Source organism: Streptomyces sp. F63, from assembly GCF_018070345.1.
In the GTDB taxonomy this organism is placed as follows: Bacteria; Actinomycetota; Actinomycetes; order Streptomycetales; family Streptomycetaceae; genus Streptomyces.
This window is the reverse complement of record NZ_JAGPXX010000001.1, coordinates 341,239-398,909: the sequence shown is the minus strand read 5'-3', so window position 1 is coordinate 398,909 and position 57,671 is coordinate 341,239. Positions and strand designations below refer to the sequence as shown.

Below are 57,671 nucleotides of genomic sequence, written 5' to 3'. Positions count from 1 at the left end.
ATTCCGGCGTTGACCAGCCAGTAGATCTGCTCGCGGTGCTGGATCGTGCCGTCGTGCGGGGTCAGCCAGGAGGCGACCTCCATGAACACCCCGGTGAGCACCGGGTATTCGAGGTACTCCATGTCGCCCGGCAACCGGTCGAAGTACGGAACGAGGTCCGCCGCGAAGCCCCGGGCGTTGTACAGGTGCGGGATGTCCGAATAGCAGGCGTGGATGTACTGACTGCTGGCGCCGTGGAACCAGCCGCCGTCATAGCACGGCAGCTTCTGGACCATGCCGAGCGCGAACATGCCGATGGCGAGCAGGGCGATGATCCGTACGGGCGTCCACCAGCCGGTGCCGTACCGCGCGCGCCGTCCGGCGGGGCCCCCGATCAGCTCGCTGGCGGCGGCGGCCACGTCGTCCTGCAGGGTGGGCCGTACGGGTTGCTCGTCACGCACGCTCGTCATGGGGTCATCCTGCCGTACGGGCCGGGACGCGGCGGTGCCCCCGCCCATGACGGTCCATGGGGGCGGGGGCACCACCGGCGGTGGGGAGGGGGCGGGACCGCGGGGCCGTACGGCCGGGGCGTCCCGCCCCCGGGGCCCTATCCGGTGCTTCCGTCGGGGCCGCCGAGCCAGCCCCCGCCACCGTTGTTGCCATTGCCGCCGCCCGGCGGCGTTGTCGTCGGCGAACTGCTGATCCCGCCGTCCGCTCCTGCGTCGGCTCCGCCGTCGATGCCTCCGTCGGCGCCTGCGTCCGCCCCGCCCGTGGGCTCCTCCTCCTTGCACTTCGGGTCGAAGAAGCCGCAGGTCTTGCTGGGCGTCTCGCTCGGCGAGGGCTCGGTGGACTCGCTCGGCGAGGGCTCGGGGGACTCGCTCTCCGACGGAGTGGGGGTCGGGGTCGGTGTCGGGGACGGGCTGGAGCCGTCGCCGTAGACCTTCTTGCCGATCGGCTCCGGCTTCGGGAACTGCTCGACCGGCTTGCCCTTCAGCGCCTGGCTCATGTAGTCGGCCCAGATCTTGGCGGGGAACGACGAACCGTGGATGCTCTGCTGGCCGCCCGTGCCGTACATCTCCAGGAACTTCTGCTTCTCGGCCTTGTCGTTCACCCGGAACATGCCGATCGCTGTGGAGAGCTGCGGGGTGTATCCGGCGAACCAGGCGGACTTGTTGCCGTCCGTGGTACCGGTCTTGCCCGCCGCCGGCCGGCCGCCGGGAAGCTGCGCCGAGGTGCCGGTGCCCTTCTCGACGACGTTCTTCAGCACGTCGGTGACGTTGTTGGCGACGTTGGTGTCGATCGCCTGCTGCTTCTTCGGCTCATACGCGAATTTGACTGAGCCCTTCCTCTTGACCTCCTTGACCGACCACGGGTCGGTCTGCTCGCCCTCGGCTGCAAAGGTGGCGTACGCACTGGCGAGCCGAATGGCGCTGGGGGCGGAGGTGCCGAGGGAGAAGGACGGCGTGGTCCTCTCCATCTGGTCCTCGACGAGCCCCGCGTCGAGCGCCGTCTCCTTCACCTTGTCGGTGCCGACGTCCACACCGAGCTGGATGAAGGGGGTGTTGACGGAGTGCTGCATCGCCGTGCGGAGGGTGATGTCGCCGTAGCTCTTGTCACCGTCGTTGGTCTGGTGCCACTCCTTGTTGTCCTTGTCGAGCCAGGTCGAGCCGTCGTAGTTGAGCAGCTTCACCTTGTTGTCACCGTTGTAGACGCTGAGCGGTGAGACCGGCGTGCGCTGGTCGGGGCCCTGTTCGGGCTCTCCTTCGGGGTCCCGCACACCATGGGACATGGCGGCGGCCAGCACGAAGGGCTTGAAGGTCGAGCCGACCTGGACGTTGGTGAAGTCCGCGTTGTTGGTGAAGTGCTCGGTCGCGTCCTTGCCACCGTAGATGGCGACGATCTTGCCGGTTTTCGGATCGATGGACGCCCCGCCGAACTGGACGTACTTGTCCTCGTCCCGCTCCTTCGGCTTGAGGTTCTCCTTCGTCACCTTCTTCACAGCCTGTTCCAGCTGCTGCATCTTCTTCTTGTCGAAGGTGGTGTGGATCTCGTAGCCGCCCCGGTCGAGCTGGGCACGGGAGATGTTGTCGCTGTTGGCCACGATGAAGTTGTCGGCCAGGTTCGTGAGGTAGCCGATCTGGCCGGCCTTGTTGGTGGCCGGCTTCGGAGCCTGCGGCATCGGGAAGCCGTCCGCGATGTGCTCGCTGCGCTCGACCGACGACATGCGCTTGGTTTCCACCTCGCGTTTGAGGGTCCACGCCCAGCGGTCCTTGACGCGCTCGAGGTTCTTCGCCGGTGTGGCCGCCGAGCCCACACCGCCGGCCGGGTCGTAAAGGTTGGGGCCGTTCAGCAGGGCGGAGAGGACGGCGCTCTCGCTGGGGGTGAGGTCCTCGCAGTCCTTGCCGTAGTAGGCGCGTGAAGCCGCCTGGATGCCGTAGGCGCCACGGCCGAAGTAGGCACTGTTGAGATAGCCCGCGAGGATCTCCTCCTTGTCGACCGTGGCGCCGACCTTGACCGAGATGAAGAGTTCCCGCACCTTCCGGGAGATCGTCTGCTCCTGGCTCAGCATGGCGTTCTTCACGTACTGCTGGGTGATGGTGGAGCCACTCTGAGTGGTGCCGCCCTTCGCCATGTTGAAGACGGCGCGGGCGATGCCCATCGGGTCGACACCGGGGTCCTCCTCGAAGGAGGCGTTCTCCGCGGAGATGACGGCGTCCCGCATCGCCGGGGGGATGTTGTCGTAGTCGACGATCTGACGGTTGTACTGGCCGGAGCCGGCCACGACCATCTGATCGCCGTTCGCCCAGTAGTAGACGTTCTTCTGGACCCGTGCGTCGTCCTTGACCTGGGGGACATCCACCACGGCGAGGGCTATGCCCGCGCCCCCGACGAGCAGCCCCATGAAGCCGATGGCCGTCCCGGTGACCTGCTTCCACGACGGGATCCAGCGCCGCGCTCCGGTCCGGCCCGCCCGCGGATAGTCGATCAGGCGTTTCTTCTCCGGCCCGTTCGCGGCCGCGCGGCGGCCCCGTCCCACGGCACCCGCGCCCGTGGCCGTGGCACCGGCCGCGGCGGCCCGGCGGCGTCCACCGCCTCCGCGCTGTGCCGCCCGGCGGGCTTCGGCACGTCCTCCGTAGGGACGCCCGTCACCGGGCGGTGCGGCCTCGGGCTCGGTGGCTCCACGCCTCGGCGCGGCGCGGCGGCCTGAACCCTGCGCCCCGCGTCGGGCCGCGGCGCGTCCACCACCTGCGGACTGCGGTGGCTTGCGACGGTGCTCGCTCATGGAACTGATACTCCTCGGGCAGGCGCTATCGCCTGAATGCGGCAGTTTTCTTCCGGTACCCCCGACGTGCGGACCGGCGGCCACCCCGGAGGGGCGCCGGGCCGCACTGCACCCAGGACGAGGACGCTCCGCCGCGGCCTGCGGTTCCCGGTGGTCTGCATGGCGCACAGACTACGCAGGGCCAAAACCCGCCGGGGCACCACCTTCCGTACAAAACAGGCAACTTGCCTGTACCAAAACCGTGATGTGACGCCGTTCACCCCTGCCCCTCTTGTGACGTTGCAGGCGCCGTTCTATCGTCTGGATGTATCGATCCGATACATCGGCCAGGTATAACGGACGGCAGAGCAAGGGCCGACGGGCAGCACGGCGGACAGCGGGACGGCGAAGGCGAGGGAGGAGACGCATGAACAGACGCTCCGGTGTCCTCGAGTTCGCCGTTCTCGGCCTGCTGCGCGAATCACCGATGCACGGCTACGAGCTGCGGAAACGCCTGAACACCTCTCTGGGGGTGTTCCGGGCCTTCAGCTACGGAAGTCTGTATCCCTGCCTCAAGACGCTGGTGCGCCAGGGCTGGTTGATCGAGGAGTCCGGCAGCGCTCCGGAGGACGCTCTCGCCGCCACCCTCGCCGGCCGGCGAGCCAAGATCGTCTACCGGCTGACAGCCGAGGGGAAGGAGCACTTCGAGGAGCTCCTCGCCCACTCCGGGCCGGACGCCTGGGAGGACGAGCACTTCGGCGTCCGCTTCGCCTTCTTCGGGCAGACCTCGCGGGATGTCCGGATGCGGGTACTGGAAGGCCGCCGCAGCAGGCTGGAGGAGCGGCTGGAGAAGATGCGCGCCTCCCTCGCCCGCACCCGGGAGCGTCTGGACGACTACACCCTGGAACTCCAGCGGCATGGAATGGAGTCGGTGGAGCGCGAGGTCCGCTGGCTCAATGAGCTGATCGAGAGTGAACGGTACGGACGTGACCGGCACCGGGCCGCGCCCGATACCGGCCCGTCGGCGGAACCCGCGCCGGGCTCCTCGCAGGAGCCGGCCTCGCCGGTCGAGCCCGGATCTTCCGCCGGGGCCGCCGGCGCGGCTCCCGGCCCGGCGTCCGCGGAGAGCGCACCGGAACGCTCCCGGCCTCCGCGGCCGCGCGCGTCGTCTCGCGAAACATCGGAAAGCACGGGCGGCCTGCCCCGGAACCGGGGTGGTTCCCGGCCGGATCCGTCCAACGGCACCGCCAAGTGAGGTCCGCATTCAGCGGAACCTCGTCGAATGAACAAGGGGAGTAACCGGAATGGGTTCGGTTCGTGTAGCCATCGTCGGTGTGGGCAACTGCGCCGCCTCGCTGGTGCAGGGCGTCGAGTACTACAAGGACGCCGACCCGGACAGCCGTGTCCCGGGTCTCATGCATGTGCAGTTCGGCGATTACCACGTCCGCGACGTGGAGTTCGTCGCCGCTTTCGACGTGGACGCCAAGAAGGTCGGTCTGGACCTGGCGGACGCCATCGGCGCCAGCGAGAACAACACCATCAAGATCGCCGATGTGCCCTCCACCGGCGTGACGGTGCAGCGCGGCCACACCCTCGACGGTCTCGGCAAGTACTACCTCGAAACGATCGAGGAGTCCGCCGAGCCTCCGGTCGACGTGGTCCAGGTACTCAAGGACCGCCAGGTCGACGTGCTCGTCTGCTACCTGCCGGTCGGGTCCGAGGACGCGGCCAAGTTCTACGCGCAGTGCGCCATCGACGCCAAGGTGGCCTTCGTCAACGCTCTCCCGGTCTTCATCGCCGGCACCAAGGAGTGGGCGGACAAGTTCACCGAGGCGGGCGTCCCGATCGTCGGCGACGACATCAAGTCCCAGGTGGGGGCGACCATCACCCACCGGGTCATGGCCAAGCTGTTCGAGGACCGCGGCGTGATCCTGGACCGCACGATGCAGCTCAACGTCGGCGGCAACATGGACTTCAAGAACATGCTGGAGCGGGAGCGGCTGGAGTCGAAGAAGATCTCCAAGACGCAGTCCGTCACCTCGCAGATCCGCGACCGCGAGATGGGCTCGGACAACGTCCACATCGGCCCCTCCGACTATGTCGCCTGGCTCGACGACCGCAAGTGGGCCTATGTGCGGCTGGAGGGCCGGGCGTTCGGTGACGTTCCGCTGAACCTGGAGTACAAGCTGGAGGTCTGGGACTCCCCGAACTCCGCCGGTGTCATCATCGACGCCCTCCGGGCGGCCAAGATCGCCAAGGACCGGGGCATCGGCGGCCCGATCCTCTCCGCCTCCTCGTACTTCATGAAGTCCCCGCCGGTGCAGTACTACGACGACGAGGCCCGGGAGAACGTCGAGAAGTTCATCGCCGGCGAGGTCGATCACTGACCGGTGGCTGAGCCGCGCACCCTCTTCGCACGGCTTCCCTCCTTCCCCGTACGGACCCCGGGCCCCGCGCCCGGGGTCCGTACGCGTCCCCGCATTGTGTGAGGCTGTGGAGCATGGCTGTTCTGCGTGACGTGGGGGCACTGCTGCGGCTCCGCGGCTTCCGCCGGCTGCTGGCCGTACGGTTGCTTTCCCAGTCCGCCGACGGTGTCTACCAGGTCGCGCTCGCGGCATACGTGGTGTTCTCCCCCGAACGGCAGACGTCCGCCGCGGCCATCGCCTCCGCCATGGCGGTCCTGCTTCTGCCGTACTCCCTCATCGGCCCCTTCGCCGGCGTCCTTCTCGACCGCTGGCACCGCCGGCAGGTCCTCCTTTGCGGCAACCTGCTGCGGGCGGCTCTCGCCGGCGCCACCGCCGCGCTGATCCTCGCTGAGGTGCCGGACTGGCTCTTCTACCTCTCGGCGCTGACCGTCACAGCCGTGAACCGCTTCATCCTTGCCTGTCTCTCCGCGGCGCTCCCCCATGTCGTCGCGGATGAGCGGCAGTTGGTGACGGCCAATGCCCTCTCCCCGACGGCCGGTACCATCGCCGCCACCGCCGGGGCCGGCGCCGTCTTCGCCCTGCGCCTCACCGGATGGCAGTCGGATGCGGGCGTCGTCCTGCTGGGAGCCGGGATCTACCTCGGGGCGGCGCTGACGGCACTCGGACTCGGCCGCGACCAGTTGGGGCCGCGCGGCCTGAGCCGGCTCCGGTTCGGGCCGGCGGTGGCCGGCACAGCGCGCGGGCTTCTGGAGGGGCTGGCGCATCTGTCCCAGCACCGCCGGGCCGCTCGCGCCCTCACCGCCATGGCTCTGATGCGCTTCTGCTACGGAGCACTGACGGTCATGGTTCTCATGCTCTCCCGGTACGCCTGGACCGGCGACAGCACCGAAGGACCGGTCGACAGCGCGGCCGCCGCCACCGGCCTGTCCCTGCTCGGCATGGCGGTCGCCCTCTCCGCAGCCGGCTATTTCGCTGCCGCCCTCGTCACCCCCTGGACGGCCGGGCGACTCGGCCCCACCGGCTGGATCACCGCCTGCGCCCTGGCCGCGGCCGTCCTGGAACCGGCCCTCGGGATCACCTTCGCACCGGCACCAGTGCTGACCGCCACCTTCTTCCTCGGCTTCACCACCCAGGGAGCAAAGATCGCGACCGACACCGTCATCCAGTCCACAGTGGACGACGCCTTTCGCGGCCGGGTCTTCGCTCTTTACGACATGCTCTTCAACGTGGCCTTCGTCGGGGCGGCTGGACTCGCGGCCGTGATACTGCCACCCGACGGCCGGTCCGCCGCCCTGGTGGGGATCGTGGCCCTGCTCTACGGAGCCACCGCGCTCGCACTGTGGCGCTTCCGGACAACGGCCCGCCTGCGCGCCGGGGCGGGGTGACCGATCGGGGAGCGTTTCACGTGAAACACTCCCCGGTCTCCAGAGGAACGGACGGCGCCTGTTTCACGTGAAACGAGCAGCGCCCCGTGAAACGAGCAGCGCCCCGGCCGGCCGTCACCGCTGCCCCGCCCACCATTCCTTCAGCGCCGCCACAGCCGCATCGTGCTCCATCGGGCCGTGTTCCAACCTCAACTCCAGCAAGTACCGGTACGCCTTGCCCACCATCGGCCCCGGGGAGACGCCAAGGATCTTCATGATCTCATTACCGTCCAGGTCCGGGCGGATCGCGTCCAGCTCCTCCTGCTCCTGAAGCTGGGAAATCCGCGCCTCAAGCCCGTCATACGCCCGGGAGAGGGCGTTCGCCTTCCTCTTGTTCCGCGTCGTGCAGTCCGACCGGGTCAGCTTGTGCAGCCGACCCAGCAACGGTCCGGCGTCCCGCACGTAACGGCGCACCGCCGAGTCCGTCCACTCGCCCGTGCCGTAGCCGTGGAAGCGGAGATGGAGTTCGACCAGCCGCGAGACATCCTTGATCATCTCAGTCGAGTACTTGAGCTTCGCCATCCGGGTCTTCGCCATCTTCGCCCCCACCACCTCGTGGTGGTGGAAGGAGACCCGGCCGTCCTTCTCGAAACGCCGGGTCTTGGGCTTCCCGACGTCATGCAGCAGCGCGGCCAGCCGCAGCACCAGATCGGGGCCGTTCTCCTCCAAGCCGATGGCCTGTTCCAGCACGGTCAGCGAATGTTCGTACACGTCCTTGTGCCGGTGGTGCTCGTCACGCTCCAGCCGCAGCGCCGGAAGTTCCGGCAGCACGTGTGCGGCCAGACCGGTGTCCACGAGCAGCGTGAGCCCTTTCCTCGGCCGGTCGGCCAGCAGCAGCTTGTTCAGCTCCTCGCGGGTGCGCTCGGCCGAGACGATCTCGATTCGGCCGGCCATCGCGGTCATGGCGGCGACCACTTCCGGGGCGACCTCGAAGTCGAGCTGGGCGGCGAACCGGGCGGCACGCATCATCCGCAGGGGATCGTCGGAGAACGACTCCTCGGGAGTGCCGGGCGTCCGCAGCAGCCGGGCCGCGAGATCCTCCAGGCCGCCATGCGGATCGATGAACTCCTTCTCCGGCAGAGCGACCGCCATCGCATTGACGGTGAAGTCGCGGCGGACCAGGTCCTGCTCGATCGCATCTCCGTACGAGACCTCGGGCTTGCGCGAGGTGCGGTCGTAGGCTTCCGAGCGGTAGGTGGTCACCTCGATCAGGAAATCGCCCTTCCGGCAGCCGACCGTCCCGAAGGCGATACCGACCTCCCAGACCGAATCAGCCCAAGCCCGGACGATTCTCAGCACGTCGTCCGGCCGGGCGTCCGTGGTGAAGTCCAGATCGTTGCCCAGCCTGCCCAGCAGCGCGTCCCGGACCGACCCGCCGACGAGGGCGAGAGCGTGACCGGCCTCCTGGAAACGGCGCGCCAAGTCGTCGGCGACGGGGGACACCCGTAGCAACTCCCCCACGGCACGGCGCTGCGCCTGGCTGAGCGTCTGCGCGTGGTTCGAGATCAGCGGGGTCTGGGAGTCGGGGCTGTCATTCTTCGCGTTCGGCACGACAGACCAGGGTACGGCCCTCGGACGCCCGAGGCTTCCACGTTTCCCGTGGCAGCCTCACCGCGGATCTTGGGAGGCCATCCCCGGCACTCGGCTCGGCCGGGCATCGTTACCATGCGTGGACGCACATCCGACGACCACCACCGATGACGAGGGACGGGCGAGCGCGTGGCCGAGGTGGCAGCATCCCAGGGGACGACTACCGGTCCCGCCCGCCGGTGGTGGCGGCGGGCTGCCGCAGCGCTGGCGGGCGCGCCGCTCCTGGCCGGGCTGGTACAGCTTCCTGCCGCACCCGGAGCCGGGGCCGCTCCCTCGGCCACCGGCTCCCGGACCGTCGACGTCTCCATCAACTCGCTGACCCCCGAGGTCCCCGCCGAAGACGACACGATCACCGTCACGGGCCGGGTCAGCAACAACGGCAGGTCCGCGGTCAGCGACGCCCGCGTCGGTCTCCGGGTCGGCCGGACACCTCTGAGCAGCCGCGGAGCCATCGGGATCGTCGCCAAGCGCAAGGGTTTCTCCGCCGCGGAGGACGGACGCGCCGTCGACGCCGAGCACACCGTGAAGCTGGGCACGCTGCCCACCGGCGCCAGCCGTGAGTTCCGGCTGACGCTCCCCGCGGATGAGCTGGCCCTGGGAGAAGCGGGCGTCTATCAGCTCGGCGTGGCCCTCAACGGCCGTTCCGCGGGCCAGTACGACCAAGTGCTCGGCATCGAGCGGACCTTCCTGCCCTGGCAGCCGGAGGAAGCACGGAAGCCGACGAAGATCGGTTACCTCTGGCCGCTGGTCTCCACCCCCCATCTCACGGCCCGGACCGGATCGGACCAGCAGCAGACCCCTCAGTTCCGCGACGATTCCCTCGCGGCCGAGCTGGCTCCCGGCGGCCGGCTGCAGCAGCTCGTGTCCCTCGGCAAGGACCTCCCCGTGACCTGGGTGGTCGATCCCGACCTGCTGGTCAGTGTCGAGATGATGACCAAGGAGTACGAGATCCGGGAGCCCGACGGGTCGGTCACCAAGGGCGAGGGCCAGGCAGTCGCCCGGCAGTGGATGAGCGATCTGCTGGCGGCCGTCGAAGGCCGGGAACTGATCACGCTCCCGTTCGCCGATCCCGATCTCGCCTCACTGGCCCACCGCGGCACGAAAGTCTCCGGATCGATCAGCCATCTGAAGACCGCCACCGATCTCGCCGTGAAAACCGGGGAAACCATCTTCGGCCGCAAGCCCAGCGCCGACTTCGCGTGGCCCGTGAACGGGGCCGTCGACACCTCCGTCATCGACGTCGCCACCTCGGCCGGCGCTCGTACCATCATCGCCCGCGGTGACAGCCTGCGGGGGGCCGATGAGCCGTCCTACACCACGAGCGCGGTCCGTCCGATCGGCGGCGGCACCACGGCCCTCGCGGCCGACACACGTCTCTCCACGGCCTTCAGGGGCGACATGACCCGCGCGGAGGAGTCCACGCTCGCCGTGCAGGAGTTCCTCGCCCACACCCTGATGGTCAACCGGGAGGCCCCCGGCACGGAGCGCAGCATCGTCGTCGCTCCACAGCGCATGCCCACCGCCCACCAGGCCCGCGCCATGGCGGAAGCTCTGGAAGGGCTGCAGGACGGTCGCTGGGCCCGGCCGCAGGAACTGCGGGACGCGGTCGAGGAGAAGCCCGACCCGCGGGCGGCCACCGAGGTCCCCGGTGTTCGCGCCTACCCCGAGGCCCTGCGGAAGCGGGAGTTGCCCACCCAGGCCTTCGAGGACATCCAGCGGACCCAGAACGCGCTCAACGGCTTCACGGTGATCCTTTCCGAGCCGGAGCGGGTGATCACTCCCTTCGGCAACGCGATTCTGCGCGAGATGTCCACCGCCTGGCGGGGCGAGCCACGCGCCGCCGAGGCCTACCGGGAAGCCGCGGAGGACTACCTGGCGGGCCTCACCCGGGAAGTGAAACTGATCGAGAAGGCCCAGAAGAAGCTGACGCTCTCGGGACGCAGCGGAACGATTCCCGTGACGGTGCAGAACAACCTCCTGCAGGGCGTCGAGGACCTCAAACTGGTACTCCGCTCCAGCTCCCCGCACCGGCTCGACCCGGGGGAGCCCCAGATGGTCGAGATCGGAAGCGGCCACAGCCAGACGGTCAAGTTCGACACCACGGCCAACGCGAACGGCCTCGTCTGGGTCGAGGCCCAGCTCTACACCGAGGACGGGCGGCCCTACGGAGCCCCGATGTCGTTCAAGGTGAACGTCACGGAGATCACCTCCACCGTGATGCTGGTCATCGCCGGCGGGATGCTCCTCCTGGTCCTGGCCGGCATCCGGATGTACACCCAGCGCAAGCGGGCCGCCGCGCGGGAGGCGGACAGCCACGCCGGGGGAGCGGACGACGCGGACGGGGCGGAGTCCACGGAGGACGGGAATCCGGCGGAGGACCCCGAGAAGAGCCAGGACGACCCCGCGGGGCCGGAGCTGGCCGGACGGGACACGGCGCCCTCGGCCGCCCCCGAGCCCCCGGTCCCGGCCGAGGGCGAGACGGCCGGAGCTGAGGGCCCGGGGATGCCCGGGGCGGAGAGCCCCCAGACCGGACCGGAGAAGAACGAGGCTCCCGATCCGGGTGAGAGGGTGGAGCGTTGAGCGAAGTCGTGGTCTGGTGGCCCGGGACGATGAGGTGGGGAAGCGATGAACGCGCCGTACGACGGTGACCGGAGCCGGTATCCGGGCAGTGACCCGGCCGGCCAGGCACCGCCGCCCGCCCACGACGCCGGCGTCCGGGACGCCGCTCATGACCCTTACGCCCGGGACCACGCCCAGGACTATGGCCACGGCCCCTCGGCCACCCCCGGCGACGAGGCCTCGCACTCCCGGCGGCCCACTCAGCCCGCCGCCCCCGCTCCGTCCTCGTGGACGCCGTCACCCGGCCCGGAGCACCAGGGCGGGCAGCAGGACGCCTTCGCGCATCTCTACCGGGACCAGCAGCAGCCATACGAGCCGCAGCAGCCATCCCCGACCTCCCCCGCCCCCCAGACCTCCCCGCCGTCCCACGCTCTCCAGCCCTCCGGAACAAGCTCTCCACCGCCGGCTCCGGCCCCGGCGACCGGTCCGAACCCGGAGCTCCCGTCGGATCCCGAACCCGCTCCCGCGAAGAAGTCCGCCGGGCGCGCCTCGGGGCTGCTGAAGTCCAGCGCGGTGATGGCAGCCGGCACCCTCGTCTCCCGGATCACCGGATTCCTGCGCACCCTGGTGATGGCCGCGGCCATCGGCGTCAGCACGCTCAACGACGCCTACCAGGTCGCCAACACCCTCCCGACGATGATCTACATCCTCGTCGGCGGCGGGGCGCTGAACGCCGTCTTCATCCCGCAGCTGGTGCGGGCCATGAAGAACGACGACGACGGCGGCGAGGGCTACGCCAACCGTCTGCTCACGCTCGTCATCGTCCTGCTGGCGGGGGTCACCACCGTCTGCGTCCTCGCCGCCCCGCTGCTCATCAGGATGATGTCGGCGAAGTGGGTCTCCGACCCCGCCCAGATGGACGTGGCCGTCGCGTTCGCCCGCTACTGCCTGCCCACGCTCTTCTTCATGGGTGTCCACGTGGTCCTCGGGCAGATCCTCAACGCCCGGGGCCGGTTCGGCGCCATGATGTGGACCCCGGTTCTCAACAACATCGTCATCATCTCCACCTTCGGCGGCTTCATCTGGGCCTTCGGCGGCTTCACCAGCACCGGCATGGACGCGGAGACCATCACTCCCGAGGGCGTCCGGCTCCTCGGCATCGGCACCCTGCTCGGCCTCACCGTCCAGGCGCTGGCGATGCTCCCCTACCTCCGCGCCACGGGCTTCCGCTTCCGGCCCCGCTTCGACTGGCGGGGGCACGGCCTCGGCAAGGCGGCCCGGCTGGCGAAGTGGACCTTCTTCTTCGTCCTCGCCAACCAGCTCGGCATGATCGTGGTCACCCAGCTCGCCACCTGGGCCGGAACGGTCGCCGACAAGCAGGGCCACCCCGGCACGGGCATCACCGCCTACAACTACGCCCTGCTGCTCTGGCAGATGCCCCAGGCCATCATCACGGTCTCCGTCATGACCGCGGTCCTCCCGCGGATCTCACGCGCTGCGGCCGACGACGACGCCGGGGCCGTCCGCGACGACATCTCCTACGGACTGCGCACGTCCGCGGTGGCCATCGTCCCCTGCGCCTTCGCCTTCCTGGCGCTCGGTGTCCCCATGGCCACCCTGCTCTACGGCGCCTCCGGCGAATCGGGCGCACGCAACATCGGCTTCACGTTGATGGCCTTCGGCCTGGGCCTCATCCCGTACTCGGTCCAGTACGTGGTCCTCCGCGGCTTCTACGCCTACGAGGACACCCGGACGCCGTTCTACAACACGGTCATCGTCGCCGCGGTCAACGCCGCGGCCGCCGGAACGAGCTTCCTGCTGCTCCCCGCGCGCTGGGCGGTGGTCGGCATGGGGGCGTCCTATGGATTGGCCTATGTCGTCGGGGTAGGCGTTGCATGGAAGAGGCTGAGCCGACGGCTCGGCGGCGATCTGGACGGGCGCCGCGTCACGCGGACCTATGCCCGGCTGACAGGGGCCGGTATCCCGGCTGCGCTCGCGGGAGGAGCGGCGGGCTATGGCATCACCCAGGCTCTCGGGAACAGCGGTGCCGCTTCCCTCGCGTCGCTGTGCGGGGGCGGGATCGTGCTCCTGGCGGTCTTCTTCCTGGCGGCGAAGCGCATGAGGATCGAGGAGATGACCGCCATGGTCGGGATGGTCCGCGGCCGCCTCGGCCGCTGACCACGCACAACCATCGTCCGACCCCGCACGTCGTGCATACGGACGGACTGTGGGCACAATTGCTTAGCTGTGGTGACCGGCGTGCAACGGATGGGGAGGCAGGAACGACGGTGGCGGAACGGAGTACGGCTGCCGTCGACGTGGCAGACAACAGCGGCGAGGACCCGCTGACCGCCCAGGCGGGAGATGCCAACGCCGACGAGGTGAAAGCCCAGAACACGACCGGCACGGCGGATACGGACGCCGCCCGCACCGACGCCGATTCCCGGGAAGCGGCGAGACCGCGGCCGACCGCCATCGCCGATGTCGAACCGCCCGAGCTGCACAGTGGGCACAAGCTCGCCGGACGCTACCGGCTGGAGGAGTGCCTCACCCGTCTGGACGGCTTCAGCAGCTGGCGTGCCGTGGACGAGAAGCTCCGTCGTGCGGTCGGCGTGCATGTGCTGCCGGCCGACCACCCGCGCGCCCGGCCCGTCCTCGCCGCCGCGCGCTCCGCCGCTCTGCTGGGCGACCCCCGCTTCGTTCAGGTCCTCGACGCCGTCGAGGAGAACGACCTGGTCTACGTCGTCCACGAGTGGCTGCCCGACGCCACCGAACTGACCGCCGTCCTCGCGGCGGGGCCTCTGGAGCCGCACGACTCCTACCAGCTGGTGACCCAGGTGTCCCAGGCCATGGCCGCCGCGCACCGGGAAGGCCTGGCCCACCTGAGGCTCACTCCCGGGTGCGTCCTGCGAACCCACTCCGGCCAGTACCGGATCCGGGGGCTGGCCGTCATGGCCGCCCTCCGTGGCATCAGCTCCCAGCATCCGCAGCGGGCCGACACCGAGGCGATCGGCGCCCTGCTGTACGCCTCTCTCACCCAGCGCTGGCCGTACGAGGAAGACGCCTTCGGCCTGCCCGGCCTGCCCAGGGGAACAGGGCTCATCGCCCCCGACCAGGTACGGGCCGGTGTCCATCGCGGACTGTCGGAGATCGCGATGCGGGCCCTGGTGAACAACGGCTCCACACCCCTGCGGCTGGAGCAGCCCTGCACCACCCCGGAGGAACTCTGCAAGGCCGTCGCCGCGCTTCCCCGCATCCGGCCGCCGGAGCCCTCCTTCGCCACGCCCACCTACCAGCCGGGTTCATATCAGCCCCCGGCCGCCTACCCCCAGGCATCCTCCAGGAACGGCGTACCGCCGACGGCCCAGTCCGTACCGGCTCCTCCCCCGCCCCCGCTGCACAGCCGGACGGGCAAGGCACTGAAGTGGACGGTCTCGGCCCTGCTGATCACTGCCCTCGGACTCGGCAGCTGGCAGGTCGCGGATGCCTTGATGAACCGCGACCAGCACACGCCCGGGGACGCCGACCGGGCCCGGGGCGACGGGTCGGAGGAGAAGCAGCCGCAGACGGGCAAGGCGACACCCTTGAAGATCTCGGCCACGACCGAGTTCTCGCCCTTGGACGCCCCTGTGGCCGCGGGCCAGGTATCAAATGCGGTGGACGGCGACCCGGGCACCGCGTGGGTGACTCCGCACTACAAGGGCTATGCCAACTTCGGCAACCTTGCGAACCGCAAGGACGGCAGTGGCCTCATCGTCGATCTCGGCAGCGTCCAAGCCGTGACCGGTCTCCGTGTGGACATGTACCGCAGTGGCCAAACGGCTCAGGTGCTGGCGGCCCCGGAATCCGCCTCCGCGCCCGCAGCGCTGGAGGACTTCTCCCAGCGTCTCAGCAAGCTGGAGAAAGCCGGAGCCGAGCTCAAGATAAGCACCGGCAAGCCCGTCCGCACCCGCTATGTCCTCATCCACATCACCGAACTGCCGCACGACGGTTCGGCGAACCAGTTCCGGGGCGGTATTTCCGAGATCACTGTGACAGGCTGAGTCGCAGCCGGTGCCGAAGCGGAGGGGAGGGCCGACGTGGACGACGCCATGGACGGCTCCGTAAACGACAGGGATCTCCTCGCACGCCACGTCGCCGGCGATCCGGAGGCCTTCGGTGAGATCGTCCGGCGTCACCGGGACCGGCTGTGGGCCGTGGCACTCCGGACCCTGGGCGACCGCGAGGAGGCCGCCGATGCGGTCCAGGACGCCCTCGTCTCCGCCTATCGGGCCGCGCACACCTTCCGCGGCCAGTCGGCCGTCACCACCTGGCTGCACCGCATCACGGTGAACGCCTGTCTGGACCGGGCCCGCAAGACCGCGTCCCGCAGAACGTCCCCGGTCGCCGAGACCGAACGGCTGGAGCAGCTGCTGGAGCCTCACGAATCGGCCTCCGCACCCGCCGAGCGCGGCGATCTGCACCGGGAACTCCTGAGGGCTCTGGGTACTCTGCCCCCGGAGCAGCGCGCCGCCCTGGTGCTCGTGGACATGCAGGGATACCCCGTGGCGGAGGCCGCCCAAGTGCTGGGGGTCCCCACTGGAACGGTCAAGAGCCGGTGCGCTCGAGGGCGGGCCCGGCTGCTCCCCCTTCTCTCTCATCTCCGTAGCGGGGAAAGCGGTAAGGCGGTCTCGCATGAGGGAAGGAACCGTGCGCCGAGGACATCCGTCCCACCGGCGGCCCCACCGCGAGATCCAGATGCCGTGAAGGGAGGCAGGCGGGCGTGACATCCATGATCGACACGGACCAGCATCCGGACGTTGCGGAGATCTCCGCACTCACCGAAGGAGCACTCCCCCCGGAGCGAACCTCAGCCGTCCGCGGCCATCTCGACGACTGCGAACTCTGCACAGAGGTGCGGGTCTCCCTGGAGGAGATCCGGGGTCTGCTGGGCACCCTGCCCGGTCCGCCCCGCATGCCGGCCGATGTAGCGAGCAGGATCGATGCGGCGATCGCCGCGGAATCCCTGCTCTCCTCGACCGTCCCCGACTCCGTTTCATGTGAAACGGACGACCCTGCAGCCCCGGTTTCACGTGAAACCGGCGTCGGTGCACGGACCCGGAGCGCACGGCGCATGCGGCAGTCCCGTGGCAGTACAGGACCTGGCCGGCAGAACGGCGGTCGGCGCCGCTGGCGGACAGCCGCCCTCGGCGTGGCCTCCGTGCTGGCCCTGAGCGTCGGCAGTGCGGCCCTGGTGCAATCGATGAGTTCGGTGGAGGGCGGCGGCGCGGCCGCCAAGGAGACCGCCGCCGACACGCGGAGCGGGAATTCCGGCCTGAGCGCCGCCACCCTGGAGAGCGAGGTTCGCAGCCTCCTCGACCACGCCGGGGACGGTCAGGAAAAGGGACCCGCCGCCACCGAGCCGGACACCCTCGGAGCCCAATCGAGCCCTCGGGCCATGAGGGGAACCGATGTGGTGCTCCCTCCGTGCATACGGAACGGCATTGACCCCAGGGTGGAGCCCCTTGCAGCCGAGGAGGGGACCTTCGACGGCACGCCGGTCTACATCGTCGTTCTGCCTCACCGGGTGGACGCCCGCAAGGTCGAGGCCTACGTCGTCGACTCCTCGTGTGTCACCACGGAGGAGCCGCGTGGCGACGTCCTCATGAACCGGGTCTATAGCCGACACTGACCCCTGGGAGCCCATGGGTCAACAGCGGGAATGCCTGCCGTCTAGGATCCGTTGGGTGGGGTGGGACTCCTGATCGGGCCCGTGATTGACCCCTGGACAGCAGTCGGCAGAGACGAGGAAGACACCCGTGAGCGACGTCCGTAACGTGATCATTATCGGCTCCGGACCGGCGGGGTACACCGCGGCGCTCTACACCGCGCGCGCATCCTTGAAGCCCTTGGTTTTCGAGGGCGCTGTCACCGCCGGTGGTGCGCTGATGAACACCACCGATGTGGAGAACTTCCCCGGTTTCCGCGACGGCATCATGGGTCCGGACCTGATGGACAACATGCGCGCCCAGTCCGAGCGTTTTGGAGCGGAACTCGTCCCCGATGACGTCACGGCTGTCGACCTGGCCGGTGACATCAAGACGGTCACCGACTCGGCCGGCACGGTCCACAAGGCTCGTGCGGTCATCGTCGCCACCGGATCCCAGCACCGCAAGCTCGGGCTTCCCCGGGAAGACGAACTGTCCGGCCGCGGTGTCTCCTGGTGTGCCACCTGCGACGGGTTCTTCTTCAAGGACCAGGACATCGCCGTGGTCGGTGGCGGTGACACCGCCATGGAGGAGGCGACCTTCCTCTCCCGGTTCGCCAAGTCCGTGACCATCATCCACCGCCGCGACACGCTGCGGGCCTCCCGTGCGATGCAGGAGCGGGCCTTCGCCGATCCGAAGATCACGTTCGCGTACGACAGCGAGGTCGCCGAGATCCACGGCGACCAGAAGCTCACCAGTGTCACCCTGCGTTCCACCAAGACCGGTGATGTCCGGGAGCTGCCCGTCACCGGCCTCTTCATCGCCGTCGGCCACGACCCCCGCACCGAACTCTTCACCGAGCAGCTGGACCTGGACGACGAGGGTTACCTCATGGTCGACGCCCCTTCGACCTGCACCAATCTCCCCGGCGTCTTCGCCGCCGGTGACGTCGTCGACCACACCTACCGCCAGGCCATCACAGCCGCTGGCACCGGCTGCTCCGCTGCCCTGGATGCCGAGCGCTACCTCGCGGCGCTCTCCGACGCCTCCGCGGAGCACACTCCGGAGCCGGAGAAGACCGCCGCCGCCACCGTCTGACCGTTTCCTTCCCTCCCAGAAGCTAGGAGTTCGCCCATGGCCGGCGCCCTCAAGAATGTGACCGATGCGAACTTCGATGAAGAGGTTCTCAAGAGCGAGAAGCCCGTTCTCGTGGACTTCTGGGCCGCCTGGTGTGGCCCGTGCCGCCAGATCGCCCCGTCCCTCGAAGCCATCGCCGCGGAGCACGGGGACAAGATCGAAATCGTCAAGCTGAACATCGACGAGAACCCGGCGACGGCCGTCAAGTACGGGGTCATGTCGATCCCGACCCTCAATGTCTACCAGGGCGGCGAAGTCGCCAAGACGATCGTCGGTGCCAAGCCGAAGGCAGCGATCATGCGCGATCTGGAACCCTTCATCGGCTGACAGCCGTTTCACGTGAAACAGGGCCCCCTCTGAAGGAGGAGGGCCCTGTTTTCGCTCTGTGCGGTGTCCAGGTCAACGGCGCCGAGCTTCCTCCCAGCTCCGGAGACCTACAGCGGTCTGAGCGCGGGTTCCTTCTGCACCGCTCCGAGAAGACGGTCCAGCGCCATCTCGACGTCCTCCTTCCAGGAGAGCGTGGTCCTCAGCTCCAGCCTCAGCCGTGGGTACCGGGGATGGGACCGAACAGTCTTGAATCCGACAGCCAAGAGGTGGTCGGCGGGCAGGACGCACGCCGGCTCCTTCCAGCGGGCGTCACCGAAGGCCTCGATCGCCTTGAAACCCCGCCTCAGTACATCCTTCGCAACGGTCTGGACGAGTACCCGTCCCAGCCCCTGTCCTTGATAGCCGGGCATGATCCAGGCCGTCATCAGTTGGACGGCGTCCGCGGCAACCGGACTCGTCGGAAAGGCTGTGGACCGCGGGACGTAGGCGGGCGGCGCATAGAGAACGTAGCCCGCCGGCACCTCGTCGACGTAAAGAACGCGTCCGCAGGATCCCCACTCCAGAAGCACGCCGGAGATCCATGCCTCCTTCTCCAGCTCCGGTCTGCCCGCCTGGACCGCAGCTTCCCCACTGACCGGGTCAAGCTCCCAGAAGACGCAGGTACGGCACCGCTTGGGAACGTCCGACAGGTTGTCCAAGGTGAGCGGTACGAGCCGACGCCCCATGAAGCCTGCTCCTCACTCTCACTCCCTCTTGCCACTGCAAGCGCGGTTCACAGCGGGTCCTGTTCAGCGTCCGCAGGGATCCGGACGCGCGCCACCATGTCCCCGGGGCATCGTATCCAGCCGGTCTCAGGACGAAGCGAAGGCAAAGCAAAGGGCGGGTCACGACTCACGTGACCCGCCCCACGCCCCACGTCATGCTTCCTCGCCGCTCCCGGTCTCCTCCGCACCGAGTTCCAGGACCCGGTCCTCACCCGGAGCAAGGGTTCCCAGAATCCGCTCCAGATCCTCTATGGAGGCGAACTCCACGACGATCTTGCCCTTCTTCTGACCGAGGTCAACTTTCACCCGGGTCTCGAAGCGATCGGAGAGCCGGGAAGCCAACTGCGTCAGCGCGGGCGATACACGGTTTCCTGCCCGCGGCCCCTTGGGCTTCACCGTGCCGCCCTGCCGGGACCCCATGAGCGTCACGATCTCCTCGACAGCACGGACCGACAGCCCTTCGGCGACGATCCGGTGAGCGAGTCGATCCTGCTCCTCCGAGTCCTCGACAGACAGCAGGGCCCGCGCATGACCCGCGGACAGCACTCCGGCCGCGACGCGACGCTGGACGGGAGTGGAGAGTTTGAGCAGCCTCAGCGTATTGGACACCTGAGGGCGCGACCGGCCGATACGGTCCGCCAGCTGATCATGGGTGCACTCGAAGTCCTTGAGCAGTTGATCGTAGGCGGCCGCCTCTTCAAGAGGATTCAGCTGGGCCCGGTGCAGGTTCTCCAGCAGGGCATCGAGCAGGAGCTTCTCGTCCTCGGTGGCCCGGACGATCGCCGGAATGCGCTCCAGCCCCGCTTCTCGGCAGGCACGCCACCGGCGCTCCCCCATGATGAGCTCGTAGCGTTCCGGAGCCAGCTGCCGCACCACGACGGGCTGGAGCAGCCCGACCTCCTGGATAGACGTCACCAACTCGGCCAGCGCGTCCTCGTCGAAGACCTCTCGGGGCTGGCGTGGGTTCGGCGTGATCGAGTCCAGTGGCAGTTCCGCGAAATGCGCACCGGTCGGTGGCTCGGACAGTGCCTCGTTCACCGCGGGTGTGTCCTCCGCGCGCTGCTCTGACCCCTTCTGGGGAAGCGCGGTCACGGTGGCTGCCGCCACACCACGCTCCGGGGCAAGAACAGGGACCGCCGTGGGGGAGGTCGCTCCTCCCTGGGCCACCGCCGGGACCGGCTGGTCGCCCCCCTGAGGTGCGGCGGGGATCAGCGCGCCAAGCCCGCGCCCCAGTCCTCTGCGTCGTTCACTCACTGCGTCCCCTCCGGCGTACCGTGCTGTCCGTGCTGAGCGTTGCCGCCCATGGTGTGGGCATCGTGGCCCTCATAGTTGATCCCCACCCCGCGCAACGCGATTTCCCGGGCCGCTTCGAGGTAGGAAAGAGAACCACTGGAGCCGGGATCATAAGTCAAGACCGTCTGCCCGTAGCTCGGCGCCTCCGAGATGCGCACGGAACGCGGAATGCTCGTCCTCAGGACCTCGTTGCCGAAGTGACTGCGCACCTCGTCCGCGACCTGCGAAGCCAGCCGGGTCCGACCGTCGTACATCGTGAGCAGGATGGTCGAGACGTGGAGCTTGGGGTTGAGGTGCCCACGCACCAGTTCGACGTTCCGCAGAAGCTGCCCGAGTCCCTCCAGCGCGTAGTACTCGCACTGAATGGGGATGAGGACCTCGGCCCCGGCAACGAGCGCATTGACGGTCAGCAGACCGAGCGACGGGGGGCAGTCAATGAGGATGTAGTCCAACGGCTGTTCGTAGGCCTGGATCGCCCGTTGCAGCCGGCTCTCCCGGGCCACCAGCGAGACCAGCTCGATCTCTGCGCCGGCCAGGTCAATGGTGGCCGGCGCGCAGAAGAGGCCTTCCACGTCGGGTACGGGCTGCACGACATCGGAGAGTGGCTTGCTGTCGACCAAGACGTCATACACCGACGGGACCTCGGCGTGGTGGTCCACACCGAGTGCGGTCGAGGCATTTCCCTGGGGGTCGAGATCGATGACCAGAACGCGTGCACCATGAAGAGCCAGCGAGGCTGCCAAGTTGACCGTGGTGGTTGTCTTACCGACTCCGCCCTTCTGGTTGGCCACCACCATGACCCGTGTCTGCTCGGGGCGCGGGAGACCGTCACCGGCACGCCCCAGGGCCTCGACGGCGAGTTGCGCGGCACGGCCGATGGGGGCGCCGTCCATGGGGGGCGGCGTTTCACGTGAAACATCGACTCCCGGCGGCGGAGTATCGGAGGTCACCCCCCGATGGGGCTCAGCGGCACGGGGACCGGGGACCGGATCGGTCATCGGCCCCGCGATATTGGCGTCGGACCGCAAGGATTCACTCTCCTCGACTTCTGGCTCGCGATAGACAGAGCCTGCCATGCTTTCGGGGTTAGGAACCAGCGAGGCCCGTTCTCCTGTGGATGAATCCGCCTCGGATGACCTCTCTGTGGACAACCGGACCACCCGTTCGGGGGATCCTGATGTTCGGTCGGCGGCCGCCCTCTCGGGTGTGGCCTGATGGCGCGGCACAGCGGCCCGGCCGCGGCTAATGATTCCATGCAACAGGGAGCGACGTTTCACGTGAAACACGATGCATGCGCCCGCGTTCCCCAAGCATGGCGACACTCCGATTTGGGTAGTTTTGCCAGCTTGTATGGAGCAATGGCGGCTATCAGCGACGCCTTCGCGTGTTCCGCGAGGGCCTCCCGGCCCGTGCCGCCTTGGCTCGTTTGGCGGCAAAGCGGACACCGCCGGGGCTCTCGCCGACCTCCACTCTCACTACGGTGGAGGGAGGCTCCACCACGCCTTCTCCCACGTGAAGAACGGACGTGCGGACAACACCGAGTTTGCTCAGCGCCGCCCGGGCCCCCTTGAGTTCCTCCTCCGCCGTGTCCCCTTTGAGGGCCAGCATCTCGCCGTAGGGCCGCAGGAGCGGGACGCCCCATCCCGCCAACCGGTCCAGCGGTGCCACGGCCCGAGCCGTCACCACGTGCACCGGAGGCAGTGACCCCAGCACCTCCTCGGCCCGCCCGCGCACCACCGCGACATGGTCGAGCCCCAGGAGCTCCACCACCTCCTGCAGAAAGGTGGTGCGCCGCAACAGCGGTTCCAGCAGAGTGATCCGCAGATCCGGACGAACGAGCGCCAGAGGGATGCCCGGCAGCCCCGCTCCCGATCCCACGTCGCAGACCGTCACCCCTTCGGGCACGGCCTCCGCGAGCACTGCGCAGTTCAGCAGGTGCCGCTCCCAGAGCCGGGGAACCTCTCGGGGACCGATGAGCCCCCGGCGCACACCCGCGTCCGCAAGGAGTTCGGCGTACCGGACGGCTTCCGGAAGGCGCTCACCGAACACCGTTCGTGCGGTAGGGGGCGCCGGGGGAAGCTCTGCTGCCTCGGTCACAGGACCGTCCTTCCTCGGTTTTCCGGGGCACCGCTGCCCGGACGTACGGCGCCCCGGAAGGACGCCGGCTTGCAAGGCTCACAAAGTACGGCCCCGCCTGCGAACAGGCGGGGCCGGGTACACATCCGAGCGTGGTCAGACCGGAAGAACGACAACGCAGCGCTGGGGCTCCTCGCCCTCCGACTCGCTGCGCAGGCCGGCTGCGGCCACCGCGTCGTGCACGACCTTGCGCTCGAACGGGGTCATCGGCTTCAGCTTCACCGGCTCCCCGCTGCCCTTCGCCTCCTCCGCAGCCCGTGCACCGAGTTCCGCGAGTTCTTCGCGCTTACGGGCGCGGAACCCGGCGATGTCCAGCATCAGCCGGCTGCGGTCACCGGTCTCACGGTGCACCGCGAGGCGTGTCAGCTCCTGAAGCGCCTCCAGCACCTCGCCGTCACGGCCGACCAGCTTCTGCAAATCCCGGCTGGTCGAGTCGCTGATGATCGACACCGCTGCCCGGTCACCCTCGACGTCCATGTCGATGTCGCCGTCCAGGTCGGCGATGTCCAGCAGGCCCTCGAGGTAGTCGGCCGCAATATCACCCTCCTGCTCCAGGCGGGTCAGGGTGTCGGCGCCGTCGGTGGCGGTGGTGCCCTCCGTCACTGGGTGGCTCCTCACTTCTTGGTCGGGTGCTTGGGCCGCTGCCGGCCTTTGCGCTGTCCGGACTTGGTGGTGCGGGAGGCGGACGCGCCCCCGGACTGCTGCGTCTGGTCGCCCTGGGCCGGCTTCTTCTCCAGCGAGGGCTTCTCCTGCTCCTTGTCAGCGTCCGTCGGCCGCTTGCCCGTGCCGGCCTTGGCGGGTCCCTGAGCGGCGGCCGCCTGGCGCTTCGCCTTCGGCTGACGCTTCGGCTGCTGCCGCTTGGCCCGCGCCTCCTCGACCGCGCGCTTGGCCTCGACCTGTGCCGGGTCCTCCTTGAGCTTGCCCTGGGCCCGCAGCTTCTCCTGGCGCTGCTGGAAGGCGATGCTGCCCGGGGTGGGGTTCCGCTGGATCACGTACATCTGCTGACCCATGGTCCAGACGTTGGTGGTCAGCCAGTAGACCAGCACACCGACCGGGAAGTTGATACCGAAGACGGCGAACATGATCGGGAAGATGTACATCAGCATCTTCTGCTGCTGCATGAAGGGCGTCTTGACCGTCAGGTCGACGTTCTTCGTCATCAGCTGGCGCTGCGTGTAGAACTGCGAGGCCGACATCAGAACGATCATGATGACGGTGACCACGCGGACATCGGTGAGCGTGGCACCGAGGCTCTCGACCTTGGAGGCGCTGTCCATGAACTTGGACGCGATCGGAGCACCGAAGATGTGCGCGTTACGGGCGCTGTTCACCAGGTCCGCGCCCATGACGCCGACCGCTTCATTGTTCGCGATCTTGTTGAGGACCTGATAGAGCGCGAGGAAGAAGGGCGACTGCGCCAGAATCGGGAGACAGCTCGAGAGCGGGTTGGTGCCCGTCTCCTTGTAGAGCTTCATCATCTCTTCGGACTGGCGCTGTTTGTCGTTCTTGTAGCGCTCCTGGATCGCCTTCATCTTCGGCTGGAGCACCTGCATGTTCCGCGTCGCCTTGATCTGCTTCACGAAGAGCGGGATCAGAGCGATACGGATCAGCACCACCAGCGACACGATGGACAGACCCCAGGCCCAGCCGCTGTTCTTGTCGAAGACAAGGCTGTACAGCGAGTGGAACTGGACGATGATCCAGGAGACGGCGATATAGAGAGGACCGAGGATCGTGTCCACGAATCAGGCTCCTTGGGCGTTGGGCTGAGTCTCGGGCTGTCCCTCGGGCGCACTGGCGGAGCGAGCACTCCACCGGTTCCGCAGCCGCTGGTGCCAGACCGGATGCTTCCGGGGTGGGACGTGGTCGACGCCACCGGGCGACCACGGATTGCAGCGCAGAATGCGCCAGGCGGTCAGTGCCGTCCCTTTCACCGCGCCGTGCGCCCGGATGGCCCCGTAGCCATAGTGCGAACACGACGGGTAGTACTTGCAGACCGGACCCAGCAAAGGGCTGATGGTCCACTGATAGAGCTTGATCAACCAGAGCAGCGGATACTTCATCGCTCCGCCTTCTCCTCAGCCTTGCCATGGACGGCCCCACCCAGCAGCCGCCTCAGCGCGGTGTCGAGATCGCGGGTGAGCTCGTCGTGACCGGCCGTTCCCGCCCCGGGCAGTGCCCTTACGACCACCAGGCTACCGGCGGGCAGTGCGGACAGCCGCTCCCGCATGAGGTGACGCAGCCTGCGCTTCACCAGATTCCTGGTCACGGCTGTACCGACGGCCTTGCTGACGACGAAACCCGCACGCACCGGGGGAGCGTTCTCCCCAGGCGCGTGCGGGTCCGTTGAACCGCTGCGCAGGTGGACGACGAGAAGCGGGCGACCGGCCCGGCGTCCTCGGCGTACCGCAGTGGCGAAGTCCTCGCGCCGCCTCAGCCGATTCTCGGTAGGCAGCACGACATGGACCTTGAGGTCTGGCTGCTCAGGCCGACAGCCGGGCGCGGCCCTTGGCACGGCGGGTCGCGAGGATCGCGCGGCCGGCACGGGTCCGCATACGCAGCCGGAAGCCGTGGGTCTTCGCGCGGCGACGGTTGTTCGGCTGGAAGGTGCGCTTGCTCACTCGGGGGCTCCACTAGGACTCGGGTGTTGCGTGACGTCATCTGGCTGTCACCGTGCGCCCACGAGTAGCTCGCATACGCCCGAGTGCACCGCATGACCGACACTCAAGCGATCTTCGCCCATCGGAGGCAGGCGGCAGCAGCCATCGACAACTCGACCTGCTCACGGTACGCGCGGCCGCGTCACCCGGTCAAACCGGGTCCCCGCGGGGCGGCGAAGCCCTGCCGCGCCGCGCCGCCGCCCTCGCGCGGGAGAGTCCCCGGAAGGGCGGGCCGGCCGAGCATGGCACATTTGTACACACCCTGTGGACAACGACTTGAACCCCGCACGTCGGCCTGACTACCGTGGCGGAACTCCGGATTCTTCCCTCCCGCCCCGAGAACCACACATACGTGGGATCCGTCGGCGCCACCCACCCAGTGATCGAGAGAGCGTGCCTTGTGGCTGACGTACCTGCTGATCTTGCCGCGGTGTGGCCACGCGTCCTCGATCAGCTTCTCGGCGACGGCGCCCAGGGCATCGAGGCGAAGGACCGCCGCTGGCTGAAGGACTGCCAGCCGCTCGTTCTGATCGCCGGTACCGCGGTGCTCGCGGTCCCCAACGAATACGCCAAGGGTGTGCTGGAGGGCCGGCTGTCGCCGCTGATCAGCGAGGCCCTCAGCCGCGAGTGCAACCAGACCGTCCGCCTGGCGGTGACCGTCAGCGCCGCCGAGTCCGAGTCCGCTCCGCAGGCTCCCGCACCACCCCCTGTGCCGCAACAGGCCCAGCGCTACGACGAGCCGCAGCACCCGGAACCGCAGCGGGACGCATACGACTACGACAACGGATACGAGGGCGGCTACGGCCGCCCGGCCGACGGCCTGCCCACGGCCCGTCCCGCCTATCCGGACTACCAGCGGGGCCGTCCGGAGCCCGGGGCCTGGCCCCGTCCGCGCGATGACTACGGCTGGCGCCCGCCCCGGCCCGGCGGCTTCCCGGAGCACGACCCGTACGCCTCACCGCACGGGGAGCAGCAGGGCCGCCAGCACCGCTACGAGGACGCCCAGCACTACGACGAGCCACAGCGCTACGACGAATCGCAGCGCTACGAGGACCCCCAGCGGTCCGTTCCGCAGCAGGGCGACTACCGGTCCGGGGCTTCCGACCGCCCGCCGTACGGTTCCCCGCACCGCGAGCTCCCCGAGCCGCCGGCCGGCCGGAACCACGGGGTGCCGGGCGGCCCGGCAGGGCTTCCCGCGCCGAGTGGCGCACCCGGACCGCTGGCGGCTCAGCCCGCGCCCGCGACGGGTCCGGGCGAGCCGACCGCGCGGCTGAATCCGAAGTACCTCTTCGACACCTTCGTCATCGGCGCGTCCAACCGCTTCGCGCACGCCGCGGCGGTGGCCGTCGCGGAAGCACCGGCCAAGGCGTACAACCCGCTGTTCATCTACGGGGAGTCGGGGCTGGGCAAGACCCATCTGCTGCATGCCATCGGGCACTACGCGCGGAGCCTCTACCCGGGAACGCGGGTCCGTTACGTGAGCTCGGAGGAGTTCACCAACGAGTTCATCAACTCCATCCGTGACGGCAAGGCGGACGCGTTCCGCAAGCGTTACCGCGACATGGACATCCTGCTGGTCGACGACATCCAGTTCCTGGCGAGCAAGGAGTCGACCCAGGAGGAGTTCTTCCACACCTTCAACACCCTGCACAATGCCAACAAGCAGATCGTCCTCTCCTCGGACCGGCCGCCCAAGCAGCTGGTCACGCTGGAGGACCGGCTCCGCAACCGCTTCGAGTGGGGCCTGATCACCGATGTGCAGCCGCCCGAGCTGGAGACGCGGATCGCGATCCTCCGGAAGAAGGCGGTCCAGGAGCAGCTCAACGCCCCGCCGGAGGTGCTGGAGTTCATCGCCTCGCGCATCTCCCGCAACATCCGGGAACTGGAGGGGGCGCTGATCCGGGTGACCGCGTTCGCCAGCCTGAACCGGCAGCCCGTCGACCTCGGCCTGACCGAGATCGTGCTCAAGGACCTGATCCCGGGCGGGGAGGACGCGGCACCGGAGATCACGGCCTCGGCCATCATGGCCGAGACGGCCGCCTATTTCGGGCTCACCGTGGAGGATCTCTGCGGCTCGTCCCGGAGCCGGGTGCTGGTGACCGCCCGCCAGATCGCCATGTACCTCTGCCGGGAGCTGACGGATCTCTCCCTGCCCAAGATCGGTGCCCAGTTCGGCGGCCGCGACCACACCACCGTGATGCACGCCGACCGCAAGATCCGCGCGCTGATGGCCGAGCGGCGCTCGATCTACAACCAGGTGACGGAACTCACCAACCGCATCAAGAACAGCTGACGCGGCGCCCGGCGGGCACCCCGCCGCGATACGCGGAGGGCGCTCCCGGAAGCCCTGCTTCCCTGCTTCGCGGGAGCGCCCTCGGCGTATCGGCTGCCGGTATCCGCGCCGTGCCGGTCCGTGCTGTCCCCCGGACCCGCCCGCAGGCCGCCCCCGTGTCCCCGCGGTCCCGGATTCACTGCTGCGGCTGTCGCTCTCCGCTGCCATGGCGGCTCTCGGGACGGGCTCTCCGGGCGCTTGCCGAGCCGATTCCGGCGTCACGGACCGCGCGTAGGCCGCGTACGCGTCCGGTGGCGGTCTTCCGCGCGCCCCTTGCGCTGTTCGAATACCGGCTGTCACAGGGCAGTTCTCCACACCGGAGGGGCAGATGAGCCGTCCACACCCTGGGGAGGACGAAGTTGTCCAGACTCTGTCCACAGCCGCCCGCTGCCGGCCGTCGGACCGGGAGGTCAACAGCCTGTGTGCTTGTGGTTATCCGGTCTCCACAGACTGTGGACCGACGATCCGGGCTGCGGGCTCCGGTCCGGTTGTCCACCGCCCGCCCACAGGGAAAGGGCCGTTGTACACAGTCTTTCCACACCCTTGTCCACTGTTCGGCAACACAACACCCCTCGTCACCGCCAAGAGTGAACTGCATCACATCAATGCGCCGGATTGGGCTGTGCAGAACCTGGGTAAAACTGGGGACGCCGTTGGGGAGAACCCGCCCTTCCCTGTGCACGGTGTGTGCAGAACTCTGCCCCGTCCACAGGACCGGCCGGTTGTCCACCGGTCCCGCCCACAGGGCCCGTGGACAAAAAACCGCCCCTGAGCTGCGAGAAGCGGGTTATCCACGGTATCCACAAGCCCTACTACTACGACCACGTAGGTACAGGGGGAAATCCGTTTCGAAGTGGGGCCTGTGCACAACTCGCCCTCGGGCCGCGCCACGCCTCCCGGCCCGACTTGACCCCGGAGCGCACCGACTGTCCGTGGTGTGCGTCAGACTGGTCCGGCGGCACACAGCCGACGACGAAGGCCAGCAGGGCGAGCCAGCAACAGCGGGAGGCGGCTTACGGTGAAGATCCGGGTGGAGCGCGATGTACTCGCGGAGGCGGTGGCCTGGGCGGCCCGCAGCCTCCCGGCCCGTCCGCCGGTGCCCGTCCTCGCGGGCCTGCTGCTGAAGGCCGAGGACGGCTCCCTGAGCCTGTCGGGCTTCGACTACGAGGTCTCGGCCCGGGTCTCGGTCGAGGCGGATGTCGAGGAAGGCGGCACCGTGCTGGTGTCCGGCCGGCTGCTCGCCGACATCTGCCGCGCCCTGCCGAACCGCCCCGTGGAGATCTCCACGGACGGTGTGCGGGTGAGCGTGGTCTGCGGATCCTCCCGCTTCACCCTCCACACCCTCCCCGTGGAGGAGTACCCGGCGCTGCCGGACATGCCGGACGCCACCGGCACCGTCCCCGGCGAGGTCTTCGCCGCGGCCGCCGCGCAGGTCGCCATCGCCGCCGGCCGGGACGACACCCTCCCGGTGCTCACGGGTGTCAGGATCGAGATCGAGGGCGACACGGTCACGCTGGCCGCCACCGACCGCTACCGCTTCGCGGTCCGCGAATTCCTGTGGAAGCCGGAGGTCCCCGACCTTTCCGCCGTCGCCCTGGTGCCCGCGAAGACGCTGCTCGACACCGCCAAATCGCTCACCAGCGGCGACACCGTCAGCATCGCGCTGGCGGGCTCCGGCAAGGGCGAGGGCCTGATCGGCTTCGAGGGCGCCGGCCGCCGGACCACCACCCGCCTCCTCGAAGGAGACCTGCCGAAGTACCGCACGCTCTTCCCCACCGAGTTCAACTCCGTCGCGGTGATCGAGACCGCTCCGTTCGTCGACGCGGTCAAGCGGGTGGCGCTGGTGGCCGAGCGGAACACCCCGGTGCGCCTCAGCTTCGAGCAGGGCGTGCTGATCCTGGAAGCGGGCTCCAGTGACGACGCACAGGCTGTGGAAAGGGTGGACGCCCAGCTCGACGGGGACGACATCTCCATCGCCTTCAACCCGGGCTTCCTCCTGGAGGGGCTGAGCGCCATCGACTCCCCCGTGGCGCAGCTGTCCTTCACCACGTCCACGAAGCCCGCCCTGCTGAGCGGCAGGCCCGCCGTGGACGCGGAGGCGGACGACGCCTACAAGTACCTGATCATGCCGGTGCGACTGAGCGGCTGAGCGGCGGGTACCCGACTGGAACCGGCGGCCGGCGCGGGCCCCGCGCGGGGTCGGCGTTTTGTCCCCGCCGCCCCCTCCGACGTGCGTCTGAGCACCAGAAGCCCACAGGTGAGCGGCGGGTGTCCGGGCGTAGGCTCGGCCGGGTACCAATCGCAACGACTACGTCGAAGAGGGTCACTGATGGAGCTCGGTCTCGTCGGTCTCGGCAAGATGGGCGGCAACATGCGCGAGCGCATCCGCCGCGCAGGTCACACCGTCATCGGATTCGACCACAATCCGGATCTCGCCGATGTCCACAGCCTGGAGGAGCTGGTGGGCCGGCTCACGGGGCCGCGCGTCGTCTGGATCATGGTCCCGGCCGGGGAGGCGACCCAGTCGACCATCGACGCCCTCGGCGAACTGCTCTCCCCCGGGGACGTGGTGGTGGACGGCGGCAACTCCCGCTGGACGGACGACGAGAAGCACGCCCGGGAGCTCGCCGCCAAGGGCATCGGGTTCGTGGACTGCGGCGTCTCCGGCGGGGTCTGGGGCCTGGAGAACGGCTACGCGATCATGTACGGCGGCGATGCCGCGGATGTGGCGAAGGTCCAGCCGGTGTTCGACGCCCTCAAGCCCGAGGGTGGGTTCGGCTCCGTGCACGCGGGCAAGGTCGGCGCCGGCCACTTCGCCAAGATGGTCCACAACGGCATCGAGTACGCCATGATGCAGGCCTTCGCCGAGGGCTGGGAGCTGCTGGAGGCCGTCGATTCCGTCACGGACGTGCGCGAGGTCTTCCGCAGCTGGCAGGAGGGCACGGTCATCCGCTCCTGGCTGCTGGACCTGGCCGTCCGGGCCCTGGACGACGACGAGCACCTCTCCGCCCTGCGCGGCTACGCCCAGGACTCCGGCGAGGGCCGCTGGACCGTGGAGGCCGCGCTCGACCACGCGGTGCCGCTCCCGGCGATCACGGCCTCGCTGTTCGCCCGGTTCTCCTCCCGCCAGGACGACTCCCCGGCCATGAAGATGATCGCCGCGCTGCGCAACCAGTTCGGCGGCCACGCGGTCACGGCCTCCGCGGGGGACGAGAAGGGCGCCGACGCTCCGGGCGCCGATGTCGAACCGCCGGTGGGCGGCTGACGGCCCCGATGCACGTAGCCCATCTGTCGCTCGCCGACTTCCGGTCGTACGTCCGGGTCGAGGTCGCCCTCGACCCGGGCGTCACCTCCTTTGTCGGCCCCAACGGCCAGGGGAAGACCAATCTGGTGGAGGCCGTCGGCTATCTCGCCACCCTCGGCAGCCACCGTGTCTCCTCCGACGCCCCGCTGGTGCGGATGGGAGCCGAGCGGGCGGTGATCCGGGCCGCCGTGGCCGGCGGGGACCGGCGGCAGCTCGTCGAGCTGGAGCTCAATCCGGGGCGGGCCAACCGGGCCCGGATCAACCGCTCCTCGCAGGTGCGGCCGCGGGACGTCCTCGGCATCACCCGCACCGTGATGTTCGCGCCGGAGGACCTCGCCCTGGTCAAGGGCGACCCGGGGGAGCGGCGGCGCTTCCTGGACGAGCTGATCACCGCGCGCTCGCCGCGCATGGCGGGGGTGCGCTCCGACTACGACCGGGTGCTGAAGCAGCGGAACACCCTGCTCAAGAGCGCCGCGATGGCCCGCCGCCACGGCGGTCGCGGCGCGGACCTCTCCACCCTCGACGTCTGGGACCAGCATCTGGCCCGCGCCGGCGCGGAGTTGCTGGCCCAGCGGCTGGATCTGACCGCCGCGCTGCAGCCGCTCGCCGACAAGGCGTACGAGCAGCTGGCGCCCGGCGGGGGCCCGCTCGTGCTGGAGTACCGCGGTTCGGCGGGCGAGCGGCTCGCTGAGGCGGGCCACCGGGAGGAGTTGTACGGCGTCCTGCTGGCGGCGCTCTCGGAGGCCCGCAAGCAGGAGATCGAGCGGGGGGTGACGCTGGTCGGGCCGCACCGGGACGATCTGGTGCTCAAGCTCGGCCGGTTCCCGGCGAAGGGGTACGCGAGCCACGGGGAGTCCTGGTCGTACGCGCTCGCGCTGCGCCTGGCCTCGTACGACCTGCTGCGCACCGAGAGCCCGGCGGGTGAGCCGGTGCTCGTTCTCGACGACGTCTTCGCGGAACTGGACACCCGGCGCCGCGACCGGCTCGCGGAGCTGGTGGCCCCGGCGGAGCAGGTGCTGGTCACGGCGGCGGTGTCCGAGGACGTTCCGGGGGCGCTGGCGGGAGCCCGGTACGCGGTGGCCGGCGGCACGGTCGAGCGGGAGTCCCCGTGACGGGCGGTGGGGCGCGCGGCACAGGCGGACCGGCCCGGCGGGACGGGACCGGGGTGCCGGCGGAGCGCCCCGCGGGGCCGGAGCCCTCCGGGGTCGATCTGGCCCGCGTCGCGCTGCGTGCCGCGAAGGAGCAGGCCCGGGCCCGGGGCGCGGCCGCCCAGCAGAGGAAACAGGCCCGCCGCGGCGGTCTGCGCTCGGGGGCGCGGGCCGACGGCCGGGATCCGCTGCCGCTGGGTGCGGCGATCGACCGCCTGATCACCGACCGGGGCTGGGAGGCCCCCGCGGCGGTGGGCGGGGTGATGGGCCGCTGGCCGCAGATCGTCGGCCCGGAGGTGGCGCAGCACTGCGCGCCGGAGCGGTACGACGAGGAGTCGCGGGTGCTGACGGTGCGCTGCGACTCGACCGCGTGGGCAACCCAACTTCGTTTGCTGGCACCGCAGTTGGTGGCCCGGCTCAATGGGGACCTGGGCCGGGGCACGGTCCGGCTGATCAAGGTTCTGGGCCCGGGGAGCGGGTCCCGCCAGGGCTACGGACCGCTGCGTGCCCCGGGCAGCAGGGGGCCCGGGGACACCTACGGCTGACCGCCACCGGGCCCGGGGGAAGGCCTTCCCGGCTCTTCCCGGCCCTTGCCGGACCGGCGTGGTGGCGTTGTGACAGCGGTGCTGCCGGAGGCGTCCCGCTGCGTGGTCGGGGGTTGACAGCCCGAAGCGCTGAGCGCCCCTGTGGGCCGCTCGGAGCCCGGGCCCGCATATGGGGAGTCGGCGGATGCCGGTTCAGGGCGGCACACAACGATCCAGGCGCCCGCAAACCCCCATTCATGTCAGCGCTACCGGTAGACTGGTGGGCATACCGCCGACTTGCGGAACATGTCGAACGACGCAGCCGCTCCCGGATGCCGGGAGACGGCGTGTGCTGTGCCAGAAAGGGCGCTTCGTGGCCGATTCCGGCAACCCCAACGAGACCAACACCGCTCCCCCCACCGTCTCCGGTGACGGCCCGCCGCCCGTGCACGAGGCCGCGCACGACGCCGCGTACGACGCCAGCGCGATCACGGTCCTGGAGGGCCTGGACGCGGTGCGCAAGCGGCCCGGCATGTACATCGGCTCGACCGGTGAGCGGGGCCTGCACCACCTCGTGCAGGAGGTCGTGGACAACTCGGTCGACGAGGCCATGGCCGGGCACGCGGACACCATCGAGGTCACGATCCTCGCCGACGGCGGGGTGCGGGTGACCGACAACGGCCGCGGCATCCCCGTGGGCATCGTGCCGTCGGAGGGGAAGCCGGCCGTCGAGGTGGTCATGACCGTGCTGCACGCGGGCGGCAAGTTCGGGGGTGGCGGCTACGCCGTGTCCGGCGGTCTGCACGGCGTCGGCGTCTCGGTGGTCAACGCGCTGTCGACGCGCGTCGCCGTCGAGGTGCGCACCGAGGGCCACCGCTGGACGCAGGACTACAAGCTCGGCGTGCCGACGGCGCCGCTGGCGAAGAACGAGCCGGTGGAGGACACCGGCACCACGGTCACCTTCTGGGCCGACCCGGACATCTTCGAGACCACGGACTACTCCTTCGAGACCCTGGCACGGCGCTTCCAGGAGATGGCCTTCCTCAACAAGGGCCTGGCCATCTCGCTGACCGACGAGCGCGCGGACCACGTGGACGAGGAGGGCAAGCCGCTCTCCGTCCGGTACCACTACGAGGGCGGCATCGTCGACTTCGTGAAGTACCTCAACTCCCGCAAGGGGGAGCTGGTCCACCCCTCCGTCATCGACATCGAGGCCGAGGACAAGGAGCGCATGCTCTCGGTGGAGATCGCGATGCAGTGGAACGCCCAGTACACCGAGGGCGTCTACAGCTTCGCGAACACCATCCACACCCATGAGGGCGGCACCCACGAGGAGGGCTTCCGGGCCGCGCTGACGGGGCTGGTCAACCGCTACGCGCGCGAGAAGAAGCTGCTCCGGGAGAAGGACGACAACCTCACCGGTGAGGACATCCGCGAGGGCCTGACGGCGATCATCTCGATCAAGCTCGGCGAGCCGCAGTTCGAGGGCCAGACGAAGACCAAGCTGGGCAACACCGAGGCGAAGACCTTCGTCCAGAAGATCGTCCACGAGCACTTCATGGACTGGCTGGACCGCAATCCCAACGAGGCCGCGGACATCATCCGCAAGGGCATCCAGGCCGCCACGGCCCGGGTCGCGGCCCGCAAGGCGCGTGATCTGACCCGCCGCAAGGGCCTGCTGGAGAGCGCGTCGCTGCCGGGCAAGCTGAGCGACTGCCAGTCCAACGACCCGACCAAGTGCGAGATCTTCATCGTCGAGGGCGACTCCGCCGGCGGCTCGGCCAAGTCCGGCCGGAACCCGGAGTACCAGGCGATCCTGCCGATCCGCGGCAAGATCCTGAACGTCGAGAAGGCCCGGATCGACAAGATCCTCCAGAACCAGGAGGTGCAGGCCCTGATCTCGGCCTTCGGCACCGGGGTGCACGAGGACTTCGACATCTCCAAGCTCCGCTACCACAAGATCATCTTGATGGCGGACGCCGACGTCGACGGCCAGCACATCAACACCCTGCTGCTGACCTTCCTCTTCCGCTTCATGCGCCCGCTGGTCGAGGCCGGTCACGTCTACCTCTCCCGCCCGCCGCTCTATAAGATCAAATGGGGCCGGGACGACTTCGAGTACGCCTACTCGGACCGGGAGCGGGACGCCCTGATCGACCTCGGCCGGCAGAACGGCAAGCGGATCAGGGACGACTCGGTCCAGCGCTTCAAGGGTCTGGGCGAGATGAACGCCGAGGAGCTCCGCATCACGACCATGGACACCGACCACCGGGTGCTGGGCCAGGTCACCCTGGACGACGCGGCCCAGGCGGACGACCTGTTCTCGGTGCTCATGGGCGAGGACGTCGAGGCGCGGCGCTCCTTCATCCAGCGCAATGCCAAGGACGTCAGATTCCTGGACATCTGACGCATCCCGGCATCCGCCTCCGGCCTCCGGCGCGGCACCGGCCCCGCAACCGGGCCGGTGCTCCCGCGCCGTACCTCGAAAGGACTTCTGAACTGCCATGGCCGACGTGACCCCGCCCCCCTCCGAAGGCGGCCCCGCCACCCCCGTCCCCGTCAGCCCCGAGGGCGAGCCCGTCGCCATCGAGGGCGTGGGCATGCGGGTCGAGCCGGTGGGCCTCGAAACGGAGATGCAGCGCAGCTATCTCGACTACGCGATGTCCGTCATCGTCTCGCGCGCGCTGCCCGACATCCGCGACGGGCTCAAGCCGGTGCACCGCCGCGTGCTGTACGCCATGTACGACGGCGGCTACCGTCCGGAGAAGGGCTTCTACAAGTGCGCCCGCGTCGTCGGCGACGTCATGGGCACGTATCACCCGCACGGCGACTCCTCGATCTACGACGCGCTGGTCCGCCTGGCGCAGCACTGGTCGATGCGGCTGCCGCTCGTCGACAGCAACGGCAACTTCGGTTCCCCGGGCAACGACCCGGCCGCGGCCATGCGGTACACCGAGTGCCGGATGACGCCGCTGTCGATGGAGATGCTCCGGGACATCGACGAGGAGACCGTCGACTTCCAGGACAACTACGACGGCCGCAACCAGGAGCCGACGGTCCTGCCGTCCCGCTTCCCGAATCTGCTGATCAACGGCAGCGCCGGCATCGCGGTCGGCATGGCCACCAACATCCCGCCGCACAACCTCCGCGAGGTGGCGGCCGGCGCGCAGTGGGCGCTGGAGAACCCGGAGGCCTCCCGCGAGGAGCTGCTGGACGCGCTGGTCGAGCGCATCAAGGGCCCCGACTTCCCGACCGGCGCGCTCGTCGTGGGCCGGAAGGGCATCGAGGAGGCGTACCGCACGGGCAGGGGCTCGATCACCATGCGGGCCGTCGTGGAGGTCGAGGAGATCCAGGGCCGGCAGTGCCTGGTGGTCACCGAACTGCCCTATCAGGTCAACCCGGACAACCTCGCGCAGAAGATCGCCGACCTCGTGAAGGACGGCAAGATCGGCGGGATCGCCGACGTCCGCGACGAGACCTCCTCGCGTACCGGCCAGCGGCTGGTCATCGTGCTGAAGCGGGACGCGGTCGCCAAGGTCGTGCTGAACAACCTCTACAAGCACACCGATCTGCAGACCAACTTCGGCGCCAACATGCTGGCGCTGGTGGACGGCGTGCCGCGCACGCTCTCCCTGGACGCCTTCATCAAGCACTGGGTGGACCACCAGATCGAGGTCATCGTCCGGCGGACGAGATTCCGGCTGCGGAAGGCCGAGGAGCGGGCGCACATCCTGCGCGGCCTGCTCAAGGCGCTCGACGCGATCGACGAGGTCATCGCGCTGATCCGGCGCAGTGACACGGTGGACACGGCGCGCGGCGGCCTGATGGGCCTGCTGGAGATCGACGAGATCCAGGCGAACGCGATCCTGGAGATGCAGCTCCGCCGGCTGGCGGCCCTGGAGCGGCAGAAGATCACCTCGGAGCATGACGACCTCCAGGCCAAGATCACGGACTACAACGAGATCCTGTCCTCCCCCTCCCGGCAGCGGTCGATCGTCAGTGAGGAACTGGCCGCGCTGGTCGAGCGGTTCGGTGACGACCGGCGCAGCAAGCTGGTGCCGTTCGAGGGCGACATGTCCATCGAGGACCTGATCGCCGAGGAGGACATCGTCGTCACCATCACGGGCGGCGGCTACGTCAAGCGCACCAAGACGGTGGACTACCGCTCCCAGAAGCGCGGCGGCAAGGGCGTCCGGGGCACCAAGCTGAAGCAGGACGACATCGTCGACCACTTCTTCGTCTCCACCACCCACCACTGGCTGCTGTTCTTCACGGACAAGGGCCGGGTGTACCGGATCAAGGCCTACGAGCTGCCGGACGCCGGCCGGGACGCGCGCGGCCAGCACGTCGCGAACCTGCTGGCCTTCCAGCCGGACGAGAAGATCGCCCGGATCCTGGCCATCCGGGACTACGACGCGGTGCCGTACCTGGTGCTGGCCACCAAGTCCGGCCTCGTGAAGAAGACCCCGCTCAAGGACTACGACTCGCCGCGCTCGGGCGGCGTCATCGCGATCAACCTCCGTGAGATGGAGGACGGCCGGGAGGACGAGCTGATCGGCGCGGAGCTGGTGTCGGCGGAGGACGACCTGCTGCTCATCAGCAGGAAGGCCCAGTCGATCCGGTTCACCGCCTCGGACGAGACGCTCCGCCCCATGGGGCGGGCCACCTCGGGCGTGAAGGGCATGAGCTTCCGCGAGGGTGACGAACTCCTCTCGATGAATGTCGTCCGGCCCGGTACTTTCGTCTTCACCGCCACCGACGGCGGTTACGCGAAGCGGACGAACGTCGACGAGTACCGCGTCCAGGGCCGCGGCGGCCTCGGCATCAAGGCCGCCAAGATCGTGGAGGACCGCGGTTCACTGGTGGGCGCTCTGGTGGTCGAGGAGAGCGATGAGATCCTCGCCATCACGCTGAGCGGTGGTGTGATCCGGACACGGGTCAACGAGGTCAGGGAGACGGGCCGTGACACCATGGGCGTCCAACTGATCAACCTGGGCAAGCGCGATGCCGTGGTCGGTATCGCCCGGAACGCCGAGGCCGGACGTGCGGCTGAAGAGGTCGAGGAGATCGCCGACGCAGCCGTCGCGGCCGCGCCCGAGGCGGCCGAGGGCGCGGAGTCCTCGGCCGGAAGCCAAGAGGAGTAAGCCGTGAGTGGAGCCACGGGCGCCGGCGCGGGTGGCGCGGAGGCCGAGGGGCGGCACATCGCCCCCGGGGCCACCGGGACGGGCGGTGCCCGCGGCCCCGCCGCGGCGGGCGACCCCCCGTGGGCCGTCTCGTATCCGGCGGGTACGCACCAAGGGGGATCCGCCGCTGTGACGGACACGCGTCAGCCCTATCCGCAGCAGCCGGCGGAGCCGTACCACCCGCCGCAGGCCTACGCGTCGCCGGGTGAGGTGGGGCAGCCGCCCGTCGCGGTCCCGTCGCAGGCGCCGGGGCAGCCGGTGCGCAGACCCCGCACCGGCGCGGGGGCCCGTACCGTCCCGCGGACGCGCAAGGCGCGGCTGCGGGTCGCGAAGGCGGACCCGTGGTCGGTGATGAAGGTCGGCTTCCTGCTGTCCATCGCGCTGGGCATCTGCACCATCATCGCGGTGGCGGTGCTGTGGATGGTGCTGGACGCCATGGGGGTGTTCAGCACGGTCGGCACGGCGATCGGGCAGGCGACGCAGTCCGGTGAGGGCGGCGGTGGCGGTTTCGACCTGGAGTCGTTCCTGTCACTGCCGAGGGTGCTGATGTTCACCTCGATCATCGCGGTGATCGATGTGGTGCTGGCGACGGCTCTGGCCACGCTGGGCGCTTTCGTCTACAACCTGTCGGCCGGTTTCGTCGGCGGTGTCGAGGTGACGCTGGCGGAGGACGAGTAGCGGCGGGCGGGGGCGCCCCACCACCGGCTAACCGATTTTGGGACCGGGCCCCGTGTGCGCTAATCTTCAGGGGCAGCGCGCGGGGCTATAGCTCAGACGGTTAGAGCGCTTCCCTGATAAGGAAGAGGCCACAGGTTCAAGTCCTGTTAGCCCCACTCCTGTGCATCGGCCCGGACGGGATCCCGTCCGGGCCGATCTCGTGTGTCCCGGGAACGGGTTGGGCGGTCCGGGGGGCCGGGCGGAGGTCACCGATCGGTATCGGCCGTGTGTATAGTCGGGCGGCAGAGGTCCCCTACGTCAAGAAGGACGAGGTAGCGCGGTGAAAAAGCTGCTCCTGGTCGCACTGGCCGCCATCGGCGGGCTCCTCGTGTACCGCCAGATCCAGGCGGATCGCGCCGAGCAGGATCTGTGGACGGAGGCGACCGACTCCGTGCCCGCAGGTTCGGGTTCCGGTGTGTGAGACCGACGCCAAGCCTGTACGAGCCCCGGCCGCCGTGAGCGGCCGGGGCTCCGTGCTGCCCGGCCGCCACCCACCCCTTGAAGTTGCTCTCGCGAATTAATATTGTGCAAGAGCAAATCGCCGTGGCCGGTTCGGAAGAGACCGGGGGCGCGATACGCGGTCGCCGGCCATACCGCCCGCCGACGCGTCGCACCGCCGTAGGCTTCCTGCTCGTACGGCCGGGGTGGGGCGGGGACGGCCCGGGGGACGACGGAGGGGTGTCGTGCGATGAGGCAACGCTCGGGGACGCGGCTCCGTTGGGCCGCGGTGGCGGCGCTGTGCGCGCCGGCGGTGCTGTGCGGGCCCTTACCGGCCCCGGGGCCGTCCGTCGCGGCGGCCGCCGACGGCCCGGGCGATTCCGCGTCGGCCTACCGGACCGCGCGGAACGCCGAGCGGACCCGGGGTGCCACGAGCGGCAGCGGCGCCCCGGAGCTGAAGGCCCGCCACGTCTACACGGACACGATCGGCGCGGGCCAGACCCTGTTCTACCGGGTGCGGCTGGACGAGGAGTCCAACGCCCATCTCTCCGCGGTCGCTGCCCTCCCGCCCACCGGTGGGGCGGCGTTCGACACCGGCATCGAGGCGACGCTGCTGAGTGCGGACGGGGCCCGGTGCGACGGCATGCGCGGCACGGCCGGTGCCGGCGGCTTCGGCCTGCCGGTCGCCGCCACCGCCTCGCGCCTGGTCCGGCCCAACGCGAGCTGCCAGCGGGCCGGTGAGTATCTGTTCCTGGTGAAGCGGACCGGCGGCGCGGCCTCCGGACCGGGCGACTGGCCGCTGGAGATCTCCTTCCTGGCGGAGCCCGGAGTGACCGGTGGTGCCACCGCAGCGCCCGGCGGAGCGGCGTGGAGCACCGAGCCCCCCGCCGACCCCGGCGGTCTTCCGCGGCGGGTGCGGGGCGGCACCGGGTTCAACGACGCCGCCGCCACCGGCCGGGGGGTGTGGAGGGACCGCCTGGAGCCGGGCGAGACGCTCTTCTACAAGGTCCCCGTCGACTGGGGCCGGCGGCTCGGCGTCGCCGCGGAACTGGCCGGTGCCGAAACCGCCGGCGGCCGCGTCCCCCACCTCGGCGGCGGAGTGCTGCTGCGGCTCCACAACACCGCCCGCGCCCCCGTCCACGACCAGGGGACGGCCTTCGACGGGCAGCCGAAGACGCTGGGGTTCACCACCGTGCCCGCCGCGTTCGGCCACCGGTTCAGCGGTACCGCCAAGGTCGGGGAGATGTGCTTCGCCGGCTGGTACTACCTGTCGGTGGGCCTGACCCCCGAAGCGGCCGCGTACGTGAAGGGCGGCCTGGACCTCACCCTCCGGCTCACCGTGGAGGGCGAGCCGCAGCCGGGGCCGGCCTATGACGGCGACGCGGCCGCGGCGGGATTCGCCGTCACCGGCGAGGACCGGGAACGGGCCGCGGAGGGCAGGGCAGCGGCGCCGGACGGCACGGCCGCGGACGAGGACGGGACCGGGGAGCGGGACGGCCCGCTGCGGGCCGTCGGGTTCGCGGGCATCGGCGCCGGCACGGTCCTGCTGCTGGGACTCGCGGCCTGGACCCTGGCCGTCCGGCGCCGCCCGGGCGAAACCGTCACCGCCGTCACCGCCACCGACCCGCCCGCCGGGGGCCCGCACCGGCCGGTACCGGGACAGCGGCCGGGGCATCCGCTGCCGGGAGGCCCGCCGGGAGCGGACGGCGCACCGCCGGAGCAGCACGGTGGCCGTTACGGGCAGATGCCCCGCCCCTGACTCACCCGGCGGTCAGGGCCCAGATGCCCACCGCGTAGCACAGCAGCGCCAGGACGAGCACCGGGACGACCACCCTCGCGGGCGGTCCCGGCCGCCGCCGCGCGTGCGCGCGGTGAGCCGGCGGGCGGGGCGCGGCGGCCGCGGGGGTACCGGGAGCGGTGTACGGGCCCGTGACGGCGTAGTCGCGCGGTATGTCGGCGGTGGCCGCCTGGGAGAAGCCGGGGGATCCGGAGAAGCCGGGGGATCCGGGCGTTCCGGGGGATCCGGGCGGGACCGCAGGGGGGAACGGGCCCGCATGGCCGTGGCGGGGCGGTCCGACGGGCGGGCCGGGAGCGGCCGGCGGCGTGGAACCGGGGGCCGCGACCGGAAGCGGGAACGGCGCCGGGGTCGGCGTGGAGACCGGGGCCGGGGCCGTAGTCGGGGCCGGGGGCGGAGTCTGGGCCGGCGCCGGTGGTGTGGCCGGTGGTGTGGCCGGGGCGTCCGGCCCCCGTGGCGTGACCGGCCGCGGGTCCCCGGCGGAGCGTGCCGGAGGCGCCAGGGTGAAACTCCCCGTGTCCGTCACCGAGGACGGCGCCGCGGTGGCCGCAGGCCCGCCGGTCCCGGAGGCCGCCGGTGCGGCGTGCCGCTCCCGTAACGGGCCCTGGGGCCCGAACTCCTCGGGCAGTGGGCCCAGTTGGTCGAAGACCTCCACCGCCTCCCCGTCCGCATCCCCCTCCGGCAGCAGGTCGACCGCGGCGGCCAGGGCCTTGCGCGCACCCGTGGCGGTACGGAACCGGGCACCGGGGTCCGGCTGCAGCAGACCCGTCAGCACCTGCCAGAGCGGCTCCGGGACCTCCTCGGGGGCGCCCGGAACGCCGTGCTCCGCGAACCGCTCGACGAGCGCCTGGGCGTCGGGCTTGCGCCCCGTCAGCAGATAGAGCGCCAGCAGGCCGGTCGCGAACAGGTCGGCGGGGAAGTCCGGTTCCGCGCCCAGCATCTGCTCGGGCGCGAAATAGCCGGGGGTGCCGACCACGTAGTCGGTCTCCGTCAGCCGGGGCTCCCCCTTGCGCAGGGCGATGCCGAAGTCGGAGAGGCGCAGATGCGGCCGCCGGGTGCCGGTGGCCTCCAGCAGGACGTTGGCCGGCTTGATGTCCCGGTGGATGACGCCCTCGGCGTGCACCGCGGTCAGCCCGGAGAGCAACTGGTCCAGCAGCAGGCAGACGTACCGGGGCGGCAGCGGCCCGTAGTCGCCGATGAGGTGGGCCAGCGAACCGCCGCGCACCAGGTCCATGGTGAACAGGACCTTGTCGTCGTCCGCGGCCCAGCTGGCCGGGGCCAGCACATGCGGGTGGTCGATGCGCAGTGCCTGTTCCCGTACGAAGCGCAGCAGCGTGTGGGCGTCGCTCTGCTGGAGCACCTTGGCGGCGACATAGCGGCGCCTGCGGTGGTCCCAGGCGCGCCAGACGGCGCCGGCCCCGCCCCGGCCGATCGGATCGACCAGCTCGTACCGTCCCGCGAAGACCTCACCCATCGTGCCGCCTCCCCTCGCGGACCGGCCGGTCAGCTCTGGTGCGCCTCGTAGTGGGCGACCGCCTCGGCGGTCCGCCCGGCACCGTACACCCGGAGGAATTCGGCGAGTTCGGGCTGCGAGGGGGCGAGGGCGTCCGCGGCTTCGATGATGTCGCCGGCGGCGGCGACGGAACGCAGCAGTGACTGGATCTCGCGCACCACCCGGCGCACGGTGGGAGCCCCGGAACTGGAGGTCGACTGCGATCCGGTGGGAGTGAGCACCGAGCCGCCGGAACTCCGCTTGATCTCCTCCATGCGTTCGGCGGCCTCGGCGGCGCTGACGCTGCCGCCCGCGACCTGCGCGGCCAGTTCCTGCAGCGCCTGCACCCGCTGCACGACCGCCGGGTTGCCGATCTTCGCCCGCTGACCGCTCATGAGCTGCGACAGCATGGGCGCCGAGAGTCCCAGGACAGCGGCGAGCCGGGCCTGGTTGAGCCCGAGATCGTCGATCAGCCGCCGGAAGAGCGCCCCCAGCGGTTCCCCGTACCAGCTCCGCTGCATCTCGCGGGCTCTGGCGGTGGCTTCCTGCTGTGCTGCTTCCATGGCGACTCCCCTTCGCTGCTGCGAACCTCGCGCCGCCATCCTAGGGAGCGGGACGGAGGATCGGGAGTCTGCGGTCCTTTGACGGGATCACTCCGCGGACCCGGTACTCTTGTGGCGGCGGACACCGTCGACGCGCCGTCGCGCGGCGGGGGGTTCACCGGCCCGGGGCCTTAGCTCAGTTGGTAGAGCGCTGTCTTTGCATGGCAGATGTCAGGGGTTCGACTCCCCTAGGCTCCACCGCACGACGAACGGCGGGAGACCTGATGTCTCCCGCCGTTCCGCTTCCCTGCCGGCCGCGCGGGGCGCACACCGGCTCAGCGCTTCTCGTCGCTCTCCGCGGCGCTCCCGCCGCCCGCCTCGCCGTCCGCGACGCCGGCCTGGTGCGACTGGAGCTCGGCGTCCAGCTTGGCCTGCTCGGTGTCGTCGGCGGACGCCAGGGGCGCCCGCTCGCCGAGCTCGGTGGCGGCGGGCGGCTCGACCAGCCAGTCGGGGTTGGCCTGCTTGTCCCACCACTTCCAGGCGGCGACCGCGGCGCCCGCCAGGGCGCCCAGCACCAGCAGGCGCTTCGCGGCGCGGCCGTTGCGGGCGCGGCGCTCCCGCTTCCTCACCAGTTTCCGGATCTCCGCGGCGGTGACCTGCCCGCGGATCGCCGCCACCGCCGCGGCACTGCGCGCGGCGGCCTCGGCACGGGCCGGCTCGGCCGCGGCGACGGCGTCGGCCAGGGCGTGCTCGACCCGCGGTACGGCGTAGTCGGCGGCATGGCGGGCGGTCTCTCGCGCCCGGGTCACCGCCTTCTGGGCCGCCAGGTCGACCTTGGGCGGCAGCGAGCCCCGCGCCTGCTCGATCCGGGGCTGCAGCGCGCCGTACTGCGCGCGGGCGGTGCTGCGGGCCTGCTGCGCGGCCTGCGACACCTTCGGCGCCAGCTTGGCCCGGGCCTCCTGCGCGTAGTGCGCGGCCTGGTGCCTGGCCGTGCCGGCGTACGGCGCCACCACCTCCGCTGCGTGCAGCACGCTGTCCTTCGCGGTGTCGGTCGCGGCGCGCACGCTGTCCATGCGTGTCACGGGATCCTCCTCCTCGGTGGTGGAACACGGGTGCCTGGGGGATCCCCCAGTAGGGACGCAGTTCGCCTATCCACCCGAAGAGAGATCATGCCCGCGGTGCCGGGGCGCGGCACGCGGTGACGCGCATCCGGGTGGGGTGCCGGGAGGCGGCCGGAACGGCGGCTGCTCGTCGCGGCGGGGCGGGGCGTGGGAGGATCGGAGGCGTCAGTGAGAACTACGGAAGGCAGATCGTGGCCGAGCAGCTCTACGCCACCCTGAAGACCAACCACGGAGACATCGAGGTGCGGCTGCTGCCGAACCACGCCCCGAAGACGGTCAAGAACTTCGTCGAGCTCGCCCGGGGCGAGCGTGAGTGGACGCACCCCCGGACCGGCAAGAAGACCACCGACCGCCTCTACGACGGCACGGTCTTCCACCGGGTCATCAGCGGCTTCATGATCCAGGGCGGGGACCCGCTGGGGAACGGCACGGGTGGTCCGGGCTACGAGTTCGGGGACGAGTTCCACCCGGACCTCTCGTTCGACCGTCCCTACCTGCTGGCCATGGCCAACGCCGGCCCGGGCACCAACGGTTCGCAGTTCTTCGTCACCGTCTCGCCCACCGCGTGGCTGACGAACAAGCACACCATCTTCGGCGAGGTCGCGAACCCGGAGGGGCAGAAGGTCGTGGACGCCATCGCGGCGCTCCCCACCAACCCGCGCACCGACCGCCCGGTGCAGGACGTGGTGATCGAATCGGTCGTCGTGGAGACCCGCGAGGGCTGAAACGGCGTCCGGCGGAATCCGGGGCGCCGCACCGCCGTACGGCAGCACCACCCGCAGGACCGCACACCCGCAGGGCCGCAACAACCGCAGGACCGCAACAACCGCAGCACCCGCCGGAGCGAGGGGGAACGATGGAGCAGGCGCCGGGAAGTCCGGAACGGCCCGCGGCCGAGAGCGGCCTGCCCAGCTGCTACCGGCACCCGGGCCGCGAGACCGGCATCAGCTGTGTCCGCTGTGAGCGGCCCATCTGCCCGGACTGCATGATCAGTGCCTCGGTGGGCTTCCAGTGCCCGGACTGCGTGCGGAGCGGCTCCGGTACGGGGCATGCGCCCGGCGCCAACCGGCCGCGCACCATAGCCGGGGGAGTGCAGGCCGCCGACCCGCGGCTGCTGACCAAGATCCTGCTGGCCGTCAACGTGGCGGTCTGGATCGCGGCCCTGGTGATCCAGGACCGGTTCATCGACTCGCTCGACATGATCGGCCTGGCCGTGAACCGGGGGACCGGCGAGGTGGTCGGCGTCGCGGACGGCGAGTGGTACCGACTGCTGACCTCGGCGTTCCTGCACGAGCAGCCGATGCACATCGCGTTCAACATGCTCGGGCTGTGGTGGCTCGGCGGGCCACTGGAAGCGGCTCTGGGCCGGGTCCGCTATCTGGCGCTCTACCTGCTGTCCGCCCTCGGCGGCAGCGCCCTGTCCTATCTGCTCGCGGCTCAGAACCAGCCGTCGCTGGGCGCTTCCGGCGCCATCTTCGGTCTGCTGGGCGCCACGGTCGTGCTGATGCGGCGGATGAACCAGGATCTGCGCCCGGTGGCGATCCTGCTGGCGCTGAACCTGTTCATCACCTTCACCTGGGCCAATATCGCCTGGCAGGCGCACATCGGCGGTCTGGTGGCCGGTGCCGCCGTGGCGTTCGGCATGGTGCACGCCCCGCGAGGCCGGCGCGAGCTGGTGCAGTGGCTGACCTGCGGGGCGGTGCTGCTGGTGATCGCCGTGGTGGTCTGGGTCCGCACCCTGCAGCTTCTGGGGTAGCCCCCGGGGCGGGGGTTTTCCGCAGGGTGACGGCCGTTGTCCACAGCGGGTGCGGGATCTTGTGCACAGTGTTGGCGGCCGGGCGGGCACTCTCCGTCAACACCTGGTTGACCTGCTCTTTTGCTGTCCGGACCGCGGATTGTACGACAACGGGGCAGTCGTATCGACGCCCCGCCGGTCCGAGTTATCCACAGCTCTTCATATCTTTTCCCCTGCTGTGGATAACTCTGTGGACAACGTGTGGGCAAAGCTTGACCGGCACTGTCGCCGACCGCTACTTCCACTGCGTGGAGACCACGAACCCCGCCGCGATGAAGCCGAAGCCCACCACGATGTTCCAGTTGCCGAGGGACTCGACCGGCATGTCACCGGTCGTCACATAGAACACCACGATCCAGGCCAGCCCGATCAGGAACAGGGCCAGCATCAGCGGCGCCACCCAGCTGCGGCCGCTCGACAGCTTGACGGTGTTCCGCTTCGCCGGAGGCGGCGTGAAGTCGGCCTTCTTGCGGATACGTGACTTCGGCACGAGAGACTCTCCTGTCGATGCGCTGTGCGGCCGCGCAGGGATCTGGGCTGTCGGCCGGGTTGAGCCGGGTTGAGAGCGACGGGGACACTTGCTCCCCCGGGCGCGTCCGTTAGCGTAGTGCTTCCGCGGCTTCGAAGGAGATAAGGGTACGGTGAGCAATCCGGCGGATCCCGCTTCTCAACCCCGCCTCCCCGCGCCCCGGAGGCCGGCATGGCATCCGGTACGGCTCCTCACGGCAGGCATCTTCGCCCTGGCCGGCCTGCTGTTCTGGACCAGTTTCGATACCGCTCAGGGTACCAACCTCCGGACCGACGACTCCCTGCTGGAACTCTCCGACCTCATCCAGGAGCGCAGCCGGGAGAACGCCCGGCTCGACGACGAGTCCGCCGCCGTTCGCGCGGAGATCGACCGGCTGGCCCGGCGCGACGACGGCAGCACCGAGGCCCAGGACCGGAAGCTGGACGGCCTGGAGAGGGCGGCCGGCACCAAGAAGGTCAGCGGACCCGGCCTGACCGTCACTCTCACCGACGCCCCGCCGGACGCCACCGCCCGCACCCCCGGCGCCCCCGACCCCCAGCCCAACGATCTCGTCATCCACCAGCAGGACCTCCAGGCCGTGGTCAACGCCCTCTGGCGGGGCGGGGCGAAGGGCATCCGGGTCATGGACCAGCGGCTGATCTCCACCAGCGCGGTCCGCTGTGTGGGCAACACCCTGATCCTGCAGGGCCGGGTCTACTCGCCGCCGTACACGGTCACCGCGGTCGGCGACACCGAGGGCCTCCAGCAGGCGCTCAACGACTCCCCGGCGATCGAGAACTACCTCCGCTACGTGGACGCGTACGGCCTCGGCTGGGAGGTCGAGCGGCACGACGCGGTGACCCTGCGCGGCCACGCCGGCACCGTCGACCTCCAGTACGCGACCCCGGTGGAGAAGTGACGGCTCCCGGGGCCGGGCCCCCGCGGCGTCAATCGGAAGGAGGGCTTTCGCCCGCTGGCCCCCGGCCGGGGCCCGGCTCCCCTTACTCTGGTCGGTGCACCGATCGGAAAGGGTCAGCATGTACGGCTGGATCTGGCGGCAGCTGCCGGGGAACACATGGGTGCGGGCACTGCTCTCGCTCGTGCTCGTGCTGGTGATCGTCTTCGTGCTGTTCCAGTACGTCTTCCCGTGGGCGGAGCCCCTGCTGCCGTTCGGCGATGTGACGGTGGACAACGGGGGTGGTTCCCGGTGACCGCGCGCATCCTCGTGGTGGACAACTACGACAGCTTCGTCTTCAACCTCGTCCAGTACCTCTACCAGCTCGGCGCCGAGTGCGAGGTGGTCCGGAACGACGCGGTGGAGCTCGGCCACGCCCGGGACGGCTTCGACGGCGTCCTGCTCTCACCGGGTCCCGGCACCCCCGAAGAGGCGGGCGTCTGCGTGGACATGGTGCGCCACTGCGCGGACACCGGCGTCCCGGTCTTCGGCGTCTGCCTGGGCATGCAGTCCATGGCGGTGGCCTTCGGCGGCGTCGTCGGGCGGGCCCCCGAACTGCTGCACGGCAAGACCTCCCCGGTGCATCACGGCGGTGAGGGCGTCTTCCGGGATCTGCCCTCGCCCTTCACGGCCACCCGCTACCACTCGCTCGCGGTCGAACAGATCACCGTGCCCGCCGAGCTGGAGATCACCGCCTGGACGGGCGGGGACGGCCCGGAGAGCGGCATCGTCATGGGACTGCGCCACCGGGAACTCCCGGTCGAGGGAGTGCAGTTCCACCCGGAGTCGGTTCTCACCGAATGGGGGCACCGGATGCTGGCCAACTGGCTCGCGGCGTGCGGGGACGGCGGCGCGGTGGAACGGTCGGTGGGTCTCGCGCCGGTGGTCGGCAAGGCCGCCGCGTGACCGCCCTCCGCCCCGAACGGGACAGCTCCCGCGCCCCGTACGAGGGCGGCGGGACCCCGCCGTACGACGAGCCCGGCTCGTACCCGGCGGCGGCCGACGGTCCGCACGACCCGCTGAACGACCCGCTCCCGGGCCCGCGCCGGGGCTTCCACGGCGGGGGAGGCACGGCGCCCGGATACGGCGAGAGGCACACCGTCCCCGGCCACTCCGGGCGCTACGACGATCCGTACGCCCCTCCGGCGGCCCGCCCGCACGAGGAGTTCCCGGCCGAGGCGTATCCCCGGAGCCCCGCCTTCCGGGCCGTGACGGACCCCCTGGGCGCGCTGGACGACCCTCCGGAGCCCCCGGCGGGCCCGGTGTACGGCGGCTACGGGAACATCCCCGCGGACGCCTCCACGGACACCCTCGGGGAGCCCTACGGTGCCGCCCCGGAGCCGCGGACGCAGCGGCGGGCCCCGAGCCCCTTCACCGCCGGGCTGGCCGTCGTCTCGGGGTCCGCCCCGGAAGCCCCCGGCTCCGCGCCCGGCGACGACCGCACGGTGACGCTGCGCGCCCCGGAACCGCCCGCCGACGAGGCCACGGTGGCCCTGCGGATCGCCGACCTCCCGAGGACGGACCCGGGAAGCGGCGGCGCCGCACCACCCTCCGCGGCACCCCCGGTCACCGGGGGCCGGGCGGCCCGGCGGAAGGCCGCGCAGAGCGGCGGCGGACGGCACGGCAGTGGCCGGCGCGCCCGTCGCCCCGGAACCGCCGCGGCCCGCGGGACGGCAGCGGGGGCAGCGGCGGCAGGCGCCGCGCCGGCCACCGCCGCGGGCAGCGGAACAGGGGCCGCCGCGGCGCCGTGTTCGCGGGTCGAGGCCCGCCGGCTGGCGCGGGCCCGCAAGGACAGTCCCGGGGTGATCGCGAGCCGGGTGCTCGGTGAGACGTTCATCACGGTCGGCGTGCTGATGCTGCTGTTCGTCACGTACCAGCTGTGGTGGACGAACGTCCTGGCGAACCAGCAGGCCGGCGGTGCCGCCAGCAACCTCCAGGAGGAGTGGGACAAGGGCGGCGGCGAGAAGGCGGAGAACCGGGACCCGGGCGTCTTCTCCCCCGGCGAGGGCTTCGCGATCATGTACATCCCCAAACTGGATGTGAAGGTTCCGATCGCCGAGGGCATCGACAAGCACAAGGTGCTCGACCGCGGCATGGCCGGGCACTACGGAGAGGGCAAGCTGAAGACGGCCATGCCCTGGGACGAGCAGGGCAACTTCGCGGTGGCCGGGCACCGCAACACCCACGGCGAGCCGTTCCGCTACATCAACAAGCTCAAGCCGGGCGACGAGATCATCGTCGAGACGCGGGACACCTACTACACCTACGCGATGGCGAGCATCCTCCCCCAGACCCCGCCGTCCAACATCAGCGTGATCGAGCCGGTGCCGAAGCAGTCGGGCTTCACCGGGCCCGGCCGGTACGTCACCCTCACCACCTGCACCCCGGAGTTCACCAGTACGTACCGGATGATCGTCTGGGGCAAGATGGTCGACGAACGGCCGCGCAGCGAGGGCAAGCCCGACGCGCTCGTCGGCTGAGGACCGAGCGGAACGGACGACGGGGACGCCGTGGCAGCCACGACCGAACACGATGAACAGACCGGGGTGCGCCGGCCCGCCGCCCGGCCGCGCCGCAGGGGGCGGGTGGCCGCGGTGGTCGGCGTGCTCGGCGAACTGCTGATCACCGCGGGGCTGGTGCTGGGCCTGTTCGTCGTCTACTCCCTGTGGTGGACGAACGTGCTGGCCGACCGCGAGGCGGGCCGCAAGAGCCAGGAGATCCGTGACCGCTGGTCGGGTGGTCCCGGTGCGCTCGACACCCAGGACGGCATCGGGTTCCTCCACGTCCCGGCGATGGAGGAGGAGGCGATCCTCGTCACCGAGGGCACCGGCACCGAGGAGCTCAACGCCGGCGTCGCGGGCTACTACACGGACCCGGTGAAGGCCGCGATGCCCTGGAAGAAGCAGGGCAATTTCTCGCTCGCCGCCCACCGCGACGGCCACGGCGCCAAGTTCCACAACATCCACAAGCTGCGCGACGGCGATCCGGTCGTCTTCGAGACCCGCGACACCTGGTACGTGTACCGGGTCTACGAGAAGCTGCCGCAGACGTCCAAGTACAACGTGGACGTGCTCGCCCACATCCCGGAGGCGTCGGGCAAGAAGAAGGCCGGCCGCTATCTGACGCTGACCACCTGCACCCCGGTCTACACCTCGGACTACCGCTACATCGTCTGGGCCGAGCTGGAGCGCACGGAGAAGGTCGACGCGGACCGCACCCCGCCGGAGGAACTGCGCTGAGCCCGCGGGAGCGCCCCCGGCACACCGGGCGCCTGAGCGCGGCGCGCGCACGGTCCGCGGACCGCACCCCGCCCGTGCCTCTGTCCGCCCGGCCGCACTCCGCCGGTTGCGTCACCGGGCGCCGGCCGCTCACGAGAAGTCCCCGGCACCCGCGAGGGGTGCCGGGGACTTCCGGTGACGGGAAGGGCCGCCGCGGCCGGGGGCTGCGCGGCCGGGGCTAGTCCGAGCCGCCGCCGGCTCCGCCGAAGAAGCCGCCGAAGCCGCCGCCGCCGTTGTCGCCCTGGTCGCCGCCGATGGTGACGAGCGTGACGGCCTGGCCCTTCTTCACCTGCTCACCCGCGGCCGGCGAGCTGTTGAACACCACGGCCTTGTCGTCGTCCGGTCCGGTGAAGCCGCCGATGGTGAGACCCGCGTCCTGCAGGGTCTTCTTGGCGTCCTTGACGCTCTGGCCCTTCACATCCGGCATGGGGAACTGCTCGGCGGCCTTGGCGATCTGGATGTTGACGGTCGAGCCCGCCGCGACCTGCTCGCCCGGCTGGAAGCTCTGCGAGACGATGGTGCCCGGCTGGGCGTCCGACTCGACCTCGCTCTGCTGGCCCAGCACCAGACCGACGCCCTCGAGGATCGTCTTGGCCTCGTCCGGCCGTTTGCCCGTGAGGTCCGGGACGGTGGACTTCTCCGCCTCCTTGGCGACGGAGAGGGTGATGGTCACGTCCTTCGCCCGCTCGCTGCCCGCCTCGGGGGACTGCTCGACGACCGTGCCCGCTTCGCGCTCGGAGACCACGTCCTTGCGCTGGATGTTCTCGAAGCCCTTGTCCTCCAGCTCGGACTTGGCCTGGTCGAAGTCGGCCCCGATGACGTTGGGGACGGAGATCTTCTCCGGGCCGGAGCAGAGGGTCACCGTGACCGTGTCGCCCTTGGGGACCTCGGTCTTCGGCTCCGGCGACTGCTTGATGACGGTGTTCTTCTCACCGCTCTCGCAGGGCTCGCTGCCGCCCTCGGCGAGCTCCAGGTCGGAGTTGGCGGTCCGCTGCTCGGCCTCCTTCAGCGACTTGCCGATCAGGTTGGGGACGGCGCGGTCGTCGTCGGGGCTGCCGCTGAACAGGGCCTGGCCGATGAAGATCGCGCCGATCAGGACCAGCAGTCCCGCGACCACGAGCAGGATCGTCGAGAGGTTGGACTTCTTGGCGGCGCCGCGGCGCCGGTCGGGCCGCTCGTCGTAGCCGAAGCCGCCGTCGTCCTCGCGCATCGGCGGCAGCATGCTCGTCTGGCCGCCCGCCCCCTGGGCGGGCAGGGCCGTGGTGGGCTGGTCCGCGCCGTAGGCCCCGTAGCCGACGGCGCCCATGGCGGCGGTGGCGGCGACGGGCTGGCCGTCGAGGGCGGCCTCGATGTCGGCGCGCATCTCGTCGGCGGACTGGTAGCGGTAGTCGGGGTCCTTCGTCAGCGCCTTGAGGACGATGGCGTCCATCTCGGGCGTGATCTCGGGGTCGAAGGTGCTCGGCGGCTGCGGCTCCTCGCGGACGTGCTGGTAGGCGACGGCCACGGGCGAGTCGCCGACGAACGGCGGCCGCACCGTGAGGAGTTCGTAGAGGAGGCAGCCGGTGGAGTAGAGGTCGGAGCGGGCGTCGACCTGCTCGCCCTTCGCCTGCTCGGGGGAGAGGTACTGGGCGGTGCCGATGACGGCGGCGGTCTGCGTCATGGTCATGCCGGAGTCACCCATGGCCCGGGCGATGCCGAAGTCCATCACCTTGACCTGACCGGTGCGGGTCAGCATGACGTTCGCGGGCTTGATGTCGCGGTGGACGATGCCGGCCCGGTGGGAGTACTCCAGCGCCTGGAGGACGCCGATGGTCATCTCCAGCGACCGCTCGGGCAGCAGTTTGCGCCCGGAGTGCAGCAGCTCCCGCAGGGTGGAGCCGTCGACATACTCCATCACGATGTACGGGATGGAGACACCGTCGACGTAGTCCTCGCCGGTGTCGTAGACCGCGACGATGGACGGGTGGTTCAGGGAGGCGGCCGACTGGGCCTCACGGCGGAACCGGGCCTGGAACGACGGGTCGCGGGCGAGGTCCACCCGGAGTGTCTTCACAGCGACGGTACGGCCGAGGCGCGTGTCGTGGGCGAGGTACACCTCGGCCATGCCACCACGGCCGAGCACCGAGCCCAGCTCGTACCGGCCGCCGAGGCGACGCGGCTCTTCCATAGCTTCTCCAGCCCTCTCCGTCATTCCCGACCGCACCGACATGGGGCCCGGCGGTGTGCTGTCCGGGCATACCGTACCCGGCGCGTCTTACGCGGTCCGGGCGTCAGGGCGAGCTGATACACGACCGGTACGACAAGAAGGGCGGATCGCTTCATGGCGTGACCGAGATCACTTGCCGAGCACGGCCCGCATGACGTCCTCGGCGATCGGGGCCGCCAGCCCGCCGCCGCTGACGTCGCCCCGGGCCGCGTCGGAGTCCTCGACCACGACGGCCACGGCGACCGGGGAGCCCTCGTCCGTCTTGGCGTAGGAGATGAACCAGGCGTACGGCTTCTCGCTGTTGTCGACGCCGCGCTGAGCGGTACCGGTCTTGCCGCCGACGGTCACGCCGGGGATCCGTGCCGCCGTGCCGGTGCCGTTCTCGACCACCGTCTCCATCGCGGACTGCAGCTTCTGCGCGTTCTCCGGCGAGAGCGGCCGGCTCATCTCCTCGGGGCTGGTCTGCTCGACGACGTTGAGGTTCGGCGCCTGCAGCTGATCGACCATGTACGGCTTCATCAGCTTGCCGTCGTTGGCGACGGCGGCGGCGACCATGGCCATCTGGAGCGGGGTGGCGGCCGTCTCGAACTGGCCGATGGCGGAGAGCGCCGTCTGCGGCTTGTCCATCTCGGTGGAGACGTTGCTGCGGCCGGCCCGGACCGGGGTGTCGATCTCGGCGTTGTTGAAGCCGAACTTCTCGGCGGTCTCGACCAGCTTGTCCCGGCCGAGTTCGGCGCCGATCTTGCCGAAGACCGTGTTGCAGGAGACCCGCAGGGCCTCCCGCAGGGATCCGTTCTCACACGTCGGGTGCGGACCGTCGTTCTTCAGCTCGGTCCGCGTGTTCGGGAGGAAGTACGGGGCGGGGGTGTCCGTCTTGGCGTCGATGTCGTCGATCAGACCGTGCTCGAGCGCCGCGGCCGCCGTGACCACCTTGAAGGTCGAACCGGGGAAGAAGGTCTCGCGCAGCGGCCGGTTGTTCATCGGCCGGTCCGGGTCCTTGAGCAGCTTCTGGTAGTTCTCCTGGTCCTTGGTGCCCATCCCGGCGATGTCGGACGGGTCGTAGCTCGGGGCGCTGGCGAGGGCGAGGATCGCCCCGGTGGACGGATTGATGGCCGCCACGGCGCCCTTCTTGTTCCCCAGCCCCTCGAACGCGGCCTTCTGCGCCTTGGAGTTGAGGGTGGTCACGACCTGCCCGCCGGTCTGCTCCTCGCCGGTGAACATGTCGATCGTCCGGCTGAAGAACAGTCGGTCGTCGTTGCCGGTGAGAATGCCGTCGAAGAGGTTCTCCAGCTTGTCGGCACCGAACGCCTGGGAGGCGTAGCCGGTGACCGGCGCCCACATCTCGCCGTTCTTGTACGTGCGCTTGTACTTGAAGTCACCGCTGTCGGTGGTGGTGGAGCCGGTGATGGCCTTGCCGTCCACGATGATGTCGCCGCGTGGCACGCTGTACCGCTCGATGGCGACCCTGCGGTTGTGCTTGTCGCTCTGGAGTTCTTCGGCCTGGACGAACTGCACCCAGTTGACGCGGATCAGCAGGGCCAGTATGAGCAGGCCGCTGAAGATGGCTACGCGGCGGAGAGGCTTGTTCACGTTCGGACCACCTGGGTCATCTCGGCGTCGGTGGACGGTGCCGGTGCGGGGGCCGGGCGGCGAGCGGTGTCGCTGATTCTCAGCAGGATCGCGACCAGAGCCCAGTTGGCGATCACGGAGGAGCCGCCCTGGGCGAGGAACGGCAGGGTCATGCCCGTCAGCGGGATCAGGCCGGTGACGCCGCCGGCGACCACGAAGACCTGGAGAGAGAAGGCGCCGGCGAGACCCACGGCCAGCAGTTTGCCGAATGGGTCGCGGGCCGCGAGGGCGGTGCGCATCCCGCGTTCGATCAGCAGGGCGTAGAGCATCAGGACGGCCATGACGCCGGTGAGCCCCAGCTCCTCGCCCACGGTGGCCAGGATGTAGTCGCTCTTGGGGGCGATGCCGCCGATGAGCCGGGAGTAGCCCTGGCCGAGCCCGGAGCCGAGGATGCCGCCCGCGCCGAAGGTGTACATGGCCTGCGCGGTCTCGGTGACCCCGCCGTTCAGCAGCTCCAGCGGGTTCAGCCAGTTGTGGACCCGGCGCTGGACGTGGGAGGCGAAGGACGCCACCGCGACGGCGCCCACCGCGCTCAGGGTGAGGCCGAAGACCACCCAGCTGGTGCGCTCGGTGGCCACGTACAGCATGATCACGAAGAGGCCGAAGAAGAGCAGGGAGGTGCCCAGGTCGGTCTCGAAGATCAGGATCATCAGGCTGAGCGCCCAGATGACGAGGATCGGGCCGAGGTCCCGGCCGCGCGGCAGGTACATGCCCATGAAGCGGCGGCTGGCGAGGGCGAGGGCGTCCCGCTTGACCATGAGGTAGCCGGCGAAGAAGACCGCAATGATGATCTTGGCGAACTCGCCGGGCTGCAGTGAGCCCACGCCCGGGATGGTGATCCAGATCCGGGCACCGAAGCGGGCCGGGAAGAACATCGGCAGGACCAGCAGGATCAGCGCCACCACCATGGAGATGTAGGTGTAGCGCTGGAGCACCCGGTGGTCCTTGAGGAAGAACAGCACACCCAGGAAGAGGGCGACGCCGAGTGTGGACCACATCAGCTGGCCGGGCGCCATCGCGCCGCCGAGCTGCGGGGTGGTGATGCTCGGCTCCAGGTCCAGGCGCCAGATCAGCACCAGACCGAGGCCGTTGAGGAGGGTGGCGATCGGCAGCATCAGCGGGTCGGCGTACGGGGCGAACTTGCGCACCATGAGGTGGGCTATGCCCGCGAGCAGGCCGAGGCCCGCGGTGTAGCCGAGGACGCCCGCCGGGACGGTGCCCTCCTTCGCCAGGCCCACGTTGACGTAGGCGAAGACGGGGATGAGGACGGCGAAGACGAGCAGCGCGAGCTCGGTGTTGCGCCGGCTCGGTGCTCCCATCGGCCCGATGGTGGTGGTGGTGGCGGAACTGCTCATGGCTGGCCCCCTACGGCTGCGTGCTGTCGCACTGCTTGGCCAGCCGTTGCTCTTCCTCCGAAAGGCTGGGGCCGGGCGAAGGAGTGGCGGCCCTGCTGGCGTCGTTGTTCTGGCTGTCGCGGTCGGCCGTTCCGCCGGGGGCGCCGGCCTCGCGCTGCCGTTCCTCGGCTTCCTTCTCCTTGGCGGCCTGCTCCTCGGCGGCGGCCCGCTGCTCGGCCTGCTTGCGGCAGGCGGTGGCCTGCTTGCCGAGGTCCCCCACCTTGTCGCGGGCCTGGGCGAGGCTCGCCACCGCGATGGTCTGCTCGACCTGGTTGCGCTGGTAGACGGGGAGGTACTTGAGTTCGATCTCCGGGTGGTCCTCGTGGACCTTGTTGAGGCTGATCCAGGCGAGGTCCTGGCTGATGCCCTGGTAGAGCGCGACGTGCTCGCCCTCGGTGCCCACGTAGTACTGGGTCTGGGTCCAGCGGTATCCGCCGTAGACGCCGCCGCCGACGACTCCCAGCACCAGGACGAGTCCCAGGGATCTCTTGAGCCACCTGCCGCGCCGGGGCTTGCTCAGGTCGCCGCCGGCGTAGGCACCGTAGGAGCCGTCGCCGGGCGGGTCGCCCACCGGGTCGCCGCTGCCGGGCGGGCCGAAGCCGCCCCGGGCCGCGGAGTCCGGGTTCTGGCCCTGCTGGGGAACGCCCCGGCCGAGACCGGCCGCGCGGCCCGCGGGGGTCTGCATCGCACCGTTGTCGCCGAGCTGCGCCTGGTTCTCGGCGACGGCGCCGACCACCACGGGGGTGTCGTTGAGCCGGCCGGAGAGGGTGTCGGTGCCGTCCACGTCGAGGACGTCGGCCACGATGCAGGTGATGTTGTCGGGGCCGCCGCCGCGCAGCGCGAGCTGGATGAGCTCCTGCACGGTCTCGTGCGGGCCCTGGTAGCCGGCGAGGGTGTCCTCCAGCGTCTGGTGGCTGACGACACCGGAGAGCCCGTCGGAGCAGATGAGGTAGCGGTCGCCGGCCCGGACCTCGCGGATGGAGAGGTCCGGCTCGACGTGGTCGCCGCTGCCCAGAGCGCGCATCAGCAGGGAGCGCTGCGGGTGGGTGGTGGCCTCCTCCTCGGTGATCCGGCCCTCGTCCACCAGCCGCTGGACCCAGGTGTGGTCCTGGGTGATCTGAGTGAGCACGCCGTCGCGGAGGAGGTAGGCGCGGGAGTCGCCGACGTGGACGAGGCCGAGGCGGCGGCCCGTCCACAGCAGGGCGGTGAGGGTGGTGCCCATGCCCTCCAGCTGCGGGTCCTCCTCGACCATCACGCGCAACTGGTCGTTGGCGCGCTGCACGGCGGTGCCGAGGGAGGTGAGGAGGTCCGAGCCGGGAACGTCGTCGTCGAGCTGGACGAGGGTGGAGATCACCTCGGAGCTGGCGACCTCGCCCGCCGCCTGGCCGCCCATGCCGTCGGCGATGGCGAGGAGACGGGGGCCGGCGTAACCGGAGTCCTCGTTGCCCTCGCGGATCATGCCTTTGTGCGATCCGGCGGCGAAGCGCAGTGACAGACTCATGCGCACCTCGCCTGTCGGCTCCGGGTACATCCGCACGGTGCCCACCCTCCGCTCGGGAGCGCGCGGGAGTCCCCAGCCGGGACGGTCCCGGCGGCGGAATCCGCCGGGGCGCGCTCGCTCCGCTCGCTCATTGTCTTACTACTTCCGCAGCTCGATGACGGTCTTGCCGATGCGGATCGGCGCACCCGGCGGAATCGGTGTCGGTGCGGTGAGTCGGTTCCGGTCGAGGTAGGTGCCGTTGGTGGAGCCGAGGTCCTCGACGATCCACTGGCCGTCCCGGTCAGGGTAGATCCTGGCGTGCCGGCTGGAGGCGTAGTCGTCGTCGAGCACGATCGTCGAGTCGTGTGCCCGGCCGAGGCTGATGGTCTGCCCCTGCAGCGCGACGGTGGTGCCCGTCAACGTGCCCTCGGTGACGACGAGTTTGGTGGGGGCGCCGCGCCGCTGCCGGCCCGCGCCGCGACCGCCGGTCTGCTGGCGCGGGGGCTGCGGCGGACGGCCCGCCGGGGCCGCGCGGCCGGGCTCGGCGCCGCGGCGCGCGGCGCGCTGCGTCACGCGGGTGCCGAAC

At 70.2% G+C, this 57,671-nt stretch carries 48 protein-coding genes and 2 tRNA genes (2 of these 50 only partly in view); 29 read left to right on the top strand and 21 right to left on the bottom strand.

All coding sequences use genetic code 11. The annotated features are described in order from the left end of the window. Both KBZ10_RS01760 and KBZ10_RS01755 read right to left on the bottom strand, forming a co-directional pair. Positions 1–449, bottom strand: partial view of a glycosyltransferase family 87 protein gene (locus KBZ10_RS01760; RefSeq protein WP_210985640.1) — the 5' portion only. 1,036 nt of this gene lie to the left of the window's left edge; only the first 449 of its 1,485 coding nucleotides appear in the window; it begins with the start codon at positions 447–449; its stop codon lies beyond the left edge, outside the window. A 137-nt stretch (positions 450–586) separates the two neighbouring features. Further along, entirely contained in the window at positions 587–3,262 is a 2,676-nt protein-coding gene (locus KBZ10_RS01755; protein WP_210985639.1) for a transglycosylase domain-containing protein, read from the bottom strand. A 406-nt stretch (positions 3,263–3,668) separates the two neighbouring features. Here KBZ10_RS01755 and KBZ10_RS01750 point away from each other — a divergent pair, with 406 nt between their 5' ends. The 3 genes from KBZ10_RS01750 (at position 3,669) to KBZ10_RS01740 (ending at position 7,052) form a co-directional block, all read left to right on the top strand. Continuing rightward, positions 3,669–4,496: a PadR family transcriptional regulator gene (locus KBZ10_RS01750; RefSeq protein WP_247701608.1), complete on the top strand. Its 828-nt coding sequence runs from the start codon at positions 3,669–3,671 to the stop codon at positions 4,494–4,496. Between the two features lie 49 nt (positions 4,497–4,545). Beyond that, positions 4,546–5,628 carry an inositol-3-phosphate synthase gene (locus KBZ10_RS01745; RefSeq protein WP_210985638.1) on the top strand — a complete coding sequence of 361 codons (1,083 nt, stop codon included), beginning with the start codon at positions 4,546–4,548 and terminating at the stop codon, positions 5,626–5,628. A gap of 113 nt (positions 5,629–5,741) precedes the next feature. Then, a complete protein-coding gene (locus tag KBZ10_RS01740; protein ID WP_210985637.1) occupies positions 5,742–7,052 on the top strand; it encodes an MFS transporter in 1,311 nt (436 codons plus the stop codon). Positions 7,053–7,166: 114 nt separating this feature from the next. Here the strand turns inward: KBZ10_RS01740 and KBZ10_RS01735 are convergent, their stop codons facing one another. Beyond that, positions 7,167–8,642 (bottom strand): CCA tRNA nucleotidyltransferase, encoded by a 1,476-nt coding sequence (locus KBZ10_RS01735; RefSeq protein WP_210985636.1) that lies wholly within the window; start codon positions 8,640–8,642, stop codon positions 7,167–7,169. Positions 8,643–8,810: 168 nt separating this feature from the next. Here KBZ10_RS01735 and KBZ10_RS01730 point away from each other — a divergent pair, with 168 nt between their 5' ends. From KBZ10_RS01730 to trxA, 7 genes are all read left to right on the top strand, one after another. Further along, positions 8,811–11,261, top strand: coding sequence for a DUF6049 family protein (locus KBZ10_RS01730; RefSeq protein WP_374223286.1), 2,451 nt, complete (start codon positions 8,811–8,813; stop codon positions 11,259–11,261). 45 nt (positions 11,262–11,306) lie between these two features. Beyond that, positions 11,307–13,418 carry a murein biosynthesis integral membrane protein MurJ gene (gene murJ, locus KBZ10_RS01725; RefSeq protein ID WP_210985634.1) on the top strand — a complete coding sequence of 704 codons (2,112 nt, stop codon included), beginning with the start codon at positions 11,307–11,309 and terminating at the stop codon, positions 13,416–13,418. Positions 13,419–13,528: 110 nt separating this feature from the next. Further along, positions 13,529–15,283, top strand: coding sequence for a protein kinase family protein (locus tag KBZ10_RS01720; protein ID WP_210985633.1), 1,755 nt, complete (start codon positions 13,529–13,531; stop codon positions 15,281–15,283). A 48-nt stretch (positions 15,284–15,331) separates the two neighbouring features. After that, the gene (gene sigM / locus KBZ10_RS01715; protein ID WP_210985760.1) at positions 15,332–16,006 is read left to right on the top strand and encodes an RNA polymerase sigma factor SigM; all 675 of its coding nucleotides are present in this window, start codon (positions 15,332–15,334) and stop codon (positions 16,004–16,006) included. A 5-nt stretch (positions 16,007–16,011) separates the two neighbouring features. Then, positions 16,012–16,911, top strand: a complete 900-nt coding sequence (locus tag KBZ10_RS01710) for an anti-sigma factor (protein ID WP_247701689.1) — start codon at positions 16,012–16,014, stop codon at positions 16,909–16,911. Positions 16,912–17,038: 127 nt separating this feature from the next. Further along, positions 17,039–18,025: a thioredoxin-disulfide reductase gene (gene trxB / locus KBZ10_RS01705; RefSeq protein ID WP_210985631.1), complete on the top strand. Its 987-nt coding sequence runs from the start codon at positions 17,039–17,041 to the stop codon at positions 18,023–18,025. Between the two features lie 36 nt (positions 18,026–18,061). After that, complete coding sequence (gene trxA / locus KBZ10_RS01700) at positions 18,062–18,391, top strand: thioredoxin (protein WP_210985630.1); 330 nt, start codon at positions 18,062–18,064, stop codon at positions 18,389–18,391. 107 nt (positions 18,392–18,498) lie between these two features. Here trxA and KBZ10_RS01695 read toward each other — a convergent pair whose 3' ends face one another. The 9 genes from KBZ10_RS01695 to rpmH form a co-directional block, all read right to left on the bottom strand. Next, on the bottom strand, positions 18,499–19,116 hold the full coding sequence (locus KBZ10_RS01695) for a GNAT family N-acetyltransferase (protein WP_210985629.1): 618 nt from the start codon (positions 19,114–19,116) through the stop codon (positions 18,499–18,501). 192 nt (positions 19,117–19,308) lie between these two features. Beyond that, positions 19,309–20,409, bottom strand: coding sequence for a ParB/RepB/Spo0J family partition protein (locus KBZ10_RS01690; protein ID WP_210985628.1), 1,101 nt, complete (start codon positions 20,407–20,409; stop codon positions 19,309–19,311). Then, positions 20,406–21,524, bottom strand: a complete 1,119-nt coding sequence (locus tag KBZ10_RS01685; RefSeq protein WP_210985627.1) for a ParA family protein — start codon at positions 21,522–21,524, stop codon at positions 20,406–20,408. Before KBZ10_RS01685 ends, KBZ10_RS01690 begins: the two co-directional genes overlap by 4 nt. Before the next feature lie 292 nt (positions 21,525–21,816). Beyond that, positions 21,817–22,545, bottom strand: a complete 729-nt coding sequence (gene rsmG / locus KBZ10_RS01680) for a 16S rRNA (guanine(527)-N(7))-methyltransferase RsmG (RefSeq protein ID WP_210985626.1) — start codon at positions 22,543–22,545, stop codon at positions 21,817–21,819. Between the two features lie 135 nt (positions 22,546–22,680). Further along, complete coding sequence (locus tag KBZ10_RS01675) at positions 22,681–23,187, bottom strand: R3H domain-containing nucleic acid-binding protein (RefSeq protein ID WP_125623983.1); 507 nt, start codon at positions 23,185–23,187, stop codon at positions 22,681–22,683. Between the two features lie 11 nt (positions 23,188–23,198). After that, on the bottom strand, positions 23,199–24,326 hold the full coding sequence (gene yidC / locus KBZ10_RS01670; RefSeq protein ID WP_210985625.1) for a membrane protein insertase YidC: 1,128 nt from the start codon (positions 24,324–24,326) through the stop codon (positions 23,199–23,201). 3 nt (positions 24,327–24,329) lie between these two features. After that, a complete protein-coding gene (gene yidD / locus KBZ10_RS01665) occupies positions 24,330–24,647 on the bottom strand; it encodes a membrane protein insertion efficiency factor YidD (protein WP_210985624.1) in 318 nt (105 codons plus the stop codon). Further along, a complete protein-coding gene (gene rnpA / locus KBZ10_RS01660; protein ID WP_210985623.1) occupies positions 24,644–25,042 on the bottom strand; it encodes a ribonuclease P protein component in 399 nt (132 codons plus the stop codon). The genes yidD and rnpA overlap by 4 nt, the downstream gene beginning before the upstream one ends. Positions 25,043–25,067: 25 nt before the next feature. Further along, the gene (gene rpmH / locus KBZ10_RS01655) at positions 25,068–25,205 is read right to left on the bottom strand and encodes a 50S ribosomal protein L34 (protein WP_030543677.1); all 138 of its coding nucleotides are present in this window, start codon (positions 25,203–25,205) and stop codon (positions 25,068–25,070) included. Positions 25,206–25,644: 439 nt separating this feature from the next. Between rpmH and dnaA the strand changes: the two genes are divergently transcribed. The 11 genes from dnaA (at position 25,645) to KBZ10_RS01600 (ending at position 40,649) form a co-directional block, all read left to right on the top strand. Next, positions 25,645–27,537, top strand: a complete 1,893-nt coding sequence (dnaA, locus tag KBZ10_RS01650) for a chromosomal replication initiator protein DnaA (protein ID WP_210985622.1) — start codon at positions 25,645–25,647, stop codon at positions 27,535–27,537. A gap of 1,057 nt (positions 27,538–28,594) precedes the next feature. After that, entirely contained in the window at positions 28,595–29,725 is a 1,131-nt protein-coding gene (gene dnaN / locus KBZ10_RS01645) for a DNA polymerase III subunit beta (RefSeq protein ID WP_210985621.1), read from the top strand. A 180-nt stretch (positions 29,726–29,905) separates the two neighbouring features. Further along, the gene (gene gnd / locus KBZ10_RS01640) at positions 29,906–30,841 is read left to right on the top strand and encodes a phosphogluconate dehydrogenase (NAD(+)-dependent, decarboxylating) (protein ID WP_210985620.1); all 936 of its coding nucleotides are present in this window, start codon (positions 29,906–29,908) and stop codon (positions 30,839–30,841) included. Between the two features lie 8 nt (positions 30,842–30,849). Continuing rightward, positions 30,850–31,992: a DNA replication/repair protein RecF gene (gene recF, locus KBZ10_RS01635; protein ID WP_210985619.1), complete on the top strand. Its 1,143-nt coding sequence runs from the start codon at positions 30,850–30,852 to the stop codon at positions 31,990–31,992. A gap of 53 nt (positions 31,993–32,045) precedes the next feature. Continuing rightward, complete coding sequence (locus KBZ10_RS29050; protein WP_210985759.1) at positions 32,046–32,573, top strand: DUF721 domain-containing protein; 528 nt, start codon at positions 32,046–32,048, stop codon at positions 32,571–32,573. A gap of 328 nt (positions 32,574–32,901) precedes the next feature. Further along, positions 32,902–34,959 (top strand): DNA topoisomerase (ATP-hydrolyzing) subunit B, encoded by a 2,058-nt coding sequence (gyrB, locus tag KBZ10_RS01625; RefSeq protein ID WP_210985618.1) that lies wholly within the window; start codon positions 32,902–32,904, stop codon positions 34,957–34,959. A gap of 97 nt (positions 34,960–35,056) precedes the next feature. After that, the gene (gyrA, locus tag KBZ10_RS01620; RefSeq protein WP_210985617.1) at positions 35,057–37,696 is read left to right on the top strand and encodes a DNA gyrase subunit A; all 2,640 of its coding nucleotides are present in this window, start codon (positions 35,057–35,059) and stop codon (positions 37,694–37,696) included. 3 nt (positions 37,697–37,699) lie between these two features. Continuing rightward, on the top strand, positions 37,700–38,413 hold the full coding sequence (locus KBZ10_RS01615) for a DUF3566 domain-containing protein (RefSeq protein WP_210985616.1): 714 nt from the start codon (positions 37,700–37,702) through the stop codon (positions 38,411–38,413). Between the two features lie 81 nt (positions 38,414–38,494). Then, a tRNA-Ile gene (locus KBZ10_RS01610) sits at positions 38,495–38,568 on the top strand. Between the two features lie 164 nt (positions 38,569–38,732). Further along, a complete protein-coding gene (locus tag KBZ10_RS01605; protein ID WP_019706276.1) occupies positions 38,733–38,873 on the top strand; it encodes a DLW-39 family protein in 141 nt (46 codons plus the stop codon). 267 nt (positions 38,874–39,140) lie between these two features. Continuing rightward, entirely contained in the window at positions 39,141–40,649 is a 1,509-nt protein-coding gene (locus tag KBZ10_RS01600) for a hypothetical protein (protein ID WP_210985615.1), read from the top strand. A 1-nt stretch (position 40,650) separates the two neighbouring features. On the opposite strand, the gene KBZ10_RS01595 is transcribed toward KBZ10_RS01600, so the two are convergent. Both KBZ10_RS01595 and KBZ10_RS01590 read right to left on the bottom strand, forming a co-directional pair. Then, entirely contained in the window at positions 40,651–42,159 is a 1,509-nt protein-coding gene (locus KBZ10_RS01595; protein ID WP_210985614.1) for a serine/threonine-protein kinase, read from the bottom strand. A 29-nt stretch (positions 42,160–42,188) separates the two neighbouring features. Further along, positions 42,189–42,740 (bottom strand): DNA-binding protein, encoded by a 552-nt coding sequence (locus tag KBZ10_RS01590; protein WP_210985613.1) that lies wholly within the window; start codon positions 42,738–42,740, stop codon positions 42,189–42,191. A 164-nt stretch (positions 42,741–42,904) separates the two neighbouring features. On the opposite strand from KBZ10_RS01590, the gene KBZ10_RS01585 reads away from it, so the two are divergent. Continuing rightward, positions 42,905–42,977 (top strand) — tRNA-Ala (locus KBZ10_RS01585). A gap of 77 nt (positions 42,978–43,054) precedes the next feature. On the opposite strand, the gene KBZ10_RS01580 is transcribed toward KBZ10_RS01585, so the two are convergent. Then, positions 43,055–43,792 (bottom strand): DUF5324 family protein, encoded by a 738-nt coding sequence (locus KBZ10_RS01580; protein WP_210985758.1) that lies wholly within the window; start codon positions 43,790–43,792, stop codon positions 43,055–43,057. Positions 43,793–44,031: 239 nt separating this feature from the next. Here KBZ10_RS01580 and KBZ10_RS01575 point away from each other — a divergent pair, with 239 nt between their 5' ends. After that, complete coding sequence (locus KBZ10_RS01575) at positions 44,032–44,565, top strand: peptidylprolyl isomerase (RefSeq protein WP_210985612.1); 534 nt, start codon at positions 44,032–44,034, stop codon at positions 44,563–44,565. A gap of 131 nt (positions 44,566–44,696) precedes the next feature. Continuing rightward, positions 44,697–45,596 (top strand): rhomboid family intramembrane serine protease, encoded by a 900-nt coding sequence (locus KBZ10_RS01570; protein ID WP_210985611.1) that lies wholly within the window; start codon positions 44,697–44,699, stop codon positions 45,594–45,596. 274 nt (positions 45,597–45,870) lie between these two features. Here KBZ10_RS01570 and crgA read toward each other — a convergent pair whose 3' ends face one another. Further along, positions 45,871–46,125, bottom strand: coding sequence for a cell division protein CrgA (gene crgA, locus KBZ10_RS01565; RefSeq protein ID WP_210985610.1), 255 nt, complete (start codon positions 46,123–46,125; stop codon positions 45,871–45,873). A gap of 151 nt (positions 46,126–46,276) precedes the next feature. Between crgA and KBZ10_RS01560 the strand changes: the two genes are divergently transcribed. The 5 genes from KBZ10_RS01560 (at position 46,277) to KBZ10_RS01540 (ending at position 50,337) form a co-directional block, all read left to right on the top strand. Further along, positions 46,277–47,062: a DUF881 domain-containing protein gene (locus tag KBZ10_RS01560; RefSeq protein WP_210985609.1), complete on the top strand. Its 786-nt coding sequence runs from the start codon at positions 46,277–46,279 to the stop codon at positions 47,060–47,062. 118 nt (positions 47,063–47,180) lie between these two features. Further along, entirely contained in the window at positions 47,181–47,354 is a 174-nt protein-coding gene (locus tag KBZ10_RS01555; protein ID WP_210985608.1) for a hypothetical protein, read from the top strand. Then, a complete protein-coding gene (locus KBZ10_RS01550) occupies positions 47,351–48,004 on the top strand; it encodes an aminodeoxychorismate/anthranilate synthase component II (RefSeq protein WP_210985607.1) in 654 nt (217 codons plus the stop codon). The genes KBZ10_RS01555 and KBZ10_RS01550 overlap by 4 nt, the downstream gene beginning before the upstream one ends. After that, positions 48,001–49,578 carry a class E sortase gene (locus KBZ10_RS01545; RefSeq protein WP_307847114.1) on the top strand — a complete coding sequence of 526 codons (1,578 nt, stop codon included), beginning with the start codon at positions 48,001–48,003 and terminating at the stop codon, positions 49,576–49,578. The genes KBZ10_RS01550 and KBZ10_RS01545 overlap by 4 nt, the downstream gene beginning before the upstream one ends. A 30-nt stretch (positions 49,579–49,608) precedes the next feature. Next, positions 49,609–50,337 carry a class E sortase gene (locus tag KBZ10_RS01540; protein WP_210985605.1) on the top strand — a complete coding sequence of 243 codons (729 nt, stop codon included), beginning with the start codon at positions 49,609–49,611 and terminating at the stop codon, positions 50,335–50,337. Positions 50,338–50,554: 217 nt separating this feature from the next. Here the strand turns inward: KBZ10_RS01540 and pknB are convergent, their stop codons facing one another. The 5 genes from pknB to KBZ10_RS01515 form a co-directional block, all read right to left on the bottom strand. Continuing rightward, positions 50,555–52,543: a Stk1 family PASTA domain-containing Ser/Thr kinase gene (gene pknB / locus KBZ10_RS01535; RefSeq protein ID WP_210985604.1), complete on the bottom strand. Its 1,989-nt coding sequence runs from the start codon at positions 52,541–52,543 to the stop codon at positions 50,555–50,557. A gap of 168 nt (positions 52,544–52,711) precedes the next feature. Further along, entirely contained in the window at positions 52,712–54,172 is a 1,461-nt protein-coding gene (locus KBZ10_RS01530; RefSeq protein ID WP_210985603.1) for a penicillin-binding protein 2, read from the bottom strand. After that, positions 54,169–55,566, bottom strand: a complete 1,398-nt coding sequence (locus tag KBZ10_RS01525; protein ID WP_210985602.1) for an FtsW/RodA/SpoVE family cell cycle protein — start codon at positions 55,564–55,566, stop codon at positions 54,169–54,171. The genes KBZ10_RS01530 and KBZ10_RS01525 overlap by 4 nt, the downstream gene beginning before the upstream one ends. Before the next feature lie 10 nt (positions 55,567–55,576). Beyond that, complete coding sequence (locus KBZ10_RS01520) at positions 55,577–57,106, bottom strand: PP2C family serine/threonine-protein phosphatase (RefSeq protein WP_247701606.1); 1,530 nt, start codon at positions 57,104–57,106, stop codon at positions 55,577–55,579. 138 nt (positions 57,107–57,244) lie between these two features. Next, positions 57,245–57,671 carry the 3' portion of an FHA domain-containing protein gene (locus KBZ10_RS01515; RefSeq protein WP_030543652.1) on the bottom strand. The gene runs 95 nt beyond the window's last position, so 427 of the gene's 522 nt are visible here — the last part of the coding sequence; the start codon falls outside the window, past its right edge — the gene reads right to left on this strand; its stop codon occupies positions 57,245–57,247.

Coding starts and splice junctions, on each gene's coding strand:
- KBZ10_RS01750 (WP_247701608.1), top strand. CDS start 3,669: ATGAACAGACGCTCCGGTGTCCTCGAGTTCGCCGTTCTCGGCCTGCTG.
- KBZ10_RS01695 (WP_210985629.1), bottom strand. CDS start 19,116: ATGGGGCGTCGGCTCGTACCGCTCACCTTGGACAACCTGTCGGACGTT.
- KBZ10_RS01685 (WP_210985627.1), bottom strand. CDS start 21,524: ATGGCAGGCTCTGTCTATCGCGAGCCAGAAGTCGAGGAGAGTGAATCC.
- gyrA (WP_210985617.1), top strand. CDS start 35,057: ATGGCCGACGTGACCCCGCCCCCCTCCGAAGGCGGCCCCGCCACCCCC.
- KBZ10_RS01570 (WP_210985611.1), top strand. CDS start 44,697: ATGGAGCAGGCGCCGGGAAGTCCGGAACGGCCCGCGGCCGAGAGCGGC.
- KBZ10_RS01555 (WP_210985608.1), top strand. CDS start 47,181: ATGTACGGCTGGATCTGGCGGCAGCTGCCGGGGAACACATGGGTGCGG.
- recF (WP_210985619.1), top strand. CDS start 30,850: ATGCACGTAGCCCATCTGTCGCTCGCCGACTTCCGGTCGTACGTCCGG.
- pknB (WP_210985604.1), bottom strand. CDS start 52,543: ATGGAAGAGCCGCGTCGCCTCGGCGGCCGGTACGAGCTGGGCTCGGTG.
- KBZ10_RS01745 (WP_210985638.1), top strand. CDS start 4,546: ATGGGTTCGGTTCGTGTAGCCATCGTCGGTGTGGGCAACTGCGCCGCC.
- KBZ10_RS01590 (WP_210985613.1), bottom strand. CDS start 42,740: ATGGAAGCAGCACAGCAGGAAGCCACCGCCAGAGCCCGCGAGATGCAG.
- KBZ10_RS01710 (WP_247701689.1), top strand. CDS start 16,012: ATGATCGACACGGACCAGCATCCGGACGTTGCGGAGATCTCCGCACTC.
- KBZ10_RS01525 (WP_210985602.1), bottom strand. CDS start 55,566: ATGAGCAGTTCCGCCACCACCACCACCATCGGGCCGATGGGAGCACCG.
- murJ (WP_210985634.1), top strand. CDS start 11,307: ATGAACGCGCCGTACGACGGTGACCGGAGCCGGTATCCGGGCAGTGAC.
- KBZ10_RS01740 (WP_210985637.1), top strand. CDS start 5,742: ATGGCTGTTCTGCGTGACGTGGGGGCACTGCTGCGGCTCCGCGGCTTC.
- KBZ10_RS01755 (WP_210985639.1), bottom strand. CDS start 3,262: ATGAGCGAGCACCGTCGCAAGCCACCGCAGTCCGCAGGTGGTGGACGC.
- trxA (WP_210985630.1), top strand. CDS start 18,062: ATGGCCGGCGCCCTCAAGAATGTGACCGATGCGAACTTCGATGAAGAG.
- KBZ10_RS01595 (WP_210985614.1), bottom strand. CDS start 42,159: ATGGGTGAGGTCTTCGCGGGACGGTACGAGCTGGTCGATCCGATCGGC.
- KBZ10_RS01600 (WP_210985615.1), top strand. CDS start 39,141: ATGAGGCAACGCTCGGGGACGCGGCTCCGTTGGGCCGCGGTGGCGGCG.
- yidD (WP_210985624.1), bottom strand. CDS start 24,647: ATGAAGTATCCGCTGCTCTGGTTGATCAAGCTCTATCAGTGGACCATC.
- KBZ10_RS01580 (WP_210985758.1), bottom strand. CDS start 43,792: ATGGACAGCGTGCGCGCCGCGACCGACACCGCGAAGGACAGCGTGCTG.
- sigM (WP_210985760.1), top strand. CDS start 15,332: ATGGACGGCTCCGTAAACGACAGGGATCTCCTCGCACGCCACGTCGCC.
- gnd (WP_210985620.1), top strand. CDS start 29,906: ATGGAGCTCGGTCTCGTCGGTCTCGGCAAGATGGGCGGCAACATGCGC.
- KBZ10_RS01520 (WP_247701606.1), bottom strand. CDS start 57,106: ATGAGTCTGTCACTGCGCTTCGCCGCCGGATCGCACAAAGGCATGATC.